The 54,596-nt window shown below is 57.4% G+C and carries 62 protein-coding genes, 2 tRNA genes and 1 pseudogene (2 of these 65 cut by a window edge); 34 read left to right on the top strand and 31 right to left on the bottom strand.

Annotated features, from left to right (window positions below; all coding sequences use genetic code 11):
- The 4 genes from rnd to CAG47_RS09900 form a co-directional block, all read right to left on the bottom strand.
- Positions 1-438 carry the 5' end (the start) of a ribonuclease D gene (gene rnd / locus CAG47_RS09915; RefSeq protein ID WP_085724696.1) on the bottom strand. Its footprint begins 696 nt before the window's first position, so only the first 438 of its 1,134 coding nucleotides appear in the window; its start codon is at positions 436-438; its stop codon lies off the left edge, out of view.
- Between the two features lie 123 nt (positions 439-561).
- Positions 562-1,212, bottom strand: coding sequence for a class I SAM-dependent methyltransferase (locus tag CAG47_RS09910; RefSeq protein WP_085724695.1), 651 nt, complete (start codon positions 1,210-1,212; stop codon positions 562-564).
- 69 nt (positions 1,213-1,281) lie between these two features.
- Positions 1,282-2,931 (bottom strand): phosphoethanolamine transferase, encoded by a 1,650-nt coding sequence (locus CAG47_RS09905; protein ID WP_085724694.1) that lies wholly within the window; start codon positions 2,929-2,931, stop codon positions 1,282-1,284.
- A 189-nt stretch (positions 2,932-3,120) separates the two neighbouring features.
- Positions 3,121-4,503, bottom strand: coding sequence for a glutamine synthetase family protein (locus CAG47_RS09900; protein WP_085724693.1), 1,383 nt, complete (start codon positions 4,501-4,503; stop codon positions 3,121-3,123).
- A 476-nt stretch (positions 4,504-4,979) separates the two neighbouring features.
- On the opposite strand from CAG47_RS09900, the gene CAG47_RS09890 reads away from it, so the two are divergent.
- Both CAG47_RS09890 and CAG47_RS09885 read left to right on the top strand, forming a co-directional pair.
- Entirely contained in the window at positions 4,980-5,897 is a 918-nt protein-coding gene (locus CAG47_RS09890; protein ID WP_085724691.1) for a DMT family transporter, read from the top strand.
- A 114-nt stretch (positions 5,898-6,011) separates the two neighbouring features.
- The gene (locus CAG47_RS09885) at positions 6,012-6,950 is read left to right on the top strand and encodes a LysR family transcriptional regulator (protein ID WP_085724690.1); all 939 of its coding nucleotides are present in this window, start codon (positions 6,012-6,014) and stop codon (positions 6,948-6,950) included.
- A 3-nt stretch (positions 6,951-6,953) separates the two neighbouring features.
- On the opposite strand, the gene CAG47_RS09880 is transcribed toward CAG47_RS09885, so the two are convergent.
- Together CAG47_RS09880 and CAG47_RS09875 are read right to left on the bottom strand one after the other, a co-directional pair.
- Complete coding sequence (locus CAG47_RS09880) at positions 6,954-7,319, bottom strand: 5-carboxymethyl-2-hydroxymuconate Delta-isomerase (RefSeq protein ID WP_085724689.1); 366 nt, start codon at positions 7,317-7,319, stop codon at positions 6,954-6,956.
- Positions 7,320-7,374: 55 nt separating this feature from the next.
- Positions 7,375-8,301 (bottom strand): LysR substrate-binding domain-containing protein, encoded by a 927-nt coding sequence (locus tag CAG47_RS09875; protein ID WP_085724688.1) that lies wholly within the window; start codon positions 8,299-8,301, stop codon positions 7,375-7,377.
- A 339-nt stretch (positions 8,302-8,640) separates the two neighbouring features.
- On the opposite strand from CAG47_RS09875, the gene CAG47_RS09870 reads away from it, so the two are divergent.
- The 6 genes from CAG47_RS09870 (at position 8,641) to CAG47_RS09855 (ending at position 13,278) form a co-directional block, all read left to right on the top strand.
- Entirely contained in the window at positions 8,641-10,161 is a 1,521-nt protein-coding gene (locus tag CAG47_RS09870) for a tyrosine-type recombinase/integrase (RefSeq protein ID WP_085724687.1), read from the top strand.
- A gap of 743 nt (positions 10,162-10,904) precedes the next feature.
- Complete coding sequence (locus tag CAG47_RS27825) at positions 10,905-11,318, top strand: hypothetical protein (RefSeq protein WP_143515829.1); 414 nt, start codon at positions 10,905-10,907, stop codon at positions 11,316-11,318.
- A 165-nt stretch (positions 11,319-11,483) separates the two neighbouring features.
- The gene (locus CAG47_RS27820; protein WP_143515828.1) at positions 11,484-11,672 is read left to right on the top strand and encodes a hypothetical protein; all 189 of its coding nucleotides are present in this window, start codon (positions 11,484-11,486) and stop codon (positions 11,670-11,672) included.
- Positions 11,665-11,913 (top strand): hypothetical protein, encoded by a 249-nt coding sequence (locus CAG47_RS09865; protein WP_143515827.1) that lies wholly within the window; start codon positions 11,665-11,667, stop codon positions 11,911-11,913. Before CAG47_RS27820 ends, CAG47_RS09865 begins: the two co-directional genes overlap by 8 nt.
- Before the next feature lies 1 nt (position 11,914).
- Complete coding sequence (locus tag CAG47_RS09860) at positions 11,915-12,391, top strand: hypothetical protein (RefSeq protein WP_085724685.1); 477 nt, start codon at positions 11,915-11,917, stop codon at positions 12,389-12,391.
- Positions 12,392-12,816: 425 nt separating this feature from the next.
- Complete coding sequence (locus CAG47_RS09855) at positions 12,817-13,278, top strand: hypothetical protein (protein ID WP_085724684.1); 462 nt, start codon at positions 12,817-12,819, stop codon at positions 13,276-13,278.
- A gap of 258 nt (positions 13,279-13,536) precedes the next feature.
- Here the strand turns inward: CAG47_RS09855 and CAG47_RS09850 are convergent, their stop codons facing one another.
- A complete protein-coding gene (locus CAG47_RS09850; RefSeq protein WP_085724683.1) occupies positions 13,537-14,367 on the bottom strand; it encodes a hypothetical protein in 831 nt (276 codons plus the stop codon).
- Between the two features lie 253 nt (positions 14,368-14,620).
- On the opposite strand from CAG47_RS09850, the gene CAG47_RS09845 reads away from it, so the two are divergent.
- The 3 genes from CAG47_RS09845 to CAG47_RS09835 all read left to right on the top strand — a co-directional run bounded on the left by CAG47_RS09845 (position 14,621) and on the right by CAG47_RS09835 (position 16,168).
- The gene (locus CAG47_RS09845) at positions 14,621-15,010 is read left to right on the top strand and encodes a Rap1a/Tai family immunity protein (RefSeq protein WP_085724682.1); all 390 of its coding nucleotides are present in this window, start codon (positions 14,621-14,623) and stop codon (positions 15,008-15,010) included.
- 189 nt (positions 15,011-15,199) lie between these two features.
- Positions 15,200-15,415 carry a hypothetical protein gene (locus CAG47_RS09840; protein WP_085724681.1) on the top strand — a complete coding sequence of 72 codons (216 nt, stop codon included), beginning with the start codon at positions 15,200-15,202 and terminating at the stop codon, positions 15,413-15,415.
- Positions 15,416-15,547: 132 nt separating this feature from the next.
- The gene (locus CAG47_RS09835; RefSeq protein ID WP_085724680.1) at positions 15,548-16,168 is read left to right on the top strand and encodes a recombinase family protein; all 621 of its coding nucleotides are present in this window, start codon (positions 15,548-15,550) and stop codon (positions 16,166-16,168) included.
- A gap of 372 nt (positions 16,169-16,540) precedes the next feature.
- On the opposite strand, the gene CAG47_RS09830 is transcribed toward CAG47_RS09835, so the two are convergent.
- From CAG47_RS09830 to dapA, 5 genes are all read right to left on the bottom strand, one after another.
- A tRNA-Ser gene (locus CAG47_RS09830) sits at positions 16,541-16,630 on the bottom strand.
- An 83-nt stretch (positions 16,631-16,713) separates the two neighbouring features.
- Entirely contained in the window at positions 16,714-17,427 is a 714-nt protein-coding gene (gene purC, locus CAG47_RS09825; protein ID WP_085724679.1) for a phosphoribosylaminoimidazolesuccinocarboxamide synthase, read from the bottom strand.
- Between the two features lie 28 nt (positions 17,428-17,455).
- Entirely contained in the window at positions 17,456-18,214 is a 759-nt protein-coding gene (locus CAG47_RS09820) for an MBL fold metallo-hydrolase (protein ID WP_085724678.1), read from the bottom strand.
- 4 nt (positions 18,215-18,218) lie between these two features.
- Positions 18,219-19,334, bottom strand: a complete 1,116-nt coding sequence (gene bamC / locus CAG47_RS09815; protein ID WP_085724677.1) for an outer membrane protein assembly factor BamC — start codon at positions 19,332-19,334, stop codon at positions 18,219-18,221.
- Positions 19,335-19,351: 17 nt separating this feature from the next.
- Positions 19,352-20,230, bottom strand: coding sequence for a 4-hydroxy-tetrahydrodipicolinate synthase (gene dapA, locus CAG47_RS09810; protein WP_085724676.1), 879 nt, complete (start codon positions 20,228-20,230; stop codon positions 19,352-19,354).
- 328 nt (positions 20,231-20,558) lie between these two features.
- Between dapA and CAG47_RS09800 the strand changes: the two genes are divergently transcribed.
- Together CAG47_RS09800 and CAG47_RS09795 are read left to right on the top strand one after the other, a co-directional pair.
- Positions 20,559-21,119, top strand: coding sequence for a glycine cleavage system protein R (locus CAG47_RS09800; protein WP_007979776.1), 561 nt, complete (start codon positions 20,559-20,561; stop codon positions 21,117-21,119).
- A gap of 10 nt (positions 21,120-21,129) precedes the next feature.
- On the top strand, positions 21,130-21,603 hold the full coding sequence (locus CAG47_RS09795; protein WP_085724675.1) for a peroxiredoxin: 474 nt from the start codon (positions 21,130-21,132) through the stop codon (positions 21,601-21,603).
- A 136-nt stretch (positions 21,604-21,739) separates the two neighbouring features.
- On the opposite strand, the gene CAG47_RS09790 is transcribed toward CAG47_RS09795, so the two are convergent.
- Both CAG47_RS09790 and CAG47_RS09785 read right to left on the bottom strand, forming a co-directional pair.
- Entirely contained in the window at positions 21,740-22,810 is a 1,071-nt protein-coding gene (locus CAG47_RS09790) for an AI-2E family transporter (RefSeq protein WP_085724674.1), read from the bottom strand.
- Between the two features lie 31 nt (positions 22,811-22,841).
- Complete coding sequence (locus CAG47_RS09785) at positions 22,842-23,081, bottom strand: sulfurtransferase TusA family protein (RefSeq protein ID WP_007984748.1); 240 nt, start codon at positions 23,079-23,081, stop codon at positions 22,842-22,844.
- Positions 23,082-23,179: 98 nt separating this feature from the next.
- Between CAG47_RS09785 and CAG47_RS09780 the strand changes: the two genes are divergently transcribed.
- On the top strand, positions 23,180-24,613 hold the full coding sequence (locus tag CAG47_RS09780) for a M48 family metalloprotease (RefSeq protein ID WP_085724673.1): 1,434 nt from the start codon (positions 23,180-23,182) through the stop codon (positions 24,611-24,613).
- Positions 24,614-24,690: 77 nt separating this feature from the next.
- Here the strand turns inward: CAG47_RS09780 and CAG47_RS09775 are convergent, their stop codons facing one another.
- The 4 genes from CAG47_RS09775 to rpoE form a co-directional block, all read right to left on the bottom strand.
- Positions 24,691-26,118: a DegQ family serine endoprotease gene (locus tag CAG47_RS09775; RefSeq protein ID WP_085724672.1), complete on the bottom strand. Its 1,428-nt coding sequence runs from the start codon at positions 26,116-26,118 to the stop codon at positions 24,691-24,693.
- A 178-nt stretch (positions 26,119-26,296) separates the two neighbouring features.
- Positions 26,297-27,256, bottom strand: coding sequence for a MucB/RseB C-terminal domain-containing protein (locus tag CAG47_RS09765; protein WP_085724670.1), 960 nt, complete (start codon positions 27,254-27,256; stop codon positions 26,297-26,299).
- Positions 27,257-27,264: 8 nt separating this feature from the next.
- Positions 27,265-27,852: a sigma-E factor negative regulatory protein gene (locus tag CAG47_RS09760; protein WP_085724669.1), complete on the bottom strand. Its 588-nt coding sequence runs from the start codon at positions 27,850-27,852 to the stop codon at positions 27,265-27,267.
- Positions 27,853-27,884: 32 nt separating this feature from the next.
- Complete coding sequence (gene rpoE, locus CAG47_RS09755) at positions 27,885-28,466, bottom strand: RNA polymerase sigma factor RpoE (RefSeq protein ID WP_003172477.1); 582 nt, start codon at positions 28,464-28,466, stop codon at positions 27,885-27,887.
- Positions 28,467-29,019: 553 nt separating this feature from the next.
- On the opposite strand from rpoE, the gene nadB reads away from it, so the two are divergent.
- Complete coding sequence (nadB, locus tag CAG47_RS09750; RefSeq protein ID WP_085724668.1) at positions 29,020-30,636, top strand: L-aspartate oxidase; 1,617 nt, start codon at positions 29,020-29,022, stop codon at positions 30,634-30,636.
- Here the strand turns inward: nadB and CAG47_RS09745 are convergent.
- Both CAG47_RS09745 and CAG47_RS09740 read right to left on the bottom strand, forming a co-directional pair.
- Positions 30,605-31,057, bottom strand: coding sequence for a protein YgfX (locus tag CAG47_RS09745; protein WP_085724667.1), 453 nt, complete (start codon positions 31,055-31,057; stop codon positions 30,605-30,607). The genes nadB and CAG47_RS09745 overlap by 32 nt on opposite strands.
- Complete coding sequence (locus CAG47_RS09740) at positions 31,041-31,295, bottom strand: succinate dehydrogenase assembly factor 2 (RefSeq protein WP_007979797.1); 255 nt, start codon at positions 31,293-31,295, stop codon at positions 31,041-31,043. The genes CAG47_RS09745 and CAG47_RS09740 overlap by 17 nt, the downstream gene beginning before the upstream one ends.
- A gap of 149 nt (positions 31,296-31,444) precedes the next feature.
- Between CAG47_RS09740 and CAG47_RS09735 the strand changes: the two genes are divergently transcribed.
- Both CAG47_RS09735 and CAG47_RS09730 read left to right on the top strand, forming a co-directional pair.
- A complete protein-coding gene (locus tag CAG47_RS09735) occupies positions 31,445-32,386 on the top strand; it encodes a folate-binding protein YgfZ (RefSeq protein WP_085724666.1) in 942 nt (313 codons plus the stop codon).
- Positions 32,387-32,412: 26 nt separating this feature from the next.
- Positions 32,413-33,234, top strand: coding sequence for an HDOD domain-containing protein (locus tag CAG47_RS09730; protein WP_085724665.1), 822 nt, complete (start codon positions 32,413-32,415; stop codon positions 33,232-33,234).
- Positions 33,235-33,343: 109 nt separating this feature from the next.
- Here CAG47_RS09730 and CAG47_RS09725 read toward each other — a convergent pair whose 3' ends face one another.
- Both CAG47_RS09725 and CAG47_RS09720 read right to left on the bottom strand, forming a co-directional pair.
- Complete coding sequence (locus CAG47_RS09725; protein WP_085724664.1) at positions 33,344-34,732, bottom strand: sensor histidine kinase; 1,389 nt, start codon at positions 34,730-34,732, stop codon at positions 33,344-33,346.
- Positions 34,725-35,396, bottom strand: a complete 672-nt coding sequence (locus tag CAG47_RS09720; protein ID WP_007979804.1) for a response regulator — start codon at positions 35,394-35,396, stop codon at positions 34,725-34,727. The genes CAG47_RS09725 and CAG47_RS09720 overlap by 8 nt, the downstream gene beginning before the upstream one ends.
- Before the next feature lie 443 nt (positions 35,397-35,839).
- On the opposite strand from CAG47_RS09720, the gene CAG47_RS09715 reads away from it, so the two are divergent.
- From CAG47_RS09715 to CAG47_RS09700, 4 genes are read left to right on the top strand one after another with little or no spacing between them, the layout of a single operon-like run.
- Positions 35,840-36,817 (top strand): tripartite tricarboxylate transporter substrate binding protein, encoded by a 978-nt coding sequence (locus CAG47_RS09715; RefSeq protein WP_085724663.1) that lies wholly within the window; start codon positions 35,840-35,842, stop codon positions 36,815-36,817.
- 58 nt (positions 36,818-36,875) lie between these two features.
- Positions 36,876-37,334, top strand: a complete 459-nt coding sequence (locus CAG47_RS09710) for a tripartite tricarboxylate transporter TctB family protein (RefSeq protein WP_085724662.1) — start codon at positions 36,876-36,878, stop codon at positions 37,332-37,334.
- A gap of 1 nt (position 37,335) precedes the next feature.
- Entirely contained in the window at positions 37,336-38,850 is a 1,515-nt protein-coding gene (locus CAG47_RS09705; protein WP_085724661.1) for a tripartite tricarboxylate transporter permease, read from the top strand.
- Positions 38,843-39,877: an AbrB family transcriptional regulator gene (locus CAG47_RS09700; protein ID WP_085724660.1), complete on the top strand. Its 1,035-nt coding sequence runs from the start codon at positions 38,843-38,845 to the stop codon at positions 39,875-39,877. Before CAG47_RS09705 ends, CAG47_RS09700 begins: the two co-directional genes overlap by 8 nt.
- A gap of 110 nt (positions 39,878-39,987) precedes the next feature.
- On the opposite strand, the gene ung is transcribed toward CAG47_RS09700, so the two are convergent.
- The gene (ung, locus tag CAG47_RS09695; RefSeq protein WP_085724659.1) at positions 39,988-40,680 is read right to left on the bottom strand and encodes a uracil-DNA glycosylase; all 693 of its coding nucleotides are present in this window, start codon (positions 40,678-40,680) and stop codon (positions 39,988-39,990) included.
- 132 nt (positions 40,681-40,812) lie between these two features.
- Between ung and CAG47_RS09690 the strand changes: the two genes are divergently transcribed.
- Positions 40,813-41,925 carry an enoyl-CoA hydratase/isomerase family protein gene (locus CAG47_RS09690; RefSeq protein ID WP_085724658.1) on the top strand — a complete coding sequence of 371 codons (1,113 nt, stop codon included), beginning with the start codon at positions 40,813-40,815 and terminating at the stop codon, positions 41,923-41,925.
- A gap of 3 nt (positions 41,926-41,928) precedes the next feature.
- Here CAG47_RS09690 and CAG47_RS09685 read toward each other — a convergent pair whose 3' ends face one another.
- Together CAG47_RS09685 and CAG47_RS09680 are read right to left on the bottom strand one after the other, a co-directional pair.
- The gene (locus tag CAG47_RS09685; RefSeq protein WP_085724657.1) at positions 41,929-42,393 is read right to left on the bottom strand and encodes a hypothetical protein; all 465 of its coding nucleotides are present in this window, start codon (positions 42,391-42,393) and stop codon (positions 41,929-41,931) included.
- Between the two features lie 167 nt (positions 42,394-42,560).
- On the bottom strand, positions 42,561-42,821 hold the full coding sequence (locus tag CAG47_RS09680) for a hypothetical protein (protein ID WP_085724738.1): 261 nt from the start codon (positions 42,819-42,821) through the stop codon (positions 42,561-42,563).
- 298 nt (positions 42,822-43,119) lie between these two features.
- Here CAG47_RS09680 and CAG47_RS09675 point away from each other — a divergent pair, with 298 nt between their 5' ends.
- The 8 genes from CAG47_RS09675 to CAG47_RS09640 all read left to right on the top strand — a co-directional run bounded on the left by CAG47_RS09675 (position 43,120) and on the right by CAG47_RS09640 (position 48,638).
- On the top strand, positions 43,120-44,613 hold the full coding sequence (locus CAG47_RS09675; protein WP_085724656.1) for a sensor domain-containing diguanylate cyclase: 1,494 nt from the start codon (positions 43,120-43,122) through the stop codon (positions 44,611-44,613).
- The gene (locus tag CAG47_RS09670) at positions 44,600-44,818 is read left to right on the top strand and encodes a cysteine-rich CWC family protein (RefSeq protein WP_085724655.1); all 219 of its coding nucleotides are present in this window, start codon (positions 44,600-44,602) and stop codon (positions 44,816-44,818) included. The genes CAG47_RS09675 and CAG47_RS09670 overlap by 14 nt, the downstream gene beginning before the upstream one ends.
- A 34-nt stretch (positions 44,819-44,852) precedes the next feature.
- A complete protein-coding gene (locus tag CAG47_RS09665) occupies positions 44,853-45,545 on the top strand; it encodes a 16S rRNA pseudouridine(516) synthase (protein ID WP_085724654.1) in 693 nt (230 codons plus the stop codon).
- A 311-nt stretch (positions 45,546-45,856) separates the two neighbouring features.
- Complete coding sequence (locus CAG47_RS09660) at positions 45,857-46,744, top strand: alpha/beta fold hydrolase (RefSeq protein WP_085724653.1); 888 nt, start codon at positions 45,857-45,859, stop codon at positions 46,742-46,744.
- Between the two features lie 181 nt (positions 46,745-46,925).
- Positions 46,926-46,999, top strand: a tRNA-Gly gene (locus CAG47_RS09655).
- Positions 47,000-47,293: 294 nt separating this feature from the next.
- A complete protein-coding gene (locus tag CAG47_RS09650; protein ID WP_077184214.1) occupies positions 47,294-47,473 on the top strand; it encodes a type II toxin-antitoxin system HicA family toxin in 180 nt (59 codons plus the stop codon).
- A gap of 37 nt (positions 47,474-47,510) precedes the next feature.
- Positions 47,511-47,918, top strand: coding sequence for a type II toxin-antitoxin system HicB family antitoxin (locus CAG47_RS09645; protein ID WP_085724652.1), 408 nt, complete (start codon positions 47,511-47,513; stop codon positions 47,916-47,918).
- 450 nt (positions 47,919-48,368) lie between these two features.
- Positions 48,369-48,638: a short-chain dehydrogenase gene (locus CAG47_RS09640; RefSeq protein ID WP_085724651.1), complete on the top strand. Its 270-nt coding sequence runs from the start codon at positions 48,369-48,371 to the stop codon at positions 48,636-48,638.
- Between the two features lie 66 nt (positions 48,639-48,704).
- Here the strand turns inward: CAG47_RS09640 and tam are convergent, their stop codons facing one another.
- Entirely contained in the window at positions 48,705-49,475 is a 771-nt protein-coding gene (gene tam, locus CAG47_RS09635; protein WP_085724650.1) for a trans-aconitate 2-methyltransferase, read from the bottom strand.
- Positions 49,476-49,539: 64 nt separating this feature from the next.
- Here tam and CAG47_RS09630 point away from each other — a divergent pair.
- A pseudogene (locus CAG47_RS09630) lies at positions 49,540-49,785 on the top strand (low affinity iron permease family protein); the annotation flags it as partial.
- A gap of 3 nt (positions 49,786-49,788) precedes the next feature.
- On the opposite strand, the gene CAG47_RS09625 reads toward CAG47_RS09630, so the two are convergent.
- The 4 genes from CAG47_RS09625 to CAG47_RS09610 form a co-directional block, all read right to left on the bottom strand.
- Entirely contained in the window at positions 49,789-50,292 is a 504-nt protein-coding gene (locus CAG47_RS09625) for a DUF4142 domain-containing protein (RefSeq protein WP_085724649.1), read from the bottom strand.
- Positions 50,293-50,364: 72 nt separating this feature from the next.
- Complete coding sequence (locus CAG47_RS09620; protein ID WP_085724648.1) at positions 50,365-50,523, bottom strand: general stress protein; 159 nt, start codon at positions 50,521-50,523, stop codon at positions 50,365-50,367.
- A 119-nt stretch (positions 50,524-50,642) separates the two neighbouring features.
- Positions 50,643-51,989, bottom strand: a complete 1,347-nt coding sequence (locus CAG47_RS09615; RefSeq protein WP_085724647.1) for a bifunctional diguanylate cyclase/phosphodiesterase — start codon at positions 51,987-51,989, stop codon at positions 50,643-50,645.
- Positions 51,990-52,068: 79 nt separating this feature from the next.
- Positions 52,069-52,707 carry a LysE family translocator gene (locus CAG47_RS09610; protein WP_085724646.1) on the bottom strand — a complete coding sequence of 213 codons (639 nt, stop codon included), beginning with the start codon at positions 52,705-52,707 and terminating at the stop codon, positions 52,069-52,071.
- A 153-nt stretch (positions 52,708-52,860) separates the two neighbouring features.
- On the opposite strand from CAG47_RS09610, the gene CAG47_RS09605 reads away from it, so the two are divergent.
- Positions 52,861-53,100 (top strand): CopG family ribbon-helix-helix protein, encoded by a 240-nt coding sequence (locus CAG47_RS09605; protein ID WP_085724645.1) that lies wholly within the window; start codon positions 52,861-52,863, stop codon positions 53,098-53,100.
- Positions 53,090-53,374, top strand: a complete 285-nt coding sequence (locus tag CAG47_RS09600) for a type II toxin-antitoxin system RelE/ParE family toxin (protein ID WP_085724644.1) — start codon at positions 53,090-53,092, stop codon at positions 53,372-53,374. Before CAG47_RS09605 ends, CAG47_RS09600 begins: the two co-directional genes overlap by 11 nt.
- 21 nt (positions 53,375-53,395) lie before the next feature.
- Here CAG47_RS09600 and CAG47_RS09595 read toward each other — a convergent pair whose 3' ends face one another.
- Complete coding sequence (locus CAG47_RS09595; RefSeq protein ID WP_085724643.1) at positions 53,396-54,304, bottom strand: LysR family transcriptional regulator; 909 nt, start codon at positions 54,302-54,304, stop codon at positions 53,396-53,398.
- Positions 54,305-54,381: 77 nt separating this feature from the next.
- Between CAG47_RS09595 and CAG47_RS09590 the strand changes: the two genes are divergently transcribed.
- Positions 54,382-54,596 carry the 5' portion of a DMT family transporter gene (locus CAG47_RS09590; protein ID WP_085724642.1) on the top strand. The gene runs 274 nt beyond the window's last position, so only the first 215 of its 489 coding nucleotides appear in the window; it begins with the start codon at positions 54,382-54,384; its stop codon lies beyond the right edge, outside the window.

The following is a 54,596-nucleotide window of genomic DNA, read 5'->3' as shown; positions in this document are numbered from 1 at the left end:
AAGCGGACGTTGCAGCCAGTCGGAACGGGTTTCACCCTTGGGCAGGTCGATACCGAGCACTTCCTGCACCAGCCGCGAATAGCCCATGGAGAACCCGAGGTTCAGGTAAGCGGCGGCCAGTTGAGTATCGAACAGTGGCGCCGGCAGGCTGCCAGTCAGGCGTAGCAAGACTTCGAGATCTTCGCTGCACGCATGAACAACTTTGACCACGGCCGGGTTTTCCAGCAATGCGGCCAAGGGTTGCCAGTTGTCGATGGTCAGCGGGTCAATCAGGTGGGCGCGTTCGCCATCGCCGACCTGCAGAAGGCCTGCGATCGGATAGAAGGTGTCGACCCGCATGAATTCGGTGTCGAGGGCAACGAATGGCAGTTGCTGCCACTCGGCACACAACCGTCCGAGGCTATCGTTGTCGCGAATCCAGTGAATATCGATGGCCACACGGCTCTCCCTTGAAGAATGGCGCGCAGTATATATCGCCCCCGGCGATTTCCACGCATCCACTGAACAAGAGCGTTAGCGAAAATTACTGCGCGACATGAAGAATAGTCCTACAACGTCGCGCTAGCTGGTCTTACCCAGCACGTAAATCCGCATCCGCGCGCAACCGGGGAAAAACTCCTGATGGCTGAGCAAACGGAAACCCGCCTGCCTGAACTCGCTTTCCACCTCGCTCTTGCTCGGCAATGGTCCTTCCATCCCCGAACCCGCGCTCTGGAAACGACCTTCCAGACGCACCGCGACCATCACCGTATCGCGACTGACCCGGTAAAACTCGCGCAACATCGCCAGGCGATGTTCCGGGTTGGTGAGATGCTGAAACAGTTGCATGCAAAAAATGCAGTCAACCGCGTTCTCCGACAAGCCAATCGCGAATGCGGAGCTTTGAAAGGTCTTGACCCGCTTCATCAGACTCTGCGGGTGGTGTGTGTGGGCGTGATCGAGAATGTCCTGGGAGGGATCCGTCGCCAGGATCACCCGATTGGCATGTTCGGCCAGCACCGGCCAAAAACGCCCCACACCACAAGCCACGTCGAGGATCAGCCCTGGTTCGCCGGCGACCTTGAGTGCATTGCGCACCAGACGCTCCTCACGCCAGAGCACCAGACGTCCGGTCAGGCCAGGCGCTTGCGGCTGAAGGCAGACGCGCGCGTGCTCCTGGTCGTAGCGCCGGGCAATCTCAAGCTCAATGGCGGACGGGGGCTGAGCGGACATGTGCAATAGCTCTTGATGAAAGTTCTGGCCGCAGGTCGGCGGCCTCCGCGTGAAACAAAATCGGAGCACTCAATCTTTGGCCAACACGCCGTCGACAACTGGCCCGCGACATCCGGCAAACATGTCCAGATCCTGGTTGTAGACCTTGCTGTTGACCTCCAGCAGCCCAAGCATCGAATGGAACAGGTTGTCCTGACTCAGGGGCTTTTCACGACTCTGTTGCAGGCAATGGGTATCTACCGCAAACGATTTTTTATAGCTGTCGGAGAACCAGGCAAACATGGCTACATGCTTTTGCTGCTCCGGCGCCAGCATGTAAGGCGTGCCATGGAGGAACAAGTTGTACTCACCCAGGGATTCGCCGTGGTCCGACAGGTACAGCATCGCGGTATCCACTTTTTCCTGATTGCTGCGCAGCAGATCGATCAACGTCGACAGCACATGGTCGGTGTACACCAGGGTGTTGTCGTAGCCATTGACGATACTTTCGCGACTGCAATTGTTCAGGGCATTACTTTCGCAAACAGGGGTGAAGCGCTCGAACTCTTTCGGATAACGCTTGAAGTACTCCGGACCGTGGCTGCCCATCTGGTGCAGTACCAATACCGTGTCCTTGTCCAGGGTATCGATGAAGTGCTGCAGCCCTTGCAGGAGGATTTCATCGCGGCATTCACTGTTGGCGCACAGCGCCGGATCTTTCAGGTTGCTGACATCTTCAACGGTGACGCGATCGCACGTACCCTTGCAGCCTGACTGGTTGTCACGCCAGATCACCTCGATACCTGCACGCTTGAGCACATCCAGCAGGCCTTCTTCGTTCTTTGCCTTGCTGGCGTCATAGTCCTTGCGCCCCATATTGGAGAACATGCAAGGCACCGAGACAGCGGTTTCGGTGCCGCAGGAGTGCACATCGGTGAAGGCGATCAGGCCGTCTTCCTTACTCAGTTTCGGCGTGGTGTCGCGGCTATAGCCAAGGATGCCGAAGTTCTCCGCCCGGGCACTTTCACCCACGACAAGAACAGTCAGGGATTTGCGCCCATGAGTTTGCCAGGCCGAATTGCGCTGGGCATCTTCACCGAGTTTGACAAAGGGCTGCCGTGCAGTGGCTACTTTCTCGCGCAGGAAACCAGCGGAGGCACCAATGTAGTTGCTTGGCACCACCATCAGGCGCAATTCGTGATGGTTGCGAAACAGTGAAGACAGACCTTGATAGTTAATCAATGCAACACCACCGATCACCGCCGCCGAAGCAAAGGCCACCATAACTTTACTGAGCAATTCACGATGCCAACGCCGATAACTGATCGGCGTTTTCCACAACAGCCAAGACGGTAAAACACCAAGCAACACAATATAAAAAAACAACTTGATCGAGAGTAAATCGCGAACTTCCGTGGCATTGGTTTCAGCGAAGTTACGCAACATGCCAGTGTCGATAAGAACACCATACTGACTCATGAAATACGCCACGCCCGCGCTGATCATGAACAGCAGGATCAGGACCGGCTTGAGCACCGGCCGGAATGCCAGCAGAGTCAGTAGAATGTTGAAGGCCGCGCAGATCATCACCCCGAAAGCCACGCGCATGACGATGCCCTTACCGTCGGAAGTGGTGATTTCGAACAGGTGTTGCCAGAGTACGAAATTGAAACAAACCAACAAAAATACGCTGGCAATCAGTGTCACCCACTCTGGGCGCACGGCTTTAATCTTAAGCATGAGGTTCGGCGGGTCCTGAAAAGAAGTGTCTTCGGTAAATGTGAAAATTTCATTTACCGAGACAGTTCTAATTTTAGGTAGCCATCCATCAATTTTTTGTGAAAAAGAAGCCAACAATTAGTTGGCTTGCAGACCCGCCTGAAACCTGCAGAGTATTTGAGAACAGTTCAGCTTCCACTCAGCTTTCAATCAAGCCTGATGCAAGTACCAGCGCCAATCCTGCTCTCCGACCTCGCCCATGAATTGGCGATACTCGGCACGCTTCACCGCCAGGTAGACACCCAGAAATTCGCCGCCGAAGGCTTCCCTGGCCCAACTGGAACCCTCCAGCGAACGCAATGTGGTCAGCCAGTCTGTCGGCAACAATTTCGCAGCCTGGGCGTAACCATTGCCTTCCACCGGCGCACCAGGGTCGAGCTGTTCGCGGATACCGCGATGAATACCGGCCAGAATCGCCGCAGCCGCCAGATAGGGGTTGGCATCCGCGCCACAAATTCGATGCTCGATATGTCGGGAATACGCCGGACCGCCAGGTACGCGCAAACTCACGGTGCGATTGTCCACGCCCCAGGTGGCCGCCAGAGGTGCGTAGCTGTTGGTCTGGAATCGACGGTAGGAGTTGGCGTTCGGACAGAACATCAACAGCGAATCAAGCAAGGTACTCAGCATGCCTGCGACGGCCTGCTTGAGCAGCGGCGCTCCATCCGGGGCTTCGCTGGCGAACAGGTTGTTACCGTCCTTGTCCGCGAGGCTCACGTGCATGTGCATTCCGGTGCCGGCCAGGTCATCGAAAGGCTTGGCCATGAAGCAGGCTGTCATGCCGTGCTTGTGCGCCACGCCCTTGACCAGACGCTTGTAGCGCACCGCTTCGTCCATCGCCTGTAGCGCGTCGGTGCGGTGTTCCAGGGTGATTTCCACCTGCCCCGGCGCGTATTCGGAAATGGCCGTGCGCGCCGGAATCCCCTGAAGCTTGCAGGCGGTATAGAGATCGGCCAGGAACGGTTCGATCTGCTCAAGCTCACGCAAACCATAGACCTGAGTACCGCGCGGACGCCCACCATCGACATCCCGCGCCGGTTGAGGCCGGCCGTCGCTGTCGCGTTGCTGATCCAGCAGATAGAACTCCAATTCCGCCGCCATGACCGGGTAATAACCGTCAGCCTGCAAGCCTTCGATGACTTTCGCCAGCAAATGACGGGGATCGGCAATGGTGGCGGGCATTCCCTGGGTCGGGTGCATGCTGACCTGCACGGCCGCGGTCGGTATCAGACGCCACGGCATACGCGTGAGGCTGCCGCTGATCGGGTAGGCCCGGCAGTCGATATCCCCGACATCCCAGACCAGCCCGGAATTTTCCACGTCATCGCCATTGATGGTCAGGCCGAGGATGGTGCTGGGCAAGGGCCGCCCGCTTTCATACACCGCCAGCAACTCGTCACGATGCAGCAGTTTGCCCCGCGGTACTCCGTTGTTGTCGAGGATGAACAGTTCGAACATTTCAATGTCCGGGTTCTGCTCCAGAAAGGTCAGGGCTTCTTGCGGGGTGGCAAACGAGGTCGTGGCACTGCTCATGGGAATTCTCTTTTTCCGCGTCATACGGGCACGCAAAAGCACCCGCGCTTTGATCCCGGCTTCAACCGGAAAATGTAGGGATAATCAGCAGAAAAAGCGGGAATCCGGCGGGCGCGCATGGCGGCAATGCCAAAGCGCCCAGAAGGCCAGTTCAGAAGGAAGTGCAGAGAGGTTTGGCGCGGTGGCGGACGTGAACCGACGACCAAGGCTCGACGCTCGAGCGCCAGCGGATGCCTTGAGGTGGATTACGACTGGCCAACCGTCCATAGAGTGAACCGCAGAAAACAGAAGACCCGCAGCGTCACACGATGGGTTGAGTCGTTAAATCAGGATTTGAAGAACCTTGGATGTGGTCTGGCTAAACATTCCTCTCCCACAGTATTTAATTTCCAGATACCACGCCGGATTTTCTGATTTGCCGCTTCCAGGCGACACGCGCCTAATTGGTCGCCACACCCATTGACCCGGAGCCTTCCATGAAAACCACCGGTTTCGCCACCGCTCACGCGAGCATGCTGCTTTGGGCGTTATTGATCGCCGCATCGTTTTCCGCAGCGGCGCAAGTCAGCCAGGCCATCGATCCGATCCTGCTGACCGGTTTGCGCCTGCTGTTGTGCGCATTGGTGTTTCTGCCGCTGTTGCTGCATAAAGGCGATACCGTCATGACCGTCCGCGGACTGCTGGGCCACGCGGTGCTCGGCCTGCTGCTGGCGCTGTACTTCGGCTCATTGTTCGAAGCATTGCGCTACACCTCGGCCGTCAACACCGGGACGATGTTCACCCTGGTGCCACTGATGACCCTGGGGTTCGAAGCCGTCCTGACACCGGACAGCCGCCTGAAACAACGGATTGTGCCGATGCTGCTCGCCGCTGCCGGGGCAGTGCTGCTGATCTTGAAAGGCACCGGCCCCGACGAGTTGCCATCAGCGTACGCACTGACGGTGTACGGCATCGGTTGCCTGGCGATGGCACTCTACGCCCCTCTCAGCCAGCGCCTGAAAGCCAATAGCCTCAAGGGGCGCGGGCCAGTGCCCATGACGTTCTGGAACATGCTGTTCGGTGCGCTGTTCCTGCTGGTGTTCTGCGGACTCAGTGGCGGTTGGCGTTCGGCATCATTTCTGACGCTCAACGATTTCTACTGGCTGATGTACCTGGCGGTGTTCGCCACCCTGGCGACGTTTTGGCTGTTGCACCGGGCCATCGGCGTGATCGCGCCGTCTTCGGTGATTTCCTATATCTACCTGAGTACGCTGTTCATCACCTTGTTTCACTGGTTCTGGGGGCGCCAGATGCCGCTTCCGCTGGAGTTGGCCGGCGCGGTACTGGTGGGTATCGGCATGTTCGCGCTATTGATGTCCAGCCGTAGCGCTGTGTCAGCGATGGTCCAGAGCTGAAAGGTCCTTGGGCGAAACTTCCTGCCAGGCATTCTCCATTCCCTCTCATTCCGCTAGGATCATTCGCTCACCCTTGCACAGGGTCAGCGCAAGGGACGCAGCGAGACGCAATGGATGCTGAACAGTAATTCGCTTAGAAAACTCGACATGCAGGACCTCCTGGTGTTCGTCGCCGTGTACGAGCAGAACAGCGTCACCGGAGTGTCCGAGACACTTTGCGTCAGCCAGTCGACAGTGAGTTACTGCCTGAAAAAACTGCGCGCCATTTTCGAGGACGAGCTGTTCATCAATACCCGTACCGGCGGCATGCAGCCCACCGGCAAGGCTGACGCGATGTACCCCCACGCGCTGAAAGTCCTGGAAAACATCAACCTGTGCCACGCCGGCTCACCCGCATTCGACCCGAGCCTGCAAACCGTGACCTTCAACATCTGCGCACCGGAATATTTCGAGCAGTTGATCCTGCCGCGCCTGTTGAAAACCTTCGATCTCGCCGATCTTCCGGTGATGGTCAATGTGTTCAAACTCGAAGCCGACATTCCTGCCGAAGCGTTGCGCGACGGCAGCCTCGATCTGGTGATGTGCTTCGGCCCGAACTTTCATCGCCGTCACGCCGATTTCAAATCCCGGACACTGCTCGAAGATGATCTGGTGTGTGTTTTCGACAAACACGCCGCACCGGTGGAATCACGCTTGAGTCTGCAAGCCTATGTCGAACGTCGGCACGTGTTCCCGACACCCTGGACGTCCGCGACCAACATGGTCGATGGCTGGCTCGCACAGCAGGCACAACAGCGCCAGATCGTTGCACGCGCCAACAGCTACAGTGCGGCGCTGAAGCTGATCAGCGGCACCGACTATGCCCTGACCCTGCCCCGGCGCATCCGACAACTGCTGGCCAGAGCAGACAGCTTCAATCACTGTGAAGCTCCCGAAGGCTTGCCGAGCTTCACCCTCGAGATGCAGTGGAACCGGAATGTCGATCAGGACAGCGCCAACACCTGGTTGCGAGAACAAGTGATCCTGGCCTGCGCCGGGCTGGAATCAACCTGATGTTCAGTTATTGATGGCCGTCTTGCTGTAGGAGTCGCGATCGATGTCGAGAATTTCCACGCACAACTGGACCTCAATGCTGCTCGGCCATTCACACAGATCCCGCACCACTGCCAGCAGACTTTCAGACAGCTGTTTCTTGATCTCTGCGGAACGACCACTCAACAGCGCCAGCTTCACATGCACGAACGCACGTTCAGCCATTGCCGTACCGACCTTGAACGTATCGACCTTGACCGCGCGGCTCTTGATGTCGAATTCGGCAGCGAACTGACCGGAGCCCACCAGGGCATTGTTCAGCCGCATCAGTGCCACATCGGCATTCAGGTCAGTCAGGTTGGCGGTGTATTCCATGTGCAGGTGAGGCATGAGTTGACTCCTAAGTGAATGGAAAGGTCGTACGTATGACAGAGCCTCGCCCTGTTCATTCGGGCAGCGGCAAGACGGCACGCTCACTCATGAATGCCTCCAGGCGCGAGCGCAACCAGCGCTCGGCGGGGTCGGTATCGACATGACTGAGCCAGACCATGGACAAATCCAGGGTCGGTGTCTTGAAGGGAAAGGGTTCCTTGTACAGCATTCCCGAAGCAGCCATCGCCTCGGCGGCGTAGTCCGGCAGGCTGGCAATCAGGTCTGTCCCGGCGAGCAGTGCCGGCAACGAACTGTATTGCGGTACCGAGAGCACCACCTGGCGCGTGCGGCCGATTTCCGCCAGCCATTCGTCGGCGTAGCCACTGACGTTGGCGGTGTGGGACACCAGCACATGGGGTCGCGCGCAATACTCATCGAGGGTCAGCGCCGTGTCGCTGGCATCGGCGCGCAATATGCAGGGCTGGATGTGCCGAAGCAACTTGCGCTTGGCATTGGCAGGCAAGCCACGGGTCTGGCTGATACCCACCGTGATATCGCCGGACGCCAGCAAGTCGGGAATCCGCCAGTAATCGACATGCTGCACCACAAACACCACTTTCGGCGCTTCCTGGCGCAGGGCTCGCAGCAATGGCGGCAACAGGCCGAACTCGACATCGTCGGACAAACCGATGCGGAATGTCATCGTGCTGCTGGCCGGGTCAAAATCATGGGTCAGGCTCAAGGCCACGGACAAGGAATCCAGCGCCGGCGACAGATGCCTGATGATCTCCTCTGCCCGAGCCGTCGGCTCCATGCGATGACCCACGCGTATGAACAGCGGATCATTGAACATCGCACGCAAGCGGTTGAGTGCAGAGCTGATGGTCGGCTGCCCGAGAAACAGCTTCTCCGCCACCCGAGTGACATTGCGCTCCAGCATCAGCGTTTCGAATACCACCATCAGGTTGATATCCGCCTTGCGAAGTTCGTTACGATTCATCCACTGCCCCCGATCCCCAAATCTGCTGACAGTTTAGGTAGCCGGGGCAACTGCCGTCCATCCAACTCAAGTTCAACAGCCTGATGCGGTTCACGTTTCAGCTACTGGATTTCCTTGATCGGATGCAGGCAGCGATAGACCGCTGGAAAAAGCTCCGGAAACGAAAAAGCCCCGGAGCTTTTCAGCTACGGGGCTTTTTCTGTGTAATGGCGGAGAGATAGGGAATCTCCGATAACGATCTTTAACCCCAACAAACCCAGTATTTATTGGCCTTCACCACCAATAGTAGTAGAAAATAGTAGTAGAATTCACACTACTACTCACGCCTTGGTGCTATGTATGGCTGATCATATTTTCCAAAAGAAAAACGAATCAACGTGGTATGTCCGGCTTGATGTACCGAAGGATGTCCGCCGGGCGCTTGGCAATCGAACCGTGTTGATCCAGTCACTCAAAACCGGCATGAGATCGGAGGCAATGCTCCGCCGTCTGCCGATCCTTTCACAATGGAAAGCTGACATTGAAGCGGCGAGAACGGCAAAAGGTAATAAGGGAGACGAATGGCGACTTGCCCAGCATGAGCTTGGAAAACAATTGAAGCAGAAGCAAAACGATGGCGTATCTCTGCTACTCACCCCGATAAATCTAGATGTTGTTCCTGATCGCCCTGACGGCTTATTCATTGGAAAACTATTGGAAATGGCGAAAGCCATGGAAGAAATGGGAGAGCATGCATTAGCTGCTCGTGTAACCGACCATGTAAAGAAATTCAATGATGCCTGCGAAAAAGGTATGACAGCTGGTGACGCCGTAGTCCTACATCACAATCTTCTGTCGATCCAAGGAGATGCTGAAGCCGTCGTTGCTGCATATGAATACAACCTGTCTGACGAAGAGCATCAGGAAGCTCAAGCGATTGTACGTAATCCGACATTGTACAAACCACGCTCACCAATCAGCCCATCCATGATTGAAGCATGGGTAAAGTACCTTGTCACACAAATCGAATCAGAGAAAACCCGTGATAGTCATAAAGCTCGCGTTGAAAAGATATCCAAGTTCCTGACAACTGAAGGTGCCCCGCTCACCTTCGACACCATCCACAACTTTGTGAAAAAACAAGGTGGTGCCCGCCAGACCCTTTTGAACTACTTGTGGTCGGGACGAGATTTCTGGAAATGGGCTATAAAATACAACGCTCAGTTCCGTGATGAATTCACCGGGCAGCAGTGCCCGTTCGATGGTCACGATCTACCAAAAGTTGGTAAAGAAGCCGGTGAATCATATCTTCCCTTCACCCGTAAAGAGATTGAAGACCTGTACAAGACAGCCCGAGAAGGCGGTAAAGACGATTTAGCCAATCTCATCATCTTTGGTGCATACACGGGCGCTAGGATTGAGGAAATCGGGCGAATTGAACCGGTTGACACAATATTTGACCAGCATAACGAACCAATAGGTTTCCACATCCCTAAAGCCAAGTCGGTTGCCGGTGTACGAGATATCCCGTTGCACGCATCTCTTGTTCCTCTATACAAAAGTCTGTGTTCGCAAGCACCAGCGAATGATGGATACTTATTCAAAGGTGGCAACAACAAATACGGCATCCGACTTGACAGGCTGGGTAAACAGTTTGGGCGATTGAAAACTAAAGCTGAGTTCTCAAAACTTCACGTATTCCACAGCATCCGAAAAACCACCACGACCGAACTTCACCGAGCAGGTGTAGGTTTGGAGGTGCTGCCGTACATCGTAGGACACGAGAACAAATCGTTCACGTTGAGCGTCTACAGTGGCGGATGCTCATTTGAACAGAAGCAGGAAGCTATACAACTCCTACACTTTGATTTTCAAAAATAGTTTAATCTAAGTGTCAACATTAGTTGAGGCGGATATTGACAATGAGAATCATTCGTGATATAATGCTCTCATAGTGGAGTTGAACAGCTACACTCCGTTCTCAGTGTATAGCCATTCACTTGACCGGTATCTCCAAGCTGACAGCTTGCCCTTCCTTCAAGTGTCAGTATGTGAAGTTGTTCCTCCACAGCTAATTCCCCAAAGCCATAACCCTCACCGGTATGGCTTTCTTTTTGTCTATGCCGGACATTTTACAAACACTATCAACTAACGAGGTAGATACCTATGACTATTAAGCTCTGCCGTGGATGTTCCACACCACTGATCAACCGTAGATCACATGCCGCAACATGCTCAAGCAAATGCAGGAACGCGGTATGGCGACAATCAAAGATCACGATGATTCCAGAGCGGATTATGTTCAGCATTGCTAACCATGCACTGATTACCAAAGCTGCTGATGCTACTGGAAAATCAGTTAATCAATACGTACATGATCGTGCTGTCCAAAGTGAGCGTTCACTATGAAGATATTCCTCAATCAAGAGGCTGTGATGAAACTAGAAGAGTTAATGGTGCGTACTGGGTACACCAGTCACACCCATTGCATTAACGTAATGCTAACCAGCGTCACGAACAACCTTCGACGCCGTGATAAACAGAAGAAATCAAACGTCTAACACCACTCAATCCTAAATACTTTAACCACAAGTCAGAGGATCACCTATCGATAAGGAAAACCAATGAGTAACTTCATAGTCGTACATAAGCCATCACAACTCATTCTGAAAGTGATAACCAGTTCATTACCACCAAAACCGGATGATGACCATAGCTTTCATGAAGCTTCAATCATTGTTCTCAACCACTTCTACAAACTTCACAAAAAGGCATTGACCAGAGGTGTGTTGGTTAGCGTTGGTGAGCTTATGGATAGTTGTCCAAGCTTCAGCGAACAAATCAGTGGCAACAGACATAGTAAAGCTAAGTTGGTCAACACTCGCATTCGTAATGAACAGACGCCAACGTCGGTTGATCGTGAGTCAAGTATTAAACATTGGATCGCTTCCAATCCAGATGCTAATCACCACCACCTATCAGATGTATTTCTCACCGGCACAATGGTTGCTGAAGCTTACTTAGATAAGTACCGCTGAGAGCTTCTGTAACGCGTTTATAGCCTCAAATACCTGTCACCCTGGGCTACCCCCTAGGTTGCCACTTTTGCACGTCTACACACCTTGATTTATATGGGTTGAAAACGCTATTTCAGCCGTATCTCAGGTGTATATCAATACAACAAACCAAAGGAATAATAATACATGAATACCCCGCTGCTTGAACGGCACCTTGCTGTGCTTCAAATGAAACATTATTTATCGTTACAACAATCAGCAATGGCTGCTGGTGATGAAAATGAAGTAAACCGTGCCTCACAACAGCTTGAACGTCTGGTTAATGAATATGGCATTCAAGCTTTACGTGAAGCAAAGAGTGATTGCTATGAGTGATGATACCAAAACGAAACTGGACTACTTCACTGCTGGCTTTACCAAAGCATTCGCAAGACGTAGTAAAGAACAACTTCCAAAGCAGCATACAAAGACTGATGTTGATGTAATCACGAGTGCTAATACAATCAACACCGGTAAAGTAACAACCATCACCAACATCAAGTTAACCGATGAACAATACCGCATGACCATCGTAGAGTTGATGGTAAATCGCATTCGACAAAAGAAAGGAAAATAAAATGACTGATAGAATTAAGATATCTGGTGCACCTCGCCAGTATGATGAAGCTGAACTTAAACAACTTCAGGAACATGCCCACGCCAAGTACAGGCAATCTGCACAGTGTTTGGAGGTTGTACAAACTGACTTCCCTTACGAATTTATAACCGCCATTATTGAGAAGTCGAAACTTGGTTATGAACTCAGCAAGTGGTCACCAATCATAACACTGCCGCTTGATTACTCGGCATCAATGATCAAACCGCCAGAATTGCAAAAATTAGATCTTGACGTTATCGATGTGGACGTGAAGGCACAGTACATAAAAGAACTTGAAGCAGAGCGTGAAGAATATAAAGCAAAACTCACTCAACAACTGATCCAAGCCGCTGAGTTGAAAGAACAGCGTCGAGAAGAGGAGAAAAGAGCAAAACTATTGCGTGAGATTGAAAAGGAAGTTGCTGATACATTTGCCCCGTTGATCATTCCAGACTGATCCTGTAACACCTTCTGCAAACTCCCACAATCGCTTCTGAGCGCTTTGCAATGAAAAGTAATACCGCTATGGCTCCGGCAGACAATCAACGTCTGCACGGGGCTTTATGCTGCCTTGTAGAAAGGTGTGCATGTGGTGTGAATGTTCATCGCGATCATGGTGGGTTCATCACCACAAAACGGGGTTGAAAATGAACCAGAATCAGGGTTGAAATCACCGCACTAGTAATGCGAAAATCGCCGCACTAGTAATTCTGTACGTTTTGCCTTAAAACGTCGGTTTGGCCCAATGTTTACGGGGGATTGCCGGCATCGCAATCAGCGTGACGTATTGAAGTATCTAGGAAAGTGAGAGATTGAGAGTTCTAGTGCTGTGTTTGAGAGTATGTATTCAAGAGATTAACTTTAAAGATTAGGGGAAAGAGAATGAGTGAAACGAGTGAAGACAAGACCAAGAGACGATACCTAGCATTGCTGACAGGACACCACTGGTCACATCAGTACTCAGTGTTCTATGACGACCTTAAGCTGAGCAACCAACTGTTGACTGACAAGGAACCATTTCTGCAATCCTTGCGTAAGCGATACCCCGGTCAACCCTTCTTGGTTCGTATCCAGACCAAGAATGGGAATGGTAAAGGTGACAAGGGATTGCAAGCGTACCTAATGATCCTGACCACAGCCCAGTCAGGCGGCTTGAAACAAATTGTTGATGAGTCATTCACAGCAGACATGAACGTCAAAAGCAAGAGGCTTGAAGGACTGAAACCATACACAATTGCCAGTGCAATCGAAAACCAAAGACCACATGACCTTACGAAAGTCTTTGGTGACATCAGAATCAGACGTTGGTCGTTGTTGAACAAAGCGATGTTGGTGCCGGTGTGATGATCGCCACCACCACAACCTTGGTGCAGGACTGAAAGCAGGTGAGTCAGCAGGATGATCCTGGTCAACGGTGTGACGCTGCATTGTGGTAACGGTTGTTACAACCCGCATTTTCATTGGTGCCTGAGCAATTCAGGCTAAGCATGATTCACTTTCTTTCTCGATATTGTACGTAGTAGTGCCAATCGATTGAAAACCGGGAATAAAACCTAGCCTTCAACCGATATGACATATTCGCCCTACGATCACCGCCAAAAACTACTCCCCTTTCAAATCCTTCATGGCGTCACCATACCCAGCTTCCATCACAGCCCATTGACGCTCCAATTGTCGTTGAAAGTCTGCCACATCACAGGCAATGCCGAGATCCTCGCGTATGGCTACCATAACCTTCAATTGAATCTTAGATAAGGCTTTCATTTCAGGGAAAAGCATCGTGCTAAATTCGCGCAATCCAACGTGAAGCGCCTCGTAAGCAAGAGCGCGTGCATCTGCATACTGTTGAGCCTGACTGGAGTTAAATTCGTATGAGCTTTGAAGACTCTGAAACGCCACCTCATTTTGCCGCCCCTCCTCATTTAACTTGTTCATTTCCCGTATTACTCTTGAAGCCTCAGCAGATGAACTCTCATGCAATGAGTTGTTAATCTCGATATCTGTTCTTGCAGCCTGTATGACAGCAAGCCGAGGTAGTAGCTTTAAAAACAGCGAGCCAAGCTCAACACCTAAACCCCCCGCCAATATCGAAGTCTTAGATTCAGCTACCAATTTTAACCTTGCTATCGACCCGGTAATCTCCTGAAGCTCTGACATTAGGTTCAAATTAGTGAGAGAGCGACTAGACAGGTTGCTAATATGAAGACTTGCAACTTCAATATCTTCAAACGCCTTTAAGTAAACCTCACGCCTAAGATTGCTGACTCTCTCCTTGGACTTCTCGGTCGCATCATGATTAAGTTGCAACACCAGTCGACTGGTATTGCTTCTATTCGAAACCATCACCCCAAGCAAAGTTATGCCTGATGCGGCGACCCCCGACCAAATAACATCTGGAACTGATTTTAAAAAGCAAATAATCTCCGAAAGCATTACATCCCTCCTTGATTTTGATGGCTCTTCAAAGGCGAAACCATCTTTAGGTTGTTAACTTCAGTCATGCTCAGCAGGTAAACCTACTTGCAAGCCCGGCTCATGCCCTTATCTTCCATTCGACTTGTTCGATGCCACCGGGTTGGTTGTACCGTCTTGAGGCGGAAGCCTCGTGAGCCATGGGCGATACCCTCGCTGATCTATGTACGTGCTGGTACATTGCCATCCTCGCGAACCCAAAGGAATGCCCCTTTTGAAATCCAAGATGATGTGCACGCTAACGTTGCTGGCCAGTGGCTGGACTGGCTTTGTATTGGCAAACGGCAATGTCCTTCTTCAGCAGTGTCAGGACGCACTGAATGTCGTAGATGGCGGTGCTGGTAAGAGCGCATTTGGCGGCGGAGTATGTCTAGGTAAGATCGAAGGTACTCTCGATGGAATCGAAATGGCTCGTGGTTACTACAGTGCCTCTTCGGGAAAGACGCTCCCTCCATTCATCTGTCCGCCTGAGTCTGTGACGAAGGAGCAACAGTTACGGATTGTGGTGAAGTACCTGAAAGAGAACCCGGAGAAACTTCACCAGCATGAGGTCACTTCGATAGCTCTGGCGATGGCTTCCGCCTTCCCTTGCGGAAAACCCTGAATCAACCTCGCGTAACCTCAGTAGGGACTTTCACATGGTTGACCTGGAGAACAACATCCCGGTGCTTACCGCTACAGGGCGTTAATACATACCCTGACCGGCGAATCGATCACGCCACAGATGCCACTACACGCCGTCTCAACCATGTGCTGAGCTACGATCTTTACACCCCCATCAAGGACGACACCTATGTCAGACAACAACCACGCAGCCATCGCTACCGCCGATGTTCTGACTTTGCTTTTGCACAACCAGCATGCTTTGGCTGCTGCAATTGAAGAAGTTTCTTTGTGGGCAAAGTCAACAGGTTCGCCCGACGTGCACGACAACGCGATTGCAGCATTGGAAACCATTGACACAAATGCATCTGCCATCACCGCTGGCATTCTTCGGATACGCCAGTAACCGCTATCAAAGAAGTCTACTTGTCTGGTAGTCGGATAACCGGTGATAAACCACTATCAAATTACTATTGCAGATAGCTATCAGATAGGATTATCATAGGTCTATCAAATCAATAGCCAAAGGATAGCCAGCATGAACGCACATCTGTACCTGAGAGCATCAACCAAGGATCAAGATGCAAACCGTGCCCGTATCGCACTGGAAGCATTCGCTGGTGATAAAGGTTTGAACATCGTTGACGTGTACGCCGAGAACATCAGTGGTACGAAACTCAACCGACCTGAATTGATGAGACTGCTGGACACTGCACAACCGGGGGAAATTCTCTTGTGCGAATCCGTAGACAGGTTGTCGCGTCTGTCTCAGACCGATTGGGAAACGCTCAAGGCAACGATCAAGGCTAAAGGTTTGAAGCTGGTGATTGCTGACCTTCCAACCAGTCACATGATGGTGAAAGACAAAGGTATCACTGGTCAGATCATGGATGTGATCAACGATATGCTGATCGAACTGATGCAAACTATGGCTCGCCTCGATCAAGACAAACGTGTTGAACGTATCAACCAAGGACTTGCTAACAAGCGTGCTGCTGAGCCTGAGTGGAAGCCATCAGGTAAAGGGAAGAATGTAGCATTGCATGAGCAGGTGAAGTCGCTGATGCAGGAACATCCAACCATGTCTGCTGACAAGATCGCCAAGCTGGCTGAGTGTGGTGTTGCAACTGTTTATCGGATCAAGCGAGAGCTAGCCTAAACACCATAGAACAACGATAAAGGCTGAGTGCCTGCATGACACTGGCATTCAGCTAAAACCCCACATACGCGATCCTACGCAGCCTCACAACCATTCACTTGACGCACACCCACTCTCGGATGTTGAGATTATCCCGACCACCGGGTGTTTCCTGAATCCGGTCCGGTTAAACGCTGGCGACCAATCTCCAGACAACCAACACCGGATTCTGCCCATCAGAGCATATGGATTCGACCACAAAACGGGATTCGATTGCCGGGGTGGTTTGGGTATTTGGGGAAAAAGTGAGTAGTAGAATTGAGTAGTAGAATCGAAAAACACATAGGCACAAAAAACCCCGTAAATCAAGGACTTACGAGGCTTTTTGAATAATGGCGGAGAGATAGGGATTCGAACCCTAGGTACCGGTGAAGGTACAACGGATTTCGAATCCGTCCCATTCGGCCACTCTGGCATCTCTCCAACGGCGCGCATCATATCAACACTTTCGCCGGAAGCGAACCCCCCAAGCGAAATATTTCTGTGCTTTCAGATGCTTGCGTCGATTAAAGCGGTACGCCCAGACGATTGGCGACTTCTTCGTAGGCTTCGATGACGCCACCGAGGCCCTGACGGAAGCGGTCTTTGTCCATCTTCTTCTTGGTGTCCTTGTCCCACAGGCGGCAGCCGTCCGGGCTGAACTCGTCGCCCAGCACGATGGAGCCGTCGCTGAATACGCCGAATTCAAGCTTGAAGTCGACCAGCAGCAGACCGGCGTCATCGAACAGCTTGCTCAGGACTTCGTTGACCTTGAGCGACAGTTCCTTCATGCGAACCAGTTGCTCGGCAGTGCCCCAGCCAAATGCCACGACGTGGGATTCGTTGATGAACGGGTCGCCCTTGGCGTCGTCCTTCAGGAACAGTTCGAAGGTGTAAGGATTGAGCTTCATGCCCTCTTCGACACCCAGGCGCTTGACCAGGCTGCCAGCGGCGTAGTTACGCACGACGCACTCGACCGGGATCATGTCCAGCTTCTTCACCAGGCATTCGTTGTCGCCCAGCAGCTTGTCGAACTGGGTCGGCACGCCGGCAGCTTCGAGCTTCTGCATGATGAAGGCGTTGAACTTGTTGTTCACCATGCCTTTGCGGTCGAGCTGTTCGATACGCTTGCCGTCGAACGCCGAGGTGTCGTTGCGAAACAGCAGGATCAGACGGTCAGCGTCGTCGGTCTTGTAAACCGACTTGGCTTTGCCGCGGTAGAGTTCTTCACGTTTTTCCATGATGGGCTCCGCTTGCTAAGTAGATGGGCTAGGCGATGTGACGCCAGTCGAGCCCTGAATCTTGATCGGCCAGTTGCAGCCAGTCCGGGTCGCACCCGAGGGTGTCGACAAAACATTGCCGGGCCAGCCGCGGCAGGTTGTTCTTGCTGCTCAGATGGGCCAGGACCAGGTGTTGCAGGTCTTTCCAGCCCAGCTCGGCCACCAGGAATGCCGCCTGATGGTTGTTCAAATGTCCCAGCTCACCGCCCACCCGCTGCTTGAGAAAGTAAGGGTAGTGACCGCGAGCCAGCATGTCCCTGCAATGGTTGGACTCGATCATCAACGCATCGAGGTCCCGGTAACCGTCCAGCACCTTGTCACAATACGACCCCAGGTCGGTCAACAGGCCAAAACGCCGTACACCGTCACTGAAGACGTACTGCGTCGGTTCCTGTGCATCATGGGCCACGGCAATGACACTGATGCTCAAGTCGCCGATTTGCAGTTGCTCGCCACCAGCCAGAAAGCCTGCCGGTTCAATTGGCTTGCGCATCCCGCGCAAGGTCCCGCGACTGAGGTAGACAGGCAGATTGTAGCGCCGAGACAGCAAACCCACGCCATGCACGTGGTCGGCATGTTCGTGGGTCACGAGTATCGCGCTCAACTGCGCCGGGTTCACACCCAGGCGCAGCAGGCGTTTTTCGGTTTCCCGCAGGGAAAAACCACAATCGACCAGGACATACGTGTCATCGCTGGCTATCAGCGTGCCGTTCCCCTGACTACCGCTGCCGAGAACGGCAAAACGCACAGGATCAGCCCAGGTTGTCTTGAATCTTGCTCAACACTTTACGCGCCACGTCTGCCGGCGCCACGGTGTTGATGTTCTTCTCGACGGTGACCTGGACGTTCTCGCCAACCTTGCTCAGGCGAACCTGATAACGCTCGGCACGAGCTTCAAGCTCTTCCTTGCTCGGTGCGGTGCCGAACAGGCTGCCGAAGAAGCCTGGCTTGTCGTCTTTCTTCTCGGCTTTTTCGGCCAGGTTGATGTAGTACAGGCCCAGGCTGCGGTTGATGTCTTCGACACGCCAATCGCCTTGCTCCAGCGCACGACCGACGCTCGACCAGGCACGATCCAGATCGGTACCGACGTTCAACACGGGGTTGCCGCTGCCGTCTTCGCTCAGGCTGACACGGCTGGGCGCGTCGAAATCACGGGAAGCCAGCATCGAGACCGAACCGCCCTTCTCCGAGATACGGCTCATGCTCGCCAGCATGTCGTCGACCAGTGCCGCGTCCAGGCCAGTATTGACCGAACGGTTGGTGAACGCCACGTCAGCGGTGCTGCCGGCAGGACGCTCGGCGCTGACCACATAGACTTCACTGGTGTTGCGCTGCACGCCCGGCTCGATGCGCACCCGCACACGGGTTTCGCTGTCGGTGCTGACGCCGGCCGCGCTCAGGCGCTTGGCCACAGCGGCGGACAGTTCGTCGGAATGCTGCCAGGTGGTGGTGAATTCGCCGGTTTGCGGACGCTGTTCATCCAGGCGGAAACCGTTGTCCTGGAAGAATTGAACGGCCACTGGCCAGACTTCGGCCGGCGGGTTCTGCGCCAGGATGGAGCTGATGCCGCCGCTCTTCTGCAGCGAGTAGGCACTGGCGTCGGCAGCCGCTGTCAGCGGCTGAGGACGAGGAACCACGTATTCGCCCGTGGCAGTGTCATCGGCCACGTTGCGCGGGATCGGCAACAGCGGATCCAGACGCTTGGCGGTATGGATATCCTGTGGAATTTGCATCGGTGCGGTCTGTTGCGCTTGCAGGTAATCGCTACCACGGTCACGGAAATAACCTTCCGGGCCCCAGAGCCATCCGCAGCCACTGGTGCTGGAGATAATCAAGGCAAGTGCGGAAAGTCCGGCCATTCGCTTCATGCGGTGTACTTCCTCAATTAAACCAGGACGCTGCACTGGCGCAGGGCCGTGCGGAGCGTTTCGTGACAAGGTGCGCTCAGCCACGTCAGCGGCAGGCGAATACCTTCGTGCATCAGGCCCATTTCAACCAAAGCCCACTTCACCGGAATCGGGTTGGCTTCGATGAACAGGTCCTTGTGCAGCGGCATCAGTTTTTCGTTGATCGCCCGTGCAGTCGCGGCATCGCCCTTGAGGGCGGCCTCGCACAGATCGGCCATTTCACGCGGAGCGACGTTGGCGGTGACGGAGATGTTGCCCTTGCCGCCCATCAGGATCAGCTCGACCGCGGTCGGATCATCGCCGGAAAGAACGATGAAGTCCTTGCTGACTCCGTCGAGGATGGCTTTGGCGCGCTTGAGGTCGCCGGTCGCTTCCTTGATGCCGATGATGTTCGGCACGGTGGACAGGCGGATCACTGTCTCGGCCTGCATGTCGCAGGAGGTGCGGCCGGGAACGTTATAGAGAATCTGCGGGATGTCGACCGCTTCGGCGATGTGCTTGAAGTGCAGGTACAGGCCTTCCTGGGTCGGCTTGTTGTAGTACGGCACGACCAGCAGGCAGGCGTCGGCGCCGGCTTCCTTGGCATTGCGGGTCAACTCGACGGCTTCGCGGGTCGAGTTGGCGCCGGTACCGGCGATCACCGGTATGCGGCCATTGACCTGTTTGACCACGGCTTTGATGACGGCAATGTGTTCTTCTACATCAAGAGTGGCCGACTCGCCGGTAGTACCGACCGCGACAATGGCATGGGTGCCGTTCTTGAGATGGAAGTCCACGAGTTTGCTGAGGCTGTCCCAGTCAATATCCCCCTGTGCATCCATGGGTGTGACCAGTGCCACCATACTGCCCGCAATCATGAAACCGCTCCTGCCGGAAAAAGAGAGCCGTAATGGTACTGGCGCCAAGATGCTTGCACAAGCGAAGTACTGTGCTGTCGCCATTCCCCTTGGCGCCGGTTTTCGCTACCCTTCAAACTTTGATCGGTACGGACAGGCTCGTCCGTCGGGTTTCAGCCTCCATTTTCGGCATCACAAGTCCTGATCCAGCCTTGCCACGTCTCGCTCCCGCCTTGCCGGAGCTCGTTGCAACCTGTCACTCGGGGCTTTCTGAGTTCGCATACGCAGGCTCGCTCCCGGCCAATCAGCCCATTGACGTACCGACCGCTCATCGCTTTAGGAATGCTGCATGTCCACCCCCACAGTTCGCGAACAATTCCTTGTCATCAGTGCCCTCGGCGCCAACCCCATGGAGCTGACCAACGTCCTGTGCCGCGCCAGCCATGAAAACCGCTGCGCCGTTGTCACCTCTCGCCTGACCCGCCATGGCGAATGCAGTGCACTGGTGCTGGAAATCTCCGGCAGCTGGGATGCCCTGGCGCGCCTGGAAGGCAGCCTGCCAGTGCTGGCCAAGCGTCATGCGTTCACGGTCAACGTGGTCCGCAGCGCCGCCCTGGAAAACCGTCCCCAGGCCCTGCCATATGTCGCTTATGTCAGCTCGGCCTACCGCTCGGACATCATCAACGAACTGTGCCAGTTCTTCATGGACCACAATGTCGAACTGGAAAACCTGACCTGCGACACCTATCAGGCCCCGCAGACCGGCGGCACCATGCTCAACGCCACGTTTACCGTGACCTTGCCGGCCGGCGTGCAGATCAGTTGGCTACGCGATCAGTTCCTGGATTTTGCCGACGCACTGAACCTGGATGCCCTGATCGAACCCTGGCGCCCACAGAACCCAATGTAAGGAAGTTTTCATGGCCGTTGCCATCGACCAACCGGTTGCCGATTTCGAAGCCCCCGCCACCAGCGGGCAGACCGTCAGCCTCGCTGGCCTGAAGGGCAAGCAGGTAGTGATCTACTTCTACCCCAAGGACAGCACGCCGGGCTGCACGACCGAAGGCCAGGGCTTTCGTGACCAGTACACCGCCTTCAAGGCCGCCAATACCGAAGTGTTCGGCGTGTCTCGCGACAGCCTTAAATCCCACGAGAACTTCAAATGCAAGCAGGAGTTCCCCTTTGAGCTGATCAGCGACAAGGACGAAGCCATCTGCCAGCTGTTCGACGTGATCAAACTGAAAAAGCTCTACGGCAAGGAATACATGGGCGTGGATCGCAGCACGTTTCTGATCGATGCCAAAGGCGTGCTGCGTCAGGAATGGCGCGGGGTGAAGGTACCGGGGCATGTGGATGCGGTTTTGGCTGCGGCTCAGGCGCTGAACAAGGCCTGATGTATCTGGCGTCTGCCTAGACGCCTTCCCGAGCAGGCTCAGCCCCACATTGGTTTTGTACTCGGCACAAATCTCTGTGGGAGCGAGCCTGCTCGCGAAGAGGCCATCCACCTCACTGAAAACAGAAGGCTGACCGCTAAAGCAGCGGCGCCACCTCCGGCTCCTTGCGCGGCCAGGCGTCCAGCACAGCCTTGAACAGCGTCGCCAGGGGAATCGCAAAGAATACCCCCCAGAACCCCCACAACCCGCCAAACAGCAGCACCGCGCAAATGATCGCCACCGGGTGCAGGTTAACCGCCTCCGAGAACAGCAAAGGCACCAGCACGTTGCCATCCAGCGTCTGGATGATCCCGTAGACCGCCATCAAGTAGATGAACTGATCGCTCCAGCCCCACTGGAACAGCGCAATCAGAAACACGGGCACAGTCACCACGACGGCGCCGACGTAAGGCACCACCACCGAAATCCCCACCAGCAATGCCAGCAGCGCCGCGTAGTTGAGTTCAAGAACAACAAAGGCGATGTAGGTCACACCACCACAAATGAATATCTCGATGACTTTGCCGCGAATGTAGTTGGCGATCTGCCGGTTCATTTCATGAGCGACCCGGGTAATCAGCGCCCGCTCACGGGGCAGGTAACCGCGCACCCACTGACCGATCATGAGCCGATCCTTGAGGAAGAAAAACACCAGGATCGGCACCAGCACCAGGTAGATCATGATGTTCACCAGCAATGGCAGGCTCGACAGCGAAAACGTCAGCGCCCACTGACCAAACTTGCCGATTTCGCCCCGCGCCAATTCGATGATTTGCAGCACCTGCTCATCGGATACCAGATGCGGATAGCGTTCAGGCAGCAACAACAACAGTGACTGCCACTTGGCGAGCATGCCAGGCAACTCGTTGAACAGGGTGATCATCTGATGCCAGAGCAGTGGCACGACAATCACAATAAATACCAGCAACAACCCCATGAACAACGCAAAGACCAACCCTACCGCGACCCCACCCGGTACCCGCAGGCGTTCAAGGGTCACCACCAGCCCCTGCATCAGGTACGCCAGCACCATCCCGGCAAGCACAGGTGCCAGCATGCCGCCCAGGGTCAGGACAGCGGTGAACGCCAGAATCAGCAGGACAGCCAGCACCACCGCTTCTTCATCGGAAAAATAGCGCTGAATCCAGTCACGCAACACTTTGAACATCAATAATCCTTAGGGGCAAACGCAGCCAATTTCAGGCTTTTTTCAACCAGTAGCGGTAAACACCGGCGTCTTCTTCTTCACGAAGCAGGGTATGACCGGCCAATCGGGCAAAGGTGCGAAAGTCGCGCTGTGAACCTGCATCGGTGGCGATGACCTTGAGCACGGCGCCGCTGGCCAGGCGGTTGAGTTCCATCTTGGCCTTGAGCAACGGCAGCGGGCAGTTCAGGCCGCTGGCGTCCAGTTCAACGTCATGCTCTACAGCGTCGGTCATTGCATCACTCCGGGTCAGGTGGTTGAGTTGCTTAGAATATCTGGTCGCAACGCCGGTGTCCGGCTACAGTAAGGTCTTTGTCGACTAAGGCTTTGTGCATGACATTTTTGCGCCCTACCCTGCTGACGCTCGCTTGCCTGCTCGCCTCACCGGGCTTCGCCGACGACTTGCCGTCACTCGGCGACGCCAGTTCTGCCATTGTCTCGCCCCAACAGGAATACGAGCTCGGTCGCGCCTGGCTGGCCATGTTGCGCAGTCAGGTTTCGCAGCTCAACGATCCGCAGCTCAAGGATTACGTGGAATCGAGCGTTTACCGACTGCTGGAGACCAGCCAGGTCACCGACCGGCGTCTTGAGTTCATCCTGATCAACAGCCCGCAGCTCAACGCCTTCGCGGCGCCGGGCGGGATCGTCGGGGTCAATGGTGGTTTGTTCCTCAACGCCCAGACCGAAGGCGAATATGCCTCGGTAATGGCCCACGAATTGGCTCACTTGTCGCAGCGCCACTTTGCCCGTGGCGTCGAAGCGCAGCAACGCATGCAAGTGCCGATGATGGCTGCATTGCTGGCGGGTATTGTGGTAGCAGCCGCTGGTGGCGGTGACGCCGGGATCGCCGCCATTGCCGGTACACAGGCCGCCGCCATCCAGGAACAGCGGCGATTCTCCCGCCAGAACGAGCAGGAAGCCGACCGTATCGGCATCCTCAATCTGGAAAAGGCCGGTTACGACCCCCGCTCGATGCCAACCATGTTCGAGCGCCTGGGGCGCCAGTACCGCTACGATGCCAAGCCGCCGGAATTCCTGCTGACTCACCCGGTCACCGAATCGCGTATCGCCGACACCCGCAACCGCGCCGAACAGTTTCCAACGGGCGGCATCGAAGACAGCATGCGCTACCAACTGATCCGCGCACGGGTACAACTGATCTACGAGGAAACCCCGGGGCTCGGCGCCAAGCGCTTCCGCGCCCAGCTCGACGAGAACCCGAAAAACGACGTGGCACGCTACGGCCTGGCGATCGCCCAGATCAAGGGCGGTCAACTGAACGAAGCACGGGAAAACCTCAAGCAATTGCTGGCCAAGTCACCCAACGAAATCATCTACAACCTGGCTCAGGTCGATCTGGATATCACCAACAATCGCCTGGCGGACGCCCAGTCCCGGGTTGATCGCTTGATGAGCCAGTACCCTGGCAACTACCCGCTGAACCAGGTGCGCGTCGACCTGCTGCTCAAGCAAAACCGCACAGCGGATGCGGAGAAAGCCCTCGAAGGCCTGCTCAAGTCGCGCCCGGATGATCCGGACGTGTGGTATCAGGTGGCCGAAACGCGCGGCCTGTCGGGCAACATCATCGGCCTGCACCAGGCTCGCGCCGAGTATTTTGCGTTGGTCGGAGACTACAAACAGGCCATACAGCAATTGGACTTCGCCAAACGCAAGGCAGGCAGCAACTTCCCGCTGTCTTCACGGATCGACGCGCGGCAACGCGAGCTGATGGAGCAGGAGCGCATGATCAAGGACATGATGGGCTGACGCCCTCGGGGACAAAAAGCCCGGACAAAAAAAAACCGCCTCTTGCGAGGCGGTTTTTTATTCAGCCAACAACCGGATTACTCAGCCAGTTTGAAGGTGATGAAACTCGCACGACCCTGGCGCAGCACCCGCATCGACACCGAGCGGTTCTTTGGCAGCGCCTTGGCGATGTCCGCGAACTCCTTGGTGGAACCGATGGCCTGGTTGTTCAGGTGAGTGATCACGTCACCTGGCTGCAGACCGATCATGGCGGCAGGGCCGTCCTGCACTTCCTTGATCAGCACACCCCCTTTGAGGTCGTATGTTTTCTTTTGCTCATCCGTCAGCTCGACCACGGAAACCCCGAGGCGATTGCTGCTGCGCTCGATGCTGGATTTTGGCATTGCATCCAGGTCCTTGTCTTCGTCCGGAATCGCGCCGACCGTCAATTCGACGTTCTTGCGCTTGCCGTCACGAATCACTTCCAGATTGGCCTTGGCGCCAGCCTTCAATGCGCCAACAAGATGCGGCAGGTCGGCCGACATAACGATTGGCTGACTGTTCATGCTCAGGATCACGTCGCCAACCTGCAGCCCGCCCTTGGCAGCCGGACCATCATCCTGGATCTGGGCAACCAGCGCACCGGCCGGCTTCTCCAGCCCGAACGACTCGGCCAGGTCCTTGCTCACTTCCTGAATCACGACACCCAGCCAGCCACGGCTGACCTTGCCACCGGATTTCAGCTGATTGGAAACATCCATGGCCACATCGATCGGGATTGCGAACGACACACCCATGAAACCGCCGGAACGGGTATAGATCTGCGAGTTGATCCCGACCACCTCACCGTTCAGGTTGAACAGCGGACCGCCCGAGTTACCCGGGTTGATCGGCACGTCAGTCTGGATGAACGGCACATAGTTTTCGTTCGGCAGGCTACGACCGACGGCACTGACGATGCCTTGGGTCACGGTGTGGTCAAAACCGAATGGCGAACCGATCGCGACAACCCATTGACCGGCCTTCAGGTCCTGGGATTTACCGAGCTTGAGCACCGGCAGATCCTTGCCTTCGATTTTCAGCAGCGCCACGTCGGAACGTGGATCGGTACCGATGAGCTTGGCTTTCATTTCGCTGCGATCAGCCAGACGAACGAGGATTTCATCAGCATCGGCGATCACGTGGTTGTTGGTCAGGATGTAGCCATCAGTAGAGATGATGAAACCCGAGCCCAGGGAAGTTGCCTCACGCTGACGGTCGCGAGGTGAGCGCGATTGCGGTGGCATGCCCCGTTCGAAGAACTCGCGCAGCATTGGCGGCAAGCCTTCGAGGTCGGGCATCTGCTGCTGACTGACCTTGCGATCCGGCAGCTTTTGCGTGGTGCTGATGTTCACGACCGCAGGCGAAGCCTGTTCGACCAGTTGCGTAAAGTCAGGCAATTCGACCGCTTGGGCGGTGACCGCCTGACCGAGCACCAGCACGGTGGCAATAATGGAAAGGTAGGACTTCAAGCGTGGTATCGACATACGGCTCCCGTTACGACGAGCATGGTTAAGCGATATGGAGCAAGGAACACCGGGAACAATACGCCGGTATTTTTGTTCCGGGAACAACAAACTAGGCCAGAGCCGAGGGGCTCTGACCTATAAAAAATTTAAGGACTTTTTGCAAATTGAAATGCTCACGAAACATTTCGAATTTGACTCACTGCTTGGTTGCAGCTGCGTCGGTACGCATCGATAGCGCTATTCGTTCAGCGGTACCGACCGGTATCTCGCCGACGACGGTCACCATCATTTCACCCTGTGCCGTGGTCAAGCGCCGGGAGACCGCAACAGTCGGCCCCAACTGAGTACGGGTGTCGGTGACGGTTGCGCCATTCAACGGCTCAAGGAATACCGAAAAACGCGCCAGGCCATCGTCATACATCAGGCTATTGATCTGGGTTTTGGTCTCTGGATCCTTGCGCGCGGTGCTGCTGGTCAGTTCGAAGCCGGGCGGCAACCAGTCGGAGCGCCAGGTCTGGGCAGACTTGACGGCAGAGGCCTTGTCACTGTCGAGATTGACTGGCTTGCAATCGTTACTGGCCTGCAGGTCGTTTTCGGAAGGAGCGTCAGCTGTATCCATCCGCGTGAACTGGAAGCGCTCCAGCAACCGCCCCTTGTCGTCCAACAGCAGGGACTTCAGAGGCAGGCCGGTTTCTTTATCCAGATGCAGTTCAAAACCGTAGCGGTGTTGATCGCGGGGTGTCAGCGTTACCACTACCGCCGGACGCCCGGCGACACGCGACTTGCCGATGACGGCAAGGTCATACCAATTCTTGAGCTTTTGAGGATCGAGTGCACGGGCAGCGGAGTTGGGAGAATCCCCCAACCCTGCTATCAACGTGCCACTGACGCATTGAGTACGCCCATCAATACGAACGACTTCCTGAGCGGAGCCGTCGAGCTGGATCAATCGCTCGCGGACCTTTCCATCCTGGACGCGGTGCCAGATGTTATGGGTAGAAAAACTACCGTTACGCTCGTAGACGAAAGTACCCTGAAAGCTTTGCTGCTGCTCTGCCTGGCCGAGGCGGATCAACCAGTCCTGGGCATCATCGGCCTGGGCTGGAACGATGAACCAGCCGCTGAGCAGAAGCGAAAGTAGAGGTATGGCGCGCATGGTCCTCCTTAACGGTTTTCCAGACTTGCGGCACGAGCGTAAGGCAGAGCGCTCTCAGTGCCTTTCAGTGCAGCCTGTTGAGCATGTTGGCGCAAGTAACCTGGCAGACGCTGATCGTGCCAGCCTGGCTGACCTTGCAAAACGCCATTGGCCATTGGGCCAGTAGCTTCCGAACTCTCATTGTAGCCTGCCAGAACAGCAGGGCCTTTTACTTGAGGAACGGCCAGGGCGGGCTGACTGGATTGCTGGGCGAGTTCGACACCGGCGATCTCATCCTGGTTGTACAGACGCACACCGGCCAGCACCGCCAGGGTCACGGAAGCCGCGACCGCCAGACGACCCAGGCTGCGCCATGGACCGCGGGAAGCTTTTGCCGGTACGGCTTCGTCAGCCAGGGCAGCAGAAACAGCCGCAGCGATGTCCAGACGTGGAAGCAGCAGGTCCTTGTGCATCACGGCCCGAGCGATCTGATAACGAGCCCAGGTTTCACGGGTTTCAACATCGTCGCAGGCATTCAATACCCGACGCAATTCCAATTCGTCCGCTTCGTTATCCATCACTGCGGACAGCGATTCCTGCAGGGCTTCACGACTCATGGCGTTCCTCTCTTGGCTGTCGCCGCTGTCTGTTAGTTTTCCTGCAACAACGGCTGCAGGGCTTTATCGATGGCCTCCCGGGCGCGGAAGATCCGGGAGCGCACGGTGCCTACCGGACATTGCATGACGCTCGCAATGTCCTCGTAACTCAGACCATCAAACTCACGTAAAGTTAATGCCGTACGCAAATCTTCCGGCAGTTGCTGAATGGTTCGATGGACGGTGCCTTCGATCTCATCCCGCAGCAAAGCCCGTTCAGGCGACTCGAGATCCTTGAGGCCATGATCGCCATCATAGAACTCTGCATCCTCGGAACTGACATCGCTATCCGGCGGCCGACGGCCGCGTGAAACCAGATAGTTTTTCGCCGTGTTGATGGCGATGCGGTAAAGCCACGTATAAAACGCGCTGTCTCCGCGAAAATTTCCAAGTGCACGGTACGCCTTGATAAAGGCTTCTTGTGCCACATCCTGGGCTTCATGGGTGTCGTGCACGAAACGCACGATCAACCCGAGAATTTTGTGCTGGTATTTCAGCACTAGCAGATCGAAAGCACGCTTGTCGCCGCGTTGAACGCGCTCGACCAGTTGCTGATCCTCTTCCTGGGTTAGCATGAACACTCCTCGATGAGCTCGGAGGAGGCTTGCAGAAGTAAACCACCAGACTTGCAAACATAGACTCGGGCTTTTCGCAAAAGTTCTCCCCCTCCAGGCAAGTTTCCTGCGGGCTCTGATTTGGCACGCACGAAAAGCGCAGCGCGAGGTGACCCGGCTGCGCGAATAATCTTGTCATCGGACTCTTCGGCAAGAATCGCACTGCGATCCCGTACTGAAGCCGACACTGTCCCTTGTTTCAGGCATCCGTCTATTGATCTTGGCCCTTTGGCAAAAGTTCCAAACATTTTATAGCTGTGCCGAAGCGACATTGTGCAACCGTGACGGGAAAAAGACTGTTAAATCGCCGATACAGCCATTTTCGCGCCCAACGGGCAGAAAAACATCCGACGAAGCGCCCGATATTTTGCGTCACAGTAGTTTCACAATGCCATGCCAGCTCGGGTATTGTGCCGCTCCCCCCCTCTATATACTAGTAGGCTGTACGGCTGAGCTGACTCGCCAATCCAGCTGCGCCACCCCCGAACCGGGTCGCTTTGAGCGGAATCCTGAAATGAGCCAACAGTTTCAACACGATGTTCTGGTAATTGGCAGCGGCGCTGCCGGCTTGAGCCTTGCGCTGACCTTGCCAGGTCATTTGCGCATTGCCGTTCTGAGCAAGGGCAACCTCGCCAATGGCTCGACTTTCTGGGCCCAGGGCGGCGTTGCAGCCGTGCTGGATGACACCGATACCGTGGAATCCCATGTCGATGACACGCTCAATGCCGGCGGCGGCCTGTGCCACGAGGACGCGGTGCGCTTCACCGTCGAGCACAGCAAGGAAGCGATTCAATGGCTGATCGACCAGGGCGTGCCCTTTACCCGCGATGAACAGTCGAGTAACGAAGACGGCGGATTCGAGTTCCACTTGACCCGCGAGGGTGGTCACAGCCACCGGCGTATCATCCACGCCGCCGACGCCACGGGCGCCGCCATTTTCACGACCCTGCTCGATCAGGCCAGGAAGCGACCGAACATCGAACTGCTGGAACAGCGGGTAGCGGTTGACCTGATCACGGAGAAACGCCTGGGCCTGGAAGGTGATCGCTGCCTCGGTGCCTATGTGCTCAACCGCGGCACCGGCGAAGTCGATACTTATGGTGCCCGTTTCGTGATCCTCGCCTCCGGTGGCGCGGCCAAGGTTTACCTGTACACCAGTAACCCTGACGGTGCCTGCGGCGATGGCATCGCCATGGCCTGGCGCTCGGGCTGCCGGGTAGCGAACCTGGAATTCAACCAGTTCCACCCTACTTGCCTGTATCACCCGCAAGCCAAGAGTTTCCTGATCACCGAAGCCTTGCGAGGCGAAGGTGCCCACCTGAAGCTGCCCAATGGCGAGCGCTTCATGCAGCGCTTCGATCCACGGGCCGAGTTGGCGCCACGGGACATCGTCGCCCGGGCCATCGACCATGAAATGAAGCGCCTGGGCATCGACTGCGTCTATCTGGACATCAGCCACAAGCCTGAGACTTTTATCAAGACGCACTTCCCGACGATGTACGAACGCTGCCTGGAATTCTCCATCGACATCACCAGGCAACCGATCCCGGTGGTTCCGGCGGCGCACTACACCTGCGGCGGCGTAATGGTCGATCAACAGGGCCGTACCGATGTGCCGGGGCTGTACGCCATTGGCGAAACCAGTTTCACCGGCCTGCACGGCGCCAACCGCATGGCCAGCAACTCGCTGCTCGAATGCTTCGTTTACGCCCGCTCGGCGGCTGCGGACATTATCGAACAGTTGCCCCGGGTTCCGATGCCCGCCGCCCTCCCCGCCTGGGATGCGAGCCAGGTGACCGACTCCGATGAAGACGTGATCATTGCGCACAACTGGGATGAGTTGCGACGATTCATGTGGGACTACGTCGGCATCGTGCGCACCAACAAGCGTCTGCAGCGGGCGCAACACCGCGTGCAACTGTTGCTGGATGAAATCGACGAGTTCTACAGTAACTACAAGGTCAGCCGGGATTTGATCGAACTGCGCAACCTGGCCCAAGTGGCCGAGCTGATGATTCTGTCAGCCATGGAGCGCAAGGAAAGCCGTGGCCTGCATTACACCCTCGACTACCCGGACATGTTGCCCGTCGCGCTGGACACTATTCTGATGCCGCCCACCTACGTCGGCTGAATTTGAGCCGGACCCGCAGGCGTCGGTGTACGTCCGCCGCCTGCGCATCCCGGGGCACGCAAATGGCCCTGACCCGGCGTTCCCCACGCAGACGAAAACGCAGCACCACAATCAATGGCAATGCCAGGCTGTCCGGTCGCAACTGTACGGGCTGCCAACCTTTCGCCCGACACCAAAGCTGCCAACCATCGGCATCGCGCCGCAAGCCGCAAAAGGCCTGTGGGTGTGTCAGCAAGATCTGCCGGGGCAGCGACCAAAAACCGTGAGCCACGCACAGCACAATGCCGAGCAAGCTGGCCCAGAGTGGAATTGAAAGTAAAAGCAATGAGCCCAACGCGAACAGCTGGGCCAGAAGATACGCCGCCAGCAACTGCCGAGAGGCATGCCAGCGGCATTCGAACCCGTTACTTGGGTTGGACACGATCCAGGATCATGCGAACCATGCGTTGCAGTTCAGGATCTTCCGATTCGCTGCGTTCCATGAACCAGCCGAACATATCCTGATCCTCACACGTCAGCAGTCGGACGTACAACGCGCGATCCACCTCGTTGAGCGTTGCGTAAACCTCTTTCGTGAACGGCACCAGTAATACGTCAAGCTCAAGCATGCCACGGCGGCTGTGCCAAAAGAGGCGGTTCAGTTCAACATCTTCGACCATGGAGCGCTCCTCAAATAGGCCGCAAGTATACAGGCCCGCGCTTCATCGAACAGTCGGCTTTGGTCGGGCACCGGTGATCTTTTGTGAACTACCCATTTCGAAGGCGCCCCCTTATGATGTCCGCCAGACTCTTTACCCTGCGATGACCCATGGCCGATTCTGCTTTTTTCTGCACCCTTTCTCATGAAGGCGTTCTCGCGGTCCGCGGCGCGGACGCCAGCAAATTCCTGCAAGGCCAACTGACTTGCAACCTCAATTACTTGAGCGAAACCCGGGCCAGCCTTGGGGCGCGCTGCACGCAAAAAGGCCGGATGCAGTCGAGTTTTCGCATCCTGCTCGAAGGGGACGGCGTGGTCCTGGCCATGGCCACCGAGTTGCTCGAACCGCAACTGGCGGACCTGAAGAAATACGCGGTGTTTTCCAAGTCGAAACTGACCGATGAAAGTGCTGCCTGGACCCGCTTCGGCATCGAGCATGGCGACGCTGCACTGGCCAGCCTCGGCCTGGCCCTGCCGGCAGAAACCGACAGCGTCGTGCGCCACGCTGGGCTGATCGCCATCCGTGTCTCACCGCAACGCGCCGAGTTGTGGGTCGCCGCGGATCAAGCCGATGCGGTCAAAGGCAAGCTGTCGACGGTGCTGAGCGAGACTGATCTGAATCAATGGCTGCTGGGCCAGGTACGCGCAGGGATCGGCCAGGTCATGCCTGGCACCCGCGAGCTGTTCATCCCGCAGATGCTCAACCTGCAAGCGGTCGGCGGCGTGAGCTTCAAGAAAGGTTGCTACACCGGGCAGGAAATCGTCGCGCGGATGCAGTACCTGGGCAAACTCAAGCGCCGCCTGTATCGCCTGCAACTGGCTGCCAGCGAGTTGCCTGAACCGGGTATCGAGCTGTTTTCCCCGACCCACGGCAGCTCCATCGGCGAAGTGGTGCTGGCGGCCCGCACCGGGCAAAACGTTGAACTCCTGGCTGTGTTGCAAGCCGAAGCAGCAGAAAGTGGAGACATCCACCTGGGCGCCCTCGAAGGGCCGTCCTTGCAGTTGCTCGACCTGCCTTATGAACTGGACCGCGATCGCGAAATCCAGCAATAACGGCAGCACTTGGCTAGAGAGACTAAATGAGCGAGCTGGCGGAAAAGGTCCAACAGGATTTGGTTGAGGCCATCAACAACGATGACCTGGTTCTGCCAACGTTACCGGAAGTGGCCCTGCAGATTCGCAAGGCCGCGGAAAATCCGGAAGTCAGCGTCAGCACCCTGAGCAAAGTGATCGGTCGAGATGCCGCGCTGTCGGCACGCCTGATCAAAGTGGTCAACAGCCCGCTGTTGCGCGCGACTCAGGAAGTGACCGACCTGCATACCGCGATCACTCGCCTGGGCATCAACTACAGCTGCAATCTGGCGATCGGCCTGGTCATGGAGCAGATTTTCCATGCCCGTTCCGACGTGGTGGAACAGAAGATGCGCGAGGTCTGGCGCAAAAGCCTGGAAATCGCCGGCGTCAGCTATGCCCTGTGTCGCAGTTACACCCGGCTCAAGCCTGACCAGGCCGCCCTTGGCGGGCTGGTGCATCAGATCGGCGTGCTGCCGATCCTGACTTACGCCGAAGATCACTATGAGCTGCTGTCCGATCCGGTCAGCCTCAACCATGTGATCGACCGGATTCATCCACTGATTGGCGAAAAACTGCTCAGGGTCTGGGAGTTCCCCGACATGCTGGTGCAAGTGCCGCGGCTGTACCTGAACTTCAAGCGCCAATCTGCGCAGGTCGACTATGTGGATCTGGTGCAGGTAGCCAGCCTGTATTGCCTGCGGGATACCGAACATCCGCTCGCCAGTCTCGATGCCTTGAATGTACCGGCCTTCAGGACGCTCGGAATCGATTTTGACGACGAGGCGACGCGCGCCGACCTGGAAGAAACACGCACGATGTTCTACTGATCCAGAACCGCATCGCCCCATCGCGAGCAGGCTCGCTCCTACAGGGGGTTGTGGCGCTGCATAGATCCGATGTGCGAGCCTGCTTGCGATGGGGCCAGAACAAGCGCCATTACTCTCCGGCTACAAAACTCACCCGCACCTTCAACCCGGCGTGCTCACCGTCGTGCAGGCTGATCTGCGCCAGATGCGCGCGGCAGATCTCGCCGACGATCGCCAATCCCAACCCCGATCCGGCCACCTGCTGGTTGCGCCGGTAAAAGCGCTCGAACACCCGATCGCGCTCCTCAAGAGGAATGCCGGGGCCATCATCTTCGACTTCCAGTACGGCGGGCGCCGCGACCCGCAGAATCACGTTGCCACCCGGCGGCGTGTGAGCCAGTGCGTTGTCCACCAGATTGCTCAGCAACTCGTTCAAAAGCGTCGGTTCGCCCCGCAACCAGACGGGCTCATCGGCTTCCAACGCCAGTGCGATTCCGCGCTTGTAGGCCAGTGGCGCCATGGCCATGCCCAGCTCCCGAGCCAATTGGCTCAGGTCGAGTAACTGTGCTCCACCCTCGGCAATCGCCCGCGCGCCGTTTTCGACCCGCGCCAGGGAAAGCAACTGATTGGCCAGATGGGTCAAGCGATCAGTGCCCTGGGCGGCGGTCTCCAGCGTACTGCGCCAGGTATCGGGTTCGGCCGAGCGCATGCCCAGTTCCAGCCGCGCCTTGAGCGCCGCCAGTGGTGTGCGCAATTCATGGGCGGCATCGGCAATGAATTGCGCCTGCTTCTCGAACTGCCCACGCAAGCGCTCGGTAAAGTGATTGAGCGCGCGCACCAGCGGCCACAATTCGCGCTGCACCTCGACCAACGGCAAGGGGCGCAGATCGTCCGGCTGACGCTCCTCCACCGCCGTGCGCAAGCGCTCCAGCGGACGCAGCGCGGCACTCACCGCAAACCACACCAGCATCAACGCACCGATGGCCAGCATGCCCAGGCGCAGCAGGGTGTCAGCCGCCAGACTGCGGGCCATGCTGACGCGCGCTTCATCGGTTTCCGCCACGCGGATTTCCGCCATGCCGTTCATGTTCGGCTCACTCACCGGCTTGAGCAGACTCACCACGCGCACGTTCTGCCCGCGGTACTGGGCATTGTAGAACCGTGCCAGCGCTGGATAGTCATCGGTGCGCGGCGTTCCCGGCGGTGGCGCGGGGAGGTTTTCGTAACCGGAAATCAGCTTCTGATTGATGTCGTTGACCAGGTAGAAAATGCGCCCGGCGCTGTCGTAGGCAAACGTATCGAGGGCGACGTAAGGAACGTCGGCGCTCAGGGAACCGTCGCGCTGGGAGACGCCGGCGGCGATGGTTCGCGCCGAGGCCAGCAAGGTACGGTCATAAGCCGTGTCGGCGGCTTCGCGACCGTTCCAGTAGGCGCTCAAACCACTGGCCAGCATCAACACCACCAGCAACAGCGCCAGGTTCCACAGCAACCGCCAGCGCAGGCTGCTGGGCTTATGCATCGCGGCTTTCCAGCAAGTAACCGAGGCCACGGAAGGTCACGATGGCGACCGGCTGGCCATCGAGTTTCTTGCGCAGGCGGTGCACGTAGATTTCGATCGCATCAGGGCTGGCTTCCTCATCGAGACCGAATACTTGCGACGCCAGTTGCTCCTTGCTCATCACCCGACCGGGGCGCGCGATCAGGGCTTCGAGCACGGCCTGTTCGCGGGAAGTCAGGGTCAGCAATTCTTCGCCGAGGGTGAAGCGCCGGGTTTCCAGGTCATAGGCCAGCACACCGCAACGCTGAATCCGCTCACCGCCCAGCACACTGCGGCGCAGCAAGGCTTTGACCCTGGCTTCGAGTTCGGTCAGTTCGAACGGCTTGGCCAGGTAATCGTCGGCGCCGAGGTTCAGGCCGTGGACCCGGTCCTTGACGTCGCTGCGGGCGGTCAGCATCAACACCGGCAGGTTCTTGCCCCGTGCCCGCAGTCGCGCCAGCACTTCGAAACCATCCATGCGTGGCAAGCCGACGTCGAGGATCGCCATGGCGTATTCCTCGCTGCCCAGCGCCAGGTCGGCAGCCACGCCATCGTGCAGGACGTCCACGGTCAGCCCGGTGCTCTTGAGCGCCTGGGCAACGCTTTCGGCGAGCTGCAAATGGTCTTCGACGAGCAGGACACGCATGGATCTTTACCTCGTTCAGGGGTGGCCGACGCCATTCTTTGGCGCGGAGTTTACAGCCGCAATCGGCGCTGTGAAGCCCGAAAAACCGTGAAAGCCCGCTGAAAGGTTAGCGAAAGGTTGGGTCGTTAGAGTCAGCCTACGGATGGTTTCGACTGCCGACCATCGAATCGTAGTTTTGAAAACGTGCCTTGACATGTAACTACCGAAAAACGCCTCGAAGCGTTTTCGCCAATAAGAACAATAACCGAGGTATTGCACCATGCTGTCGACACAGCTTCAGGCTTGCCCGCCCCGCCCCTTCTCTCGCTCCCCGATGTTTACGCTTGCCAGCGCCGAAGCCGGCTGCCCGTCGTCCAGTCCGTACGGATTCGAACGCGCCAGCACCGTGCGAAATCGTCGCACCTGAATCATCCCCAAAAACAAAAACTCCAATGGAGACAAAAATGAGTCGATCAATGCGCCGTTTCGCCCTCGCCGCCAGCTGTGTGCTGTTCGCCGGCCAACTCATGGCCGAGCCAAAACGCCCGGAATGCATCGCCCCGGCTTCGCCCGGCGGTGGTTTCGACCTGACCTGCAAACTGGCGCAAAGCGCGCTGGTCAACGAAAAGCTGCTGACCAAACCGATGCGCGTGACCTACATGCCCGGTGGTGTCGGCGCGGTGGCGTACAACGCGGTGGTCGCCCAGCGTCCGGCCGATGCCGGCACCCTGGTGGCCTGGTCCAGTGGTTCGCTGCTGAACCTGGCCCAGGGCAAGTTCGGTCGTTTCGATGAAAGCAACGTGCGCTGGCTCGCCGCCGTCGGCACCAGCTACGGCGCCATCGCCGTGAAAAGCGATTCGCCCTACAAGAACCTCGACGATCTCGTCCAGGCGCTGAAGAAAGATCCGAGCAAAGTGGTGATCGGTTCCGGCGGCACCGTCGGCAGCCAGGACTGGATGCAGACAGCCTTGATCGCCAAGGCCGCCGGGATCAACCCGCGCGACCTGCGTTACGTGGCCCTCGAAGGTGGCGGCGAGATCGCCACCGCCCTGCTCGGCGGCCATATCCAGGTTGGCAGCACCGACATTTCCGACTCCATGCCGCACATTCTCAGCGGTGACATGCGTTTATTGGCGGTGTTCTCCGACAAGCGTTTGGACGAGCCGGAAATGAAGGACATCCCGACCGCTCGCGAGCAAGGCTATGACATCGTCTGGCCGGTGGTGCGCGGCTTCTACCTCGGGCCAAAAGTCAGCGACGAAGACTATGCCTGGTGGAAAGACTCCTTCGACAAACTGCTGGCTTCACCGGAGTTCGCCAAGCTGCGCGACCAGCGTGAGCTGTTCCCGTTCGCCATGACCGGCCCGGAACTGGACACCTATGTGAAGAAGCAAGTCGCCGACTACAAAGTGCTGGCCAAAGAGTTCGGCCTGATCCAGTGATCGCCCCTGTCTAGCGGCTGCGACTCCGCGCGGTGGAGTCGCGGCACAGGAGTTTCTCATGCTCTTACAACGCATTTTCGCCTCGGTGCTGTTGCTGGCCTGTCTCGGCCTGGCATTGATGGCGTGGCCGTACCAAGCGGCTTTTTCCTACGAACCGGTGGGGCCTCGGGCCTTTCCACTGTTGATGCTTGGCCTGATGGGTTCGGCGCTGTTGTACATGGTGTTCCGTCCGACACCGATCAAGCACAGTGCTGACGAGCCGCCACTGGACCGCGAAACCCTGACCAAGATCGGCATCTGCGTAGTGCTGTTGCTGGTGTTCGCCGGTACTTTCGAACCTTTGGGTTTCATCGTCGCCAGCATCTTGATCGGCGTGCCCATGGCCCGTCTGTATGGCGGACGCTGGGTACCAAGCATCGTGATCATCAGCCTGATGGCCGTCGGCCTCTACCTGCTGTTCGACAAGTTGATGGACGTGCCGCTGCCACTTGGCGTGCTCGACGTTCTGGAGAACTGATATGGATACTCTTGGCTATTTGGGTCAGGGTTTCGGCGTCGCGCTGAGCCCGTACAACCTGGTGACCGCGCTGAGCGGCACCCTGATCGGCACCGTGGTCGGCCTGTTGCCGGGCCTGGGGCCGATCAACGGCGTGGCACTGTTGATCCCGATCGCATTTGCCCTCGGCCTGCCACCGGAGTCGGCACTGATCCTGCTGGCGGCGGTGTACCTGGGTTGCGAATACGGCGGCCGGATCAGCTCGATCCTGCTGAACATCCCGGGCGAAGCGTCCACCGTGATGACCACCCTCGACGGTTACCCGATGGCCCGCAAAGGCCTGGCTGGTGTAGCACTGTCGCTGTCGGCATGGAGCTCGTTCATCGGTGCGTTTATCGCGACCTGCGGCATGGTGCTGTTCGCCCCACTGCTGGCGAAATGGGCGATTGCCTTCGGCCCGGCGGAATATTTCGTACTGATGGTATTTGCAATTGTCTGCCTTGGCGGCATGGCCGGTGACCGTCCGCTGAAGACATTCATCGCGGCGCTGATCGGCCTGTTCCTGTCGACCGTCGGCATCGACGCCAACAGCGGCGTGTATCGCTTCACCGGGGACAACGTTCACCTGACCGACGGCATCCAGTTCGTCGTGCTGGTACTGGGCCTGTTCTCCATCAGCGAAATCCTCCTGCTGCTGGAAAAAACCCACCACGGCCAGGAAGCGGTGAAAGCCACCGGCCGGATGATGTTCAACTTCAAGGAAGCGGCGTCGGTGTTCGTGGTGAACATCCGTTGCGGCGTACTGGGTTTCATCATGGGCGTGTTGCCGGGTGCCGGCGCGACCCTGGCCAGTGCCGTAGCCTACATGACCGAAAAACGCATGGCGGGTGCCAAGGGTACTTTCGGCCAGGGCGACATGCGCGGCCTCGCGGCTCCGGAAACCGCCATCGGTGGCGCAGCTTGCGGTGCGCTGGTACCGATGCTGACCCTTGGCGTTCCAGGTTCGGGCACCACGGCGGTGATGATTGGCGCGCTGTCGCTGTACAACATCACCCCCGGCCCGCTGCTGTTCCAACAGCAACCGGACATCGTCTGGGGCCTGATCGCCTCGTTGTTCATCGCCAACGTGATGCTGGTGATCCTCAACATTCCGATGATCCGCATCTTCACCCGTATCCTCGCCGTACCGAACTGGGCACTGGTGCCGGTGATCGCCATCATTACCGGGATCGGCGTCTACGCGGTTCACGCGACAACGTTCGACCTGTTCCTGATGATCGGCATCGGCATCTTCGGTTATATCCTGCGCAAGCTGGACTTCCCGCTGTCCCCCGTATTGCTGGGCTTCATCCTCGGAGGATTGATGGAACAAAACCTGCGCCGCGCCCTGTCGATTTCCAACGGTGCACTGGAAATCCTCTGGTCGAGCCCGATCACCTTCGGTTGCTGGGTGCTCACGGCGATCATGCTACTGATGCCGCTTATTCGCATCTGGCGCAAACGTTCGGCCGCTCAACGCGCTATCGCCGATGTCTGATCGGCCCACCTTTAAACTCTGGTGGGGAACCCCGCTGGTCGGCCTGCTGGGCGGTTATCTCGCCAGCCAGGTCGGCTGGCCTCTGCCGTGGATGGTCGGCTCGTTGCTGGCGATCATCCTCGTGCGCTGCCTGACACCCTGGCAATTGGCCGAAATCCCTGGCGGCCGCAAGTGCGGCCAGTGGATCGTCGGTATCGGCATTGGCCTGCACTTCACCCCGCTGGTGATGGAGCAGGTGCTGAGTCATTTCGGCCTGATCTTCTTCGGTGCGTTGGTCACCAGCCTGTCGGCGGTGGTCGGCGTGTGGTTGATGCGCCGCACCGGTGAAGATCGCGCCACAGCGTTCTTTTCCAGCATGCCCGGTGGTTCCGGGGAGATGGTCAACCTCGGCGCCCGCAATGGCGCGGTGCTCAGCCGTGTGGCGGCGGGGCAGAGTTTGCGGGTGTTGGTCGTCGTGCTGTGCGTACCGGCAGCCTTCAAGTATCTGTTGGGCGACGGTACACCGATTTCCCACGCAGGCAGCATCGATTGGCGCTGGCTGGCGCTACTGTTTCCTGCTGGCGCATTGGCGGCCTGGATCTGGGAACGCCTGCGTCAACCCAACCCCTGGCTGTTCGGGCCTTTGCTGGTCAGTGCGGCAGTCAGTATCGGCTGGGATTTGCACATCGGCTTGCCCAACGGCGGCAGCCAGATCGGCCAGTGGCTGATCGGCAGCGGTCTGGGCTGTCACTTCAACCGGCAGTTTTTCCGGCGTGCGCCATCGTTCATGGGCCGTACCTTGATCGCCACGGTGTTGACCATGCTGATCGCCACGGTGGCGGCACTGGGATTGAGTGCACTGACCCACCTGGATCTGCGTTCACTGACGTTGGGCATGATGCCCGGCGGTATTGCCGAGATGAGCCTGACGGCGGAAACCCTGCAACTGTCGGTGCCGCTGGTGACGGCGATGCAGGTGATGCGCCTGTTGTTCGTACTGTTTCTGGCGGAGCCGTTGTTCAAGTACTGGAACCGCGATCCGGAGTAAGACCGAGTCGACTTCATCGCGAGCAGGCTCGCTCCTACAGGGGATTTGTGAACACCGCAAATTCTCTGTGGGAGCGAGCCTGCTCGCGAAGAGGCCCTCGAAATCAACGCTTAAACCGGCGGCAACCGCCACTCGATCGGTGTCTCGCCATTCTGCTCCAGAAACTTGTTGGTCCGGCTGAAGTGCCCGCAACCGAGGAAGCCGCGATAGGCCGACAGCGGTGACGGGTGCACCGAGGTCAACACCAGGTGCTTGGTGGCATCGATCAGCTTCTGTTTGCTCTGGGCATGGGCGCCCCACAGCATGAACACCAGGTGCGGCTGCTGCTGGCTGACCACTTCAATGACCCGATCGGTGAAAAACTGCCAGCCCTTGTCCTTGTGCGCATTGGCATTGGCGCGCTCGACGGTCATGGTGGTGTTGAGCATCAACACGCCCTGGTCGGCCCAGCTCTGCAGGTAGCCGTGGTTGGGGATGTCGATGTTCAGGTCGCGCTTGAGTTCTTTATAGATGTTCACCAGCGACGGCGGCGCCGGCACGCCGGGTTGCACCGAGAAGCACAAGCCATGGGCCTGGCCCGGGCCGTGATAAGGATCCTGACCGAGGATCACCACCTTGACCTTGTCCAGAGGTGTGGAATTGAGCGCGTTGAAAATCATCGGCCCCGGCGGATAGATCTCCTTGCCGGCCGCCCGCTCCTGTTGCAGGAAGTTTCGCAACTCTGCCATGTAGGGCTGGTCGAATTCGGCACGCAGGGCCTCCTTCCAGCTCGGTTCGAGTTTGATACGGTCGTCAGCAGTCATGGTTACATCCGGCAAAAACAATGGGGCGAACCCTAGGAAAGCGCATCACGCTTGTCAATTGATCTGACGCGGATCCGGCACTTTCCCACACAGCGATCATACTTAACCCTCAAATTCCCGATCGAGGTCACGATGAATCTGCACTTCGAAGAACTCACCGGCACCGACGGCGCCCGCATCGGCGTCGCCAGCCTGGATGCCGAAAAATCCCTGAACGCCCTGTCCCTGCCGATGATCAACGCCCTGCGCGACCGTATGGAAGCCTGGGCCAAGGACCCGCAAATCGTCTGCGTCCTGTTGCGCGGCAATGGTGCCAAGGCCTTTTGTGCCGGGGGTGAAGTGCGCAGCCTGGTGGAGGCCTGTCGCGCCCATCCGGGCGAAGTGCCGCCACTGGCTGCGCAGTTTTTTGCAGCGGAATATCGCCTGGACTTCAAACTTCACACCTACCCGAAACCGCTGATCTGCTGGGGCCATGGCTATGTGCTCGGCGGTGGCATGGGGTTGTTGCAAGGCGCAGGCATTCGTATCGTCACGCCGAGCAGCCGCCTGGCGATGCCGGAGATCAGCATCGGCCTGTATCCGGACGTTGGCGGCAGTTGGTTTCTGGCGCGTCTGCCCGGCAAGCTCGGGTTGTTCCTCGGCCTGACCGGTGCGCACATGAACGGCCGCGATGCCATCGACCTGGGCCTGGCCGATCGTTTCCTGCTCGATGAGCAGCAGTCGGAATTGATCGACGGACTGCTGCAGTTGAACTGGCAGGAACAGACACCCATGCAGCTCAATAGCCTGCTCAAGGCCTTGCAGCAGGAAGCCGCGGCGCAGATGCCCGAAGCCCAGTGGTTGCCACGCCGCCAGCAGATCGACGAATTGCTGGACGTCAGCGACGTGCGTTGCGCCTGGAAAGCCATCAGTGCCTTGCGCGATCACACCGATCTATTACTGAGCCGCGCGGCCAGGACCCTGAGTGAAGGCTCGCCGCTGACCGCCCATCTGGTGTGGGAGCAGATCATCCGTGCCAGGTATCTGTCGCTGGCCGAAGTCTTTCAGATGGAATACACCTTGAGCCTCAACTGCTGTCGTCATCCGGAATTCAGCGAAGGCGTACGAGCCAGGTTGATCGACAAAGACCAGAAGCCGCACTGGCACTGGCCGGACATCAACAACGTGCCCGGCGCCGTAGTAGAGGCACATTTCCGCAAGGCGTGGGAAGGTCGACATCCGCTGGCGGATCTGTCCGGATACTGAAAACTAGCGGTGTTTGCCCCACCCGCTGCGATAACCACGCCCGTCGTGACCGCGATAGTCGTTGTTCCAGCCCCCGCGGTTACGGCTGTCCCAGCCATGGTTCTGATGCATGCGGTAGTCGCCCCGCGACGGCTGATAGTAACGAGGGGCCGACTGGTAATGGCGCGACGGCTGATACATGCGCGGCTGCGAGTAATAGCGTGACGGTTGATATATGCGCGGCTGAGAGTAATAGCGCGGTGTCGGCTGGTAATACCGAGCTGGTGGGACGTAGTACCGGGGCGCCGGCGTGTAGTAACCGTTGGAGTAGTAGGAGCTCCCTCCGGCGTAATGAGTGGGCGCCGGCGAGGTATAGACTTCGGAACTGTAGTAACTGCCGCCTTCATCGTAATAAGGCACGCACCCACCCAGGGACAATCCCGACACAGCAAGCAGAAGCGTTCGGCGCAGCTTTTCTCGACAGAGCATGGCGGCCTCCTGGACCGCGGGTAAACCTCACCAGCGACGCTGGCAGGCGGCAGCCAAATGTTCGGTGACTGTCGAAATATCAGACATCGAATTCAGAATCCGGTGCGCCTCTGAAACAAGTAGAAACATCTGCCCGATAAAAGGTTTTTCATCCATTCACCGGCTGATTAACGGTGGCCACCGTGATAGCCACCACCGTGATAGCCGTGACCACCGTAATACCCGTGGCCACGGTAGTAGCCATGCCCACCGTAGTAATAGCTGCGATAACCACCGTAATAACGCGGCCCGTAGTAACCGTAGTAATAGGGCGAGTAGTAGCCGGGGTAGTAATAAGATCCGCCGTAGACGTCGGCAGGACCGTCGTAGTAGTAGCAACCAGACAATCCGAGACCGAGCACTAAACCAAACAACAATCGACGTAACATGGCGGCCTCCGTAAAGACCTGTGACAGCAGTCGGCACAGACCGGCTGACACCTGTTTTGACTGGTAAATCGCTGCCAAGTGCAACACTGCCTCCACCTTCTGATCAGCGGCGGACAGGTTCCGATGCAGTGCAACCGCTTCGCGACCCAACGGGGGGAGGCGAGCCCCTCGCCACAAAGGCTCACTCCCAAACAAGCCCCAGGCGAGATTCACTGCCATTGGCGGTGTACATGGAGCAGTTATTTCCCCGCAGTACCCTTACAATGCCTGCCATCGGATGATTGCCAATGGAACTGCCATGCCGCTTCGCTCGCCGCTGTATTCTCAACGCTCGTTGGTCCTCACGCTGGTCGCATTGCTGGGCGCAGGCTTTCTCGCTACCTCCTTTCTCAGTTACTACGCCTCCCGGGCATCGATCCGCGACACCATCGTCAACACCGAACTGCCGCTGACGTCGGACACCGTCTACTCGGAAATCCAGAAAGACCTGGTCAGGCCGATCCTGATTTCCTCGATGATGGCCCGCGACACCTTCATGCGCGATTGGGTGGTCAACGGTGAAAAGGATTCCGACAAGATGACCCGTTACCTCAACGAGGTCATGACCCACTATGGTGCCTACACCGCGTTCTTCGTCTCCAACACCAGCCTGACCTACTACCACGCCAAGGGTGTGCTCAAACAGGTCAAGGCCACCGAACCCCGCGACGCCTGGTACTTTCGCGTGCGCGACATGAAGGATCCGTACGAGATCAACGTCGACCCGGACCTCGCCAACAAGGACAACCTGACCTTCTTCATCAACTACAAGGTCTACGACTACAACGACCGGTTCATCGGCGCGGCCGGGGTCGGCCTGACCGTCGACGCCGTGATCAAGCTGATCGACAAATACCAGCAGCGTTATCAGCGCAGCGTGTATTTCGTCGACAGCTTCGGACGCCTGGTGCTCACCGGCGCCGAAGGGGGTCCGCAGGGTGCGCGCATCGGGCAGAAACTCGGCGAACTCGACAGCATGAAAGACCTGGTCAGCCGCCTGCCCAAACCCCACAGCGGCAGTTATGAGTACTCCGTGCAGGGCCAGGGACATTTCCTCAACGCGCGGTTCATCCCCGAGCTGAACTGGTACCTGTTCGTCGACAAACGCGAAGACAGCGCCCTCGGTGAAATCCGCCAGTCGCTGTACCTCAACCTGCTGATCTGCCTGCTGGTCACGTTGATCGTGCTGGTGCTGCTCAACCGGGTGATCAAACGCTTCCAGGACAGGATCCAGGCCCAGGCCACCCTCGACAGCCTGACCGAACTGCCCAACCGTCGTGGCTTCGACCTGCTGGCCGCGCAGGCCATGCAGGAGTCCCGGCGCGAGCCCAAGCCACTGACGGCGCTGTTGCTGGACCTGGACCACTTCAAGGCGCTGAACGACACCTACGGCCACCTGGCCGGAGACCAGGTGCTGATCGGTTTCGCCCGGGATCTGGAAAGCTGCCTGCGGCATTCCGACATCGTCTGCCGCTGGGGCGGAGAAGAGTTCATCGTGTTGCTCAAGGACACCGACGGCAAGACCGGTCTGATGATTGCCGAGAAAATTCGCCAGCACGTGGAACAACAGCACTATGCCTACAACGACAAAGCCTTGCGACTGACCGTGAGCATTGGCTTGACCACCCTGCAGCCCGACGACACCTTGCACAGCTTGCTGTCGCGGGCGGATCATGCAATGTATCGGGCCAAGCAAAGTGGCCGTAACCGAACCTGCGTGGAAATGCCCCACTCCGTCCATGAACCAGCCTGACCTCTGCCCTGCCTGCGGCGCCCCCAATGACTGCACCCTGGCCGACCCTCGAACAGCCGACCGCGCCTGCTGGTGCTACGGCGTCAGCATCGACCCGGCCGTGCTCCAGGCACTGCCGGCTGAACTGCGCAACGCCTCGTGCCTGTGCCCACGCTGTGCCGAAGTCGAGGCGCAGTTGCAAGCAGCGTCCGAATCGATCGAGTAAGATGCGCGCCCCTTACTTCACTGATCCTTGAGTCATGCGCGTCGACCGCTTCCTCAGCAACCTGCCGTGCTTCAACCGTAAGCAGGTACGCCTGTTGCTGGTGGAAAAGCGCGTCCGGATTGACGGAAAAGTCGTCTGCGACCCGCACAGCGAAGTCCGCGAATTCAGCCGCGTCGAAGTCGACAGCGAGGTGCTGCAAGTCGGCAAACCCCTGCGCCACTTCATGCTGCACAAACCCGCTGGTTGCGTCAGCGCCACCAAAGACCCGCAGCACCCGACCGTACTCGATTTGATCCACGAGCCGGACAAGGACGAACTGCACATCGCCGGACGCCTGGATTTCAACACCACCGGCCTGATGCTGATCACCAATGACGGCAGTTGGTCGCGGCGCCTGACCCAACCGCAGACCAAGCTGCCCAAGGTCTACTACGTCGAAACCGAGCAGGCCATCGGCCCCGAATACGCGATCAAGTTCAGCGAAGGGCTGTACTTCGCCTTCGAAGACCTCGTCACGCAACCGGCCAGGCTGGAGCTGCTCGGGGCAAAGTGTGCACGCCTGAGCATCGTCGAGGGCCGCTATCACCAGGTCAAACGCATGTTCGGCCACTTCAATAACAAGGTGATGCGCCTGCATCGCGAGCGCATGGGGCTGCTGGTGCTCGACGAGGCGTTGAAACCGGGCGAGTACCGCCCTCTGACCGATGAAGAGATCGGATTGATCTAAGCACGCGACCACCGAGCAGAAGTTGTCGAACAATTTATCGAAGACACTTGCGCGATGACGTGACCCCTGCTTGAATCAGGACGTCGGCCGAAATGTGACCGATGAGTCACCCCATACTTCTAAGAAACTTTTTGCCGGCAGGAACCCTGGGTTCCGGCCTCATCCGGCAGACTGCCCGCCAATAACAATACCCGTCGACCGGACTGCAATGGATCGACATGGGCCTCTCAATTTCCAGGCGTATGCCTACCTGTCACAAAGCTCGTGCAATCTCTTTTGCACGCATACACGCTTGCCAGGAGTCTTATGACATGAGGCCAGAAATCGCTGTGCTGGATATACAGGGTCAGTATCGGGTTTACACGGAGTTCTATCGCGCAGACGCCGCAGAAAAGACCATTATTCTGGTCAACGGCTCAATGGCCACGACTGCGTCGTTTGCACAAACCGTGAAAAACCTCCATCCGCAGTTCAACGTCGTCTGCTACGACCAACCCTACGCGGGCCGGTCAAAAGCCCACAACCTGCACGAAAAAATGCTCACCAAGGAAATCGAAGGGCAGATCATCCTTGAGCTGATCGACCACTTCGCCGCCGAACACGTGCTGTCGTTTTCCTGGGGTGGCGCGGCGACCATGATGGCGTTGTCGCAACGGCCACGGCGCATCGAAAAAGCCGTGATCAGCTCGTTCTCCCCGGTGATCAACGCGCACATGCTCGATTACCTCGAACGCGGCGTCGAACACCTCGGCAACCTCGACCGCGACCGGGTCGGCCACCTGGTGAACGACACCATCGGCAAACACCTGCCGTCGTTGTTCAAGCGCTTCAACTATCGCCACGTCAGCTCCCTGGCCGAACACGAGTACGGGCAGATGCACTTCCACATCAACGACGTGCTGCACAGCGACCGCCAGTGCTACCTCATGCACGCGGCGAAGAAAATCGAAGTGCCCGTGCTGTTCCTCAACGGCGAATGGGACGAATACACCGCCGCCGACGACGCCAGGTTGTTCGCCAACCACGTTCAACACAGCACCTTCAGTACCATTCAGGCCGCCGGCCACTTTCTCGACATGGAACACAAAGCCGCCTGCCGGGACAGCCGCAACGCACTGTTGGATTTCCTGAAACCTGCGCAATACGAAAGCCGACCGCGTTACCAATACGTCCAGGACCACCATGCATTGGCAAGCTGAAAAAGAGTCATCGCGAGCAAGCCCTGCCCTGCTGAATCAAACGTATTGCGCAGGTACAAGGCTTGCCCGCGATCGACCGTCATGGGGTCGAGGCTTTACTGCTACATCTGCGTCAAACCCGCCCCACGCAAAGAAAAACTTCAAATCGCCGGCCGTATCTGGTACAAAGTCAGCGCTCTGAGCGGGTGTCGTATAATGGCATTACTCCAGCTTCCCAAGCTGATAACGAGGGTTCGATTCCCTTCACCCGCTCCACTCGAATTTTGGTCTCACGTCAGGATGGTTTTGACGGGGGATGCAGAGACAGAAAAAACCGGCCTTGATGGCCGGTTTTTTTATGCCTGAAATTCGAGTGTCACGTGTTCACAGCAAAACCTCGCAATACACAAAACAGGTAATGACAGGCTTACCCAAAGCCTTTGCCACAGCCCCCTCCTAGACTCGAAGCCTATCGTTTTCCCACCGAACCCAGGAAGGTTTGGTAGGTATAGTGTTGATAACAAAATTTCAGTAGGTATAGTAACCACAAGCACACCACAAGGAGGTGATGTGAATAGCCGATTTTTGATAAGCCAACTCGTTGCGGACGGCTGGTATCTGGTGCGAATCAGAGGCAGCCATCATCACTTCAAGCATCCGACCAAACCGGGGCTGGTGACTGTTCCCCACCCGAAGAAAGATCTGCTCAAGAAAACGGCCATCAGTATTTTGCAACAGGCGCTGCTCTGAGGAGCCCGATGCGCTACGTCCGTGGAGGACAATCAACATGCTGTACCCAATTGCAATTTCAATGGGCGACGAAAAACACGCCTGGGGCGTGGAAGTTCCTGACATTCCAGGGTGCTTTTCCGCTGGGGAAGACCTGGATGACGCGATGGCCATGGCGCGGGAAGCCATCGAGGGCCACTTCGAGATTCTGGCCGAAGACGGTTCGCCGATTCCCCCTGCCAATAAAGTGACCTTGCACGCAGCCAACCCCAAATATGCGGGGTGTGCGTGGGCACTGGTGGACATCGACGTCACCAAATACCTGGGCAAGGCCCAGAAGCTGAACATCACGCTGCCTGGCTACCTGCTCAACCGGATTGATGAATACGTACTGCACCACCCGGAAGAGAAAAGCCGTTCGGGTTTTCTGGCCTCGGCGGCACTCAAGGTGCTGCAACAGGGCTAAAAACATTGCTTTTTGAGATGAACAAGCCGGTCCCAAGTGGCCGGTTTTTTTATGGGCGAGATTTGATGAAGGGCCTGTCGAAGTCAGTGCAAAGACCCACGTTTAAAGGTCCAACGGAGATCAACACTAGAAAAAGCAACGTCCTACACGACACTGGGAATTGTCCGTACACTTGCGCATTGCTGTGCCTTTGTCATGAGACCTATAGTCCGAGCGCGCCAAAATGGCGTATCGGGTTTGGCGACTCGGTCACAACGGTACAGAAGGCTCCGAGCATTTCTCGGAGCACTTTTGATCACGCTTGGCTGCTTTTTTCGGTAGCTGTGCGTGGGAGACCTTCGGGTCTGCCGGTTTTACCATTGTCCGGTTCGCCAACCCGCGTACAGCTACCACCCTATTGTTTGGCGACGATTGAGTGGTAGGTCTTCCACCTACAATTGGTACTCACTCATGAAAGAATTCATGGCTTTAACCAGCAACGCCGACGACCTCCCCTCCCTCTACGTCAACACCACCCAACCCCTGCACTCCCTGCTCAGCACAGCCATCTACAGAATTCGCGCCGTAACTCAGCTTCTTGAAAACCTGGCGATGCGTGGCGATCTGAGTTCTGACACTGTTGTGCTCAGCGATTTTGCGTTGTTGTGCTGTGTGCCCTTGCGTGACGGATGTGATGTTTTGGATGTGATTGCTCGCCGCATGGACGCAGAACCGGCCTGACGCAAGCCTCACTGGATCGGCGATTGCATGACACAGGGACAGATTACGTCCTGTCCCTGTTTCCCATCAGCGGGTGGCAACGATAAACAGTCGCGGGAACGGCAACAGCACCGAACCATCGGCCAACGCCGGATACGCCCGCTCTACAGCCGCCTGATACTGCTTCAGATACTGCGCCCGTTCCGCCTCGTCCAAGGGATCGAGGAACGGCCGCAAGCCGCTGCCCTTGAACCACTCCACCACGCCAGAGGCACCGCCCGTGAGCGGATGATGGTAGGTGGTGCGCCACACATCGACGCGGCTGCAACAGGCTTTGAGGATCGAGTAGTAACCGCTGGCACTGCCCATTTCCGTGCGCTGCCCGGCAGCGCCTGCCAGTTTGCCTGCCCATGGACCGTCAGCGGCCACTTCGCGCATCAAGCGGTGTGAAGGCTCATTGAGGTTGTCGGGCATCTGGATCGCGAGGCTGCCACCCGGTGCCAGTTTGCTGACCAGCGAAGGCAGCAACGCTGCGTGATCAGGCAGCCACTGCAATACCGCGTTGGCGAATATCAGGTCGAACGGGCCGTTATCGTTCCAGGTGTCGATAGCGGCGATGTCGAACCGCACCTGCGGCAGGCGCTTGCGCGCGGCGTCGATCATGTCGCTCGAACTGTCCAACCCTCGGACCGTGGCGTTGGCAAAACGCTCGACCAGCAACTCGGTGGAGTTACCGGGGCCGCAACCGATATCGATGGCCGAACGCACATCCCCGGCGGGGATGGCCGCCAGCAGGTCTCGGGCGGGACGAGTGCGTTCTTCTTCGAAAGCGACGTACTGTTTGGCGGACCAAGTCATTGCGTTCTCCTGTCGGTGTGTTGTCCTCGGGTCACTACGATACCGCAGCGAGCAAGGCCAAAGGTTCCTGATGGTGTTCCTGATCCAGAACACGCAGAACCGTGACACCGACATTTTGCATCTGAAGGTCGATGAGTTGTTACGGGTGACGAAAGAGGCGCAGAACGCCATGCTGGGTCTTGAAGCCCTTGATCTCAAGGAACTGGAAAAGCTGAGAAAGCACTATCGCAGCCTTGGCGAAGGCCTGACCATTGACCTGGACGGCACCGTCGTCCAGGAAAAGGGTCGGCAAAATCTGAATAACTGCTGATGATCAGCTTCTGGCCTGCAACGCCTTGGCCATTTGCAGATGATTTTGCAATTTTGGCAGGGTTTCTTCGGCAAACGCCTTGATCTGCGGCACGTCGGTGGTTTGAACGACTTGCTGCAATTGATCGATGGTTTCCTGCGTGGTCTTCACCTGACTGGCCGTGTAAGCCTCATCGAAGGTTGCCCCATCCATGACTTGTGGCATCAGGGCTTTGGCCTTTTCGACAATCACTTCCCGCGGGGCTACAGGCAAATCCAGTTGTTTGGCGATTTTCGCCAGGTGCTGGTTGGCGGTGGTGCGGTCATTGATGACGACAATGGTGTAGTCCTTGACTTCCCTGGACTCGGATTTCTGGTGCGCCAGGCGACTGGCCTCGATGTCGGCCATGCCTTGGGCCGAAGCCTCGTCGATGAATTCGGCGGGGGACTGGGCAAAGGTGCCGCTGGCAAACAGGCCCAGTAATGTGGCAATACTGGCATTACATAATCGGGTGGCCATCCGGTTCATGGTCGCGCCCTCCTCTTCAAATTCAAACGGGAGCTTTCGCCCCCGCCTCTCAATCAAAACCACCTGCATCCGTTAGTGGGATTTCTGACCGCCCTTGCGGCCCATGTCGGGTTTCGCCGGGTCTTTATCGACGGTCGTGGTGGTGGTTTTCCCACCCTTGCGACCAGCTTCAGAAGCCTTCGTTCGATCGTTGGCGAAGTTTCCCGAGTTCGAGTTTCTTGAATTAGGCATGATTCTCTACCTCATTGGTGGTAGTCGCGGCGAGCTTGCGCCCGCATAGAATCTGAATTTGCGCGTTCCAAAAGGTTTAGAGAAATGCGTGGTCAGCACGACGAACGGCGCCCGGACTTTCAGACCAGTCGCAGGTGATTCTCGCGTTTGGCGCAGTACATCGCCTCGTCGGCATGCCGGAACAGCTGCTTCTCTTCGATGCCGTGATCGGGAAATCGGGCGACGCCGATACTTGGCTGGATGTTCAGGTTGAGGCCATCCAGCCGCAGGGGCTGGGCCAGGACCTGACGCACTTTCTCGACCACGATGTCGGTATCGTCCGCCGCATGAATGCTGTGCAGCAGCACCACGAATTCATCGCCGCCAATGCGGGCCACTGTGTCGGTTTCCCGCACGCAGCCCTTGAGCCGGTTGGCCACTGCTTGCAGCAGCATGTCGCCGACCGCATGGCCGTGGGTGTCGTTGACTTGCTTGAAGCGGTCGAGGTCGACATACAACAGCGCCATGTATCCGCCGTCTTCCCGGGCCACTTGCAGTGAGGCTTTGAGCCGGTCACGCAGCAGCTCGCGGTTGGGCAACTGGGTCAACTGGTCGTACTGGGCCATGTGTTGCAGGCGGGCATGCAATTGCTTGCGCTCGATGGCGGTCGCGACCTGGGCGCAGACGTATTGCAGCAGTTCCTTGTCTTGCTCCGTGTAGCGCTCGCCGCCCGGAATGCTTTTGACGATCAACGCGCCGATGGTGCCGTTTTGCGAGTTCAGCGGCACCCCCAGCCAACAGGGTGCGTTGTGCTCGGTCTGCAGCATTTCGAAACCGGCAGGAAGCGTGCACTGGTCTGGGGTCAACAGGATTGGCTGCGCCGTGCGGATCACTTCGGCGCACAGGTGCCCGGTCATGGTTCCGGGCTGTTCGGGCTGTGGCTCGTGGTCATCGACGTGATACGGAAAATTCAGCTGCGCGCAGTGCTCGTCGTACAGCGCCACGGAAAAATTCAGTGCCGGCAGCCATTCGCCGATGATCATGTGGATGCGCTTGAACAACGCCAGCAGATCCTCCGCCGCGTGAGCCGCTTCGGAAATCGCATACAACGCGGCCTGTCGGGATTCGGCCTGCTTGCGCTCGGTGATGTCGCGGGCCACGGCGATGCGCAACTGGTCGACCTCGGACCAGCGCGCCGACCAGAGGATGTGCACCACGCGACCATCCTTGCGCAGGTAGCGGTTTTCGAAGTTGAGCTTGGGTTCGCCCCCCATGATTTCCCGGGCCGCGTCGAGGGTGCGCTGGCGATCGCCCGGATGCACCATATCGATCATCGGCCGACCGATCATCTCATCGGCGCTGTAACCGAAAACACGCTCGCATGCCGCACTGACAAAGACGAAGCGGCCCTGCTTGTCCACCGCACAAACGGCATCCAGCAACAGATCGATATAGCTCGCCAGTGGCGCGGAATTCCGGTTTTCCATGGTTTAGCGTGGGTGCCCCGATAATGCAGCGCTCATCAATCATCCCTGCCCGTTCGGTGTTGCATCCTTGCCATCACATTCAAGCCTTGTTCGGCATCAGCCCCGGCAACGCATGGACCAGCGCGTTGATGGCAAAACCGATGAACATCACCCCGCACAGCCGGGTTATTGCCAGTTCATGTCGCTGGTACAAGGTGCGCACTCGCCGCGCACCGACGATGCCGATGAGAATAGCGTAGGCAAGCGATCCACCGACGAAGCTCAGAACGATCAGCGCTGGCAGCATCGACCAGTTGAGCAGTTCCGCACGGCTCGCCAACAGCGCCGTGAACGTCGCCACCGCCACCGGATAGGCCTTGGGATTGGTCAAGCCAAACACAATGCCGTGCCAGAACGGCTGCCGCGCCGGACCCTGCGGCGCATCACCATTGCCGCGCCGGGCGCGCACCGCACGCCAGCCGAGCCAGAACAGGTACAGGCCGCTGAGCACGCCGAGCACGTCGAACGCGGTACTGCCGATCTCCCGCGCCCCGACAATCGCGACCAGCGCCGTGCTGCACCACACCACATCGCCGAGCAAATGCCCGCACAGAAACCCCGCCCCGGCTCGCCGCCCGTGGGCCGCGCCAATGCCGAACACCGCCAGCACACCCGGTCCCGGGGTGATGCCATAGATAAAACCCGAGGCAAGCACGGCCATTAGCAACGATGGGGTCATGGGATTTCCTTTTGAACGGCTTGGTTAATGGTCGCCAGTCTATATCAGGTCATTGCCTGTAGACTGAAACATCTCGACAGACGAACGGACTGGTCCCGCCTCCCTGATGACGGTGTAGTATGTTGTATTACAAACCACTACATCGAGACTACCATGTCAGTTATGTCCCTGCGCATACCAGACGAAATCGCCGAGACCCTCGCAAGTCTTTCGAAAGCAACGGGCCGCAGCAAATCATTTCTGGCCGTGGATGCGCTGCGTGAATACCTGGCCCGTGAAGCGTGGCAAATCGAGGAAATTCAGAAAGCCTTGAAAGAAGCCGATGAAGGTGACTTCGCGACACAAGAGGAAGTGAACGCAATTGCTGACAAGTGGACGGCAAATGCGCGTTGAGTGGTTGCGTACGGCATTAAAGAATCTGGATGACGAAGCCGCGTACATTGCTATCGAGAATCCAAAAGCGGCAGCGGATTTTGTCCTGGCAATTCTCGCCAGTGTCGATCACCTTGCCCGATTTCCAGCGACGGGTCGCGAAGGACGTTTGCCCGGTACCCGGGAATGGGTCATGCCTGATCGCCCCTATTTGATTCCCTACCGGGTTCGCCAGGGTCGGCTTCAGGTACTGCGCATCTTTCATACGCGTCGCCTGCCTCCTTCCACTTGGTAAAGGCCATTTAACCAAAGGCCTCTAGCGTTCGCCCCCCTCCCCAATCCTGCGACTCAGCCAGTTCAACGCCTGATCCCCACCCCGCCGTTTATGCCACGCCAACACAAAGGTGAACGATGGAATATCAAAAGGTGGCGGCACGACGATCAACGACTGTTCATCAATATCGCGCAGCCCACGCGAGGCCACCGTCAGGATCAGATCAGTGCCGCTGATGAGTTCCGGTGCAACGCTCCAGTGCGGCAGGCTGATGGCCACCCGGCGACGCTCGCGCAAAGCCGTCAGCGCCCGCTCGATTTCCGGGGTGCCACTGCCGCGCATCTCCAACAGAACGTGAGGTCGTGCCAGGTAGGTGGGCAGGTCGAGCACACCATCGGCGGGCAGGCTATTGCGGTCCACCAGGCAAGCGTAGTGCTCTTCGAACAGCGGCGTGCTGCGCAACTCATTGGGCATTTCCGGGAACACACCGGCGGCGACATCAATGTCACCGTTGAGCACCCCTTCGAGCATGCTTTCGCGGCTGCCATGGCTGATTTGCAGGTCGATGCCCGGCGCTTCGCGGCGCAAGGTTCGGATCAGTCCCGGCAGGATGATGGCGGCGCCATAGTCGGACATCGCCAGGCGGAAGGTGCGCCGGGCGGTCGCGGGATCGAAGGCGTTCGGCGCCAGCAGCGCTTGCACCTGGGCCAGGGCTTCAGCCAACGGAGCCACCAGTTCCAGCGCTCGCGAAGTGGGCACAAGACCGGCACCGGCGCGCACCAGCAGTGGGTCGCCAAGCAGATCGCGCAATCGCGCCAGCGCATGGCTGACCGCTGGCTGGCTCAAGTGCAGACGCTCGGCCGCCCGAGTCACGTGTTGCTCGGCAAGCAAGGCGTCGAGGATTACCAGCAAGTTGAGGTCGATGCGTCGAAGATCATTCATCTGCTGCATGTTCTGGATAACAAAACCGAATTTAAATCTGCGCGACGAATACCCTAGAGTCCAGCAAAACCTGTTGGAGATCGATCATGAGTACGTTGCAGTGGGCTGGCCTGATCGGGCTGGCGATGATTGCCGGGGCGGTGGTGCCGTTTCAGAGCGCGATCAACGTCAATCTCGGACGCGGGTTGGGCCATCCGTTGTGGGCGACACTCGCCTCGTTGCTGGTGAGTGTTGTGGTCTTGTTGCCGATCATCGTTGCGATGCGCTTGCCCCTGCCGTCACTGGCATTCATCAGCAAGGC

This window comes from Pseudomonas sp. R37(2017) (genome assembly GCF_002113375.1).
Classification (GTDB): domain Bacteria; phylum Pseudomonadota; class Gammaproteobacteria; order Pseudomonadales; family Pseudomonadaceae; genus Aquipseudomonas.
The sequence above is the reverse complement of the archived record's forward strand: the minus strand, read 5'-3'. Positions and strand labels throughout refer to the sequence as shown.

Bases quoted from the DNA above. Each gene is read 5' to 3' on its own strand.
- CAG47_RS09910 (WP_085724695.1), bottom strand. From the start codon at position 1,212: ATGTCCGCTCAGCCCCCGTCCGCCATTGAGCTTGAGATTGCCCGGCGC.
- CAG47_RS09905 (WP_085724694.1), bottom strand. From the start codon at position 2,931: ATGCTTAAGATTAAAGCCGTGCGCCCAGAGTGGGTGACACTGATTGCC.
- CAG47_RS09900 (WP_085724693.1), bottom strand. From the start codon at position 4,503: ATGAGCAGTGCCACGACCTCGTTTGCCACCCCGCAAGAAGCCCTGACC.
- CAG47_RS09890 (WP_085724691.1), top strand. From the start codon at position 4,980: ATGAAAACCACCGGTTTCGCCACCGCTCACGCGAGCATGCTGCTTTGG.
- CAG47_RS09885 (WP_085724690.1), top strand. From the start codon at position 6,012: ATGCTGAACAGTAATTCGCTTAGAAAACTCGACATGCAGGACCTCCTG.
- CAG47_RS09880 (WP_085724689.1), bottom strand. From the start codon at position 7,319: ATGCCTCACCTGCACATGGAATACACCGCCAACCTGACTGACCTGAAT.
- CAG47_RS09875 (WP_085724688.1), bottom strand. From the start codon at position 8,301: ATGAATCGTAACGAACTTCGCAAGGCGGATATCAACCTGATGGTGGTA.
- CAG47_RS09870 (WP_085724687.1), top strand. From the start codon at position 8,641: ATGGCTGATCATATTTTCCAAAAGAAAAACGAATCAACGTGGTATGTC.
- CAG47_RS27825 (WP_143515829.1), top strand. From the start codon at position 10,905: ATGAGTAACTTCATAGTCGTACATAAGCCATCACAACTCATTCTGAAA.
- CAG47_RS27820 (WP_143515828.1), top strand. From the start codon at position 11,484: ATGAATACCCCGCTGCTTGAACGGCACCTTGCTGTGCTTCAAATGAAA.
- CAG47_RS09865 (WP_143515827.1), top strand. From the start codon at position 11,665: ATGAGTGATGATACCAAAACGAAACTGGACTACTTCACTGCTGGCTTT.
- CAG47_RS09860 (WP_085724685.1), top strand. From the start codon at position 11,915: ATGACTGATAGAATTAAGATATCTGGTGCACCTCGCCAGTATGATGAA.
- CAG47_RS09855 (WP_085724684.1), top strand. From the start codon at position 12,817: ATGAGTGAAACGAGTGAAGACAAGACCAAGAGACGATACCTAGCATTG.
- CAG47_RS09850 (WP_085724683.1), bottom strand. From the start codon at position 14,367: ATGCTTTCGGAGATTATTTGCTTTTTAAAATCAGTTCCAGATGTTATT.
- CAG47_RS09840 (WP_085724681.1), top strand. From the start codon at position 15,200: ATGTCAGACAACAACCACGCAGCCATCGCTACCGCCGATGTTCTGACT.
- CAG47_RS09835 (WP_085724680.1), top strand. From the start codon at position 15,548: ATGAACGCACATCTGTACCTGAGAGCATCAACCAAGGATCAAGATGCA.
- purC (WP_085724679.1), bottom strand. From the start codon at position 17,427: ATGGAAAAACGTGAAGAACTCTACCGCGGCAAAGCCAAGTCGGTTTAC.
- bamC (WP_085724677.1), bottom strand. From the start codon at position 19,334: ATGAAGCGAATGGCCGGACTTTCCGCACTTGCCTTGATTATCTCCAGC.
- dapA (WP_085724676.1), bottom strand. From the start codon at position 20,230: ATGATTGCGGGCAGTATGGTGGCACTGGTCACACCCATGGATGCACAG.
- CAG47_RS09800 (WP_007979776.1), top strand. From the start codon at position 20,559: ATGTCCACCCCCACAGTTCGCGAACAATTCCTTGTCATCAGTGCCCTC.
- CAG47_RS09795 (WP_085724675.1), top strand. From the start codon at position 21,130: ATGGCCGTTGCCATCGACCAACCGGTTGCCGATTTCGAAGCCCCCGCC.
- CAG47_RS09790 (WP_085724674.1), bottom strand. From the start codon at position 22,810: ATGTTCAAAGTGTTGCGTGACTGGATTCAGCGCTATTTTTCCGATGAA.
- CAG47_RS09785 (WP_007984748.1), bottom strand. From the start codon at position 23,081: ATGACCGACGCTGTAGAGCATGACGTTGAACTGGACGCCAGCGGCCTG.
- CAG47_RS09780 (WP_085724673.1), top strand. From the start codon at position 23,180: ATGACATTTTTGCGCCCTACCCTGCTGACGCTCGCTTGCCTGCTCGCC.
- CAG47_RS09775 (WP_085724672.1), bottom strand. From the start codon at position 26,118: ATGTCGATACCACGCTTGAAGTCCTACCTTTCCATTATTGCCACCGTG.
- CAG47_RS09765 (WP_085724670.1), bottom strand. From the start codon at position 27,256: ATGCGCGCCATACCTCTACTTTCGCTTCTGCTCAGCGGCTGGTTCATC.
- CAG47_RS09760 (WP_085724669.1), bottom strand. From the start codon at position 27,852: ATGAGTCGTGAAGCCCTGCAGGAATCGCTGTCCGCAGTGATGGATAAC.
- rpoE (WP_003172477.1), bottom strand. From the start codon at position 28,466: ATGCTAACCCAGGAAGAGGATCAGCAACTGGTCGAGCGCGTTCAACGC.
- nadB (WP_085724668.1), top strand. From the start codon at position 29,020: ATGAGCCAACAGTTTCAACACGATGTTCTGGTAATTGGCAGCGGCGCT.
- CAG47_RS09740 (WP_007979797.1), bottom strand. From the start codon at position 31,295: ATGGTCGAAGATGTTGAACTGAACCGCCTCTTTTGGCACAGCCGCCGT.
- CAG47_RS09735 (WP_085724666.1), top strand. From the start codon at position 31,445: ATGGCCGATTCTGCTTTTTTCTGCACCCTTTCTCATGAAGGCGTTCTC.
- CAG47_RS09730 (WP_085724665.1), top strand. From the start codon at position 32,413: ATGAGCGAGCTGGCGGAAAAGGTCCAACAGGATTTGGTTGAGGCCATC.
- CAG47_RS09725 (WP_085724664.1), bottom strand. From the start codon at position 34,732: ATGCATAAGCCCAGCAGCCTGCGCTGGCGGTTGCTGTGGAACCTGGCG.
- CAG47_RS09720 (WP_007979804.1), bottom strand. From the start codon at position 35,396: ATGCGTGTCCTGCTCGTCGAAGACCATTTGCAGCTCGCCGAAAGCGTT.
- CAG47_RS09715 (WP_085724663.1), top strand. From the start codon at position 35,840: ATGAGTCGATCAATGCGCCGTTTCGCCCTCGCCGCCAGCTGTGTGCTG.
- CAG47_RS09710 (WP_085724662.1), top strand. From the start codon at position 36,876: ATGCTCTTACAACGCATTTTCGCCTCGGTGCTGTTGCTGGCCTGTCTC.
- CAG47_RS09705 (WP_085724661.1), top strand. From the start codon at position 37,336: ATGGATACTCTTGGCTATTTGGGTCAGGGTTTCGGCGTCGCGCTGAGC.
- CAG47_RS09700 (WP_085724660.1), top strand. From the start codon at position 38,843: ATGTCTGATCGGCCCACCTTTAAACTCTGGTGGGGAACCCCGCTGGTC.
- ung (WP_085724659.1), bottom strand. From the start codon at position 40,680: ATGACTGCTGACGACCGTATCAAACTCGAACCGAGCTGGAAGGAGGCC.
- CAG47_RS09690 (WP_085724658.1), top strand. From the start codon at position 40,813: ATGAATCTGCACTTCGAAGAACTCACCGGCACCGACGGCGCCCGCATC.
- CAG47_RS09685 (WP_085724657.1), bottom strand. From the start codon at position 42,393: ATGCTCTGTCGAGAAAAGCTGCGCCGAACGCTTCTGCTTGCTGTGTCG.
- CAG47_RS09680 (WP_085724738.1), bottom strand. From the start codon at position 42,821: ATGTTACGTCGATTGTTGTTTGGTTTAGTGCTCGGTCTCGGATTGTCT.
- CAG47_RS09675 (WP_085724656.1), top strand. From the start codon at position 43,120: ATGCCGCTTCGCTCGCCGCTGTATTCTCAACGCTCGTTGGTCCTCACG.
- CAG47_RS09670 (WP_085724655.1), top strand. From the start codon at position 44,600: ATGAACCAGCCTGACCTCTGCCCTGCCTGCGGCGCCCCCAATGACTGC.
- CAG47_RS09665 (WP_085724654.1), top strand. From the start codon at position 44,853: ATGCGCGTCGACCGCTTCCTCAGCAACCTGCCGTGCTTCAACCGTAAG.
- CAG47_RS09660 (WP_085724653.1), top strand. From the start codon at position 45,857: ATGAGGCCAGAAATCGCTGTGCTGGATATACAGGGTCAGTATCGGGTT.
- CAG47_RS09645 (WP_085724652.1), top strand. From the start codon at position 47,511: ATGCTGTACCCAATTGCAATTTCAATGGGCGACGAAAAACACGCCTGG.
- CAG47_RS09640 (WP_085724651.1), top strand. From the start codon at position 48,369: ATGAAAGAATTCATGGCTTTAACCAGCAACGCCGACGACCTCCCCTCC.
- tam (WP_085724650.1), bottom strand. From the start codon at position 49,475: ATGACTTGGTCCGCCAAACAGTACGTCGCTTTCGAAGAAGAACGCACT.
- CAG47_RS09625 (WP_085724649.1), bottom strand. From the start codon at position 50,292: ATGAACCGGATGGCCACCCGATTATGTAATGCCAGTATTGCCACATTA.
- CAG47_RS09620 (WP_085724648.1), bottom strand. From the start codon at position 50,523: ATGCCTAATTCAAGAAACTCGAACTCGGGAAACTTCGCCAACGATCGA.
- CAG47_RS09615 (WP_085724647.1), bottom strand. From the start codon at position 51,989: ATGGAAAACCGGAATTCCGCGCCACTGGCGAGCTATATCGATCTGTTG.
- CAG47_RS09610 (WP_085724646.1), bottom strand. From the start codon at position 52,707: ATGACCCCATCGTTGCTAATGGCCGTGCTTGCCTCGGGTTTTATCTAT.
- CAG47_RS09605 (WP_085724645.1), top strand. From the start codon at position 52,861: ATGTCAGTTATGTCCCTGCGCATACCAGACGAAATCGCCGAGACCCTC.
- CAG47_RS09600 (WP_085724644.1), top strand. From the start codon at position 53,090: ATGCGCGTTGAGTGGTTGCGTACGGCATTAAAGAATCTGGATGACGAA.
- CAG47_RS09595 (WP_085724643.1), bottom strand. From the start codon at position 54,304: ATGCAGCAGATGAATGATCTTCGACGCATCGACCTCAACTTGCTGGTA.